Annotated in this window: 52 protein-coding genes (2 of these 52 only partly in view); 27 read left to right on the plus strand and 25 right to left on the minus strand. The window is 60.1% G+C overall.

What is annotated here, in order from left to right:
- The 5 genes from RS75_RS18020 to RS75_RS18040 form a co-directional block, all read right to left on the minus strand.
- Window positions 1-33 carry the start of a cysteine desulfurase gene (locus RS75_RS18020; protein WP_045022745.1) on the minus strand. Its footprint begins 1,218 nt before the window's first position, so the window shows 33 of its 1,251 coding nt (coding positions 1-33); it begins with the start codon at window positions 31-33; its stop codon lies off the left edge, out of view.
- Window positions 26-1,297 (minus strand): Fe-S cluster assembly protein SufD, encoded by a 1,272-nt coding sequence (gene sufD / locus RS75_RS18025; RefSeq protein WP_045023187.1) that lies wholly within the window; start codon window positions 1,295-1,297, stop codon window positions 26-28. The genes RS75_RS18020 and sufD overlap by 8 nt, the downstream gene beginning before the upstream one ends.
- A 22-nt stretch (window positions 1,298-1,319) precedes the next feature.
- Window positions 1,320-2,075 (minus strand): Fe-S cluster assembly ATPase SufC, encoded by a 756-nt coding sequence (gene sufC, locus RS75_RS18030; RefSeq protein ID WP_003507958.1) that lies wholly within the window; start codon window positions 2,073-2,075, stop codon window positions 1,320-1,322.
- 184 nt (window positions 2,076-2,259) lie between these two features.
- Window positions 2,260-3,729, minus strand: a complete 1,470-nt coding sequence (gene sufB / locus RS75_RS18035; protein WP_045022747.1) for a Fe-S cluster assembly protein SufB — start codon at window positions 3,727-3,729, stop codon at window positions 2,260-2,262.
- A 196-nt stretch (window positions 3,730-3,925) separates the two neighbouring features.
- Window positions 3,926-5,095 carry a cysteine desulfurase family protein gene (locus RS75_RS18040; RefSeq protein ID WP_045023188.1) on the minus strand — a complete coding sequence of 390 codons (1,170 nt, stop codon included), beginning with the start codon at window positions 5,093-5,095 and terminating at the stop codon, window positions 3,926-3,928.
- Window positions 5,096-5,305: 210 nt separating this feature from the next.
- Here RS75_RS18040 and RS75_RS18045 point away from each other — a divergent pair, with 210 nt between their 5' ends.
- Window positions 5,306-5,983 carry an alpha/beta hydrolase gene (locus RS75_RS18045; RefSeq protein ID WP_045022749.1) on the plus strand — a complete coding sequence of 226 codons (678 nt, stop codon included), beginning with the start codon at window positions 5,306-5,308 and terminating at the stop codon, window positions 5,981-5,983.
- Window positions 5,984-6,234: 251 nt separating this feature from the next.
- Here RS75_RS18045 and RS75_RS18050 read toward each other — a convergent pair whose 3' ends face one another.
- On the minus strand, window positions 6,235-7,356 hold the full coding sequence (locus RS75_RS18050; protein ID WP_045022751.1) for an anhydro-N-acetylmuramic acid kinase: 1,122 nt from the start codon (window positions 7,354-7,356) through the stop codon (window positions 6,235-6,237).
- Window positions 7,357-7,506: 150 nt separating this feature from the next.
- On the opposite strand from RS75_RS18050, the gene tyrS reads away from it, so the two are divergent.
- Window positions 7,507-8,760, plus strand: coding sequence for a tyrosine--tRNA ligase (gene tyrS, locus RS75_RS18055; protein WP_045023189.1), 1,254 nt, complete (start codon window positions 7,507-7,509; stop codon window positions 8,758-8,760).
- A gap of 246 nt (window positions 8,761-9,006) precedes the next feature.
- Here the strand turns inward: tyrS and RS75_RS18060 are convergent, their stop codons facing one another.
- Window positions 9,007-12,393, minus strand: coding sequence for a YhdP family protein (locus RS75_RS18060; protein ID WP_045022753.1), 3,387 nt, complete (start codon window positions 12,391-12,393; stop codon window positions 9,007-9,009).
- A gap of 118 nt (window positions 12,394-12,511) precedes the next feature.
- Between RS75_RS18060 and RS75_RS18065 the strand changes: the two genes are divergently transcribed.
- The 13 genes from RS75_RS18065 to RS75_RS18125 all read left to right on the plus strand — a co-directional run bounded on the left by RS75_RS18065 (window position 12,512) and on the right by RS75_RS18125 (window position 24,676).
- Window positions 12,512-12,979 (plus strand): peroxiredoxin, encoded by a 468-nt coding sequence (locus RS75_RS18065; protein ID WP_045023190.1) that lies wholly within the window; start codon window positions 12,512-12,514, stop codon window positions 12,977-12,979.
- Window positions 12,980-13,257: 278 nt separating this feature from the next.
- Window positions 13,258-14,568: a M23 family metallopeptidase gene (locus tag RS75_RS18070; protein ID WP_045022755.1), complete on the plus strand. Its 1,311-nt coding sequence runs from the start codon at window positions 13,258-13,260 to the stop codon at window positions 14,566-14,568.
- Window positions 14,569-14,787: 219 nt separating this feature from the next.
- The gene (locus tag RS75_RS18075) at window positions 14,788-16,299 is read left to right on the plus strand and encodes a DEAD/DEAH box helicase (protein WP_045022757.1); all 1,512 of its coding nucleotides are present in this window, start codon (window positions 14,788-14,790) and stop codon (window positions 16,297-16,299) included.
- A 30-nt stretch (window positions 16,300-16,329) separates the two neighbouring features.
- Window positions 16,330-16,749 (plus strand): NUDIX domain-containing protein, encoded by a 420-nt coding sequence (locus RS75_RS18080; RefSeq protein WP_045022758.1) that lies wholly within the window; start codon window positions 16,330-16,332, stop codon window positions 16,747-16,749.
- Window positions 16,750-17,587: 838 nt separating this feature from the next.
- Window positions 17,588-18,715, plus strand: coding sequence for an ABC transporter substrate-binding protein (locus tag RS75_RS18085; RefSeq protein WP_200893649.1), 1,128 nt, complete (start codon window positions 17,588-17,590; stop codon window positions 18,713-18,715).
- A 132-nt stretch (window positions 18,716-18,847) separates the two neighbouring features.
- Window positions 18,848-19,525 carry a ribulose-phosphate 3-epimerase gene (gene rpe / locus RS75_RS18090; RefSeq protein WP_045022759.1) on the plus strand — a complete coding sequence of 226 codons (678 nt, stop codon included), beginning with the start codon at window positions 18,848-18,850 and terminating at the stop codon, window positions 19,523-19,525.
- 61 nt (window positions 19,526-19,586) lie between these two features.
- Window positions 19,587-20,111, plus strand: coding sequence for a hypothetical protein (locus RS75_RS18095; RefSeq protein ID WP_045022760.1), 525 nt, complete (start codon window positions 19,587-19,589; stop codon window positions 20,109-20,111).
- A 172-nt stretch (window positions 20,112-20,283) separates the two neighbouring features.
- A complete protein-coding gene (gene purB, locus RS75_RS18100) occupies window positions 20,284-21,591 on the plus strand; it encodes an adenylosuccinate lyase (protein WP_045022761.1) in 1,308 nt (435 codons plus the stop codon).
- Window positions 21,592-21,660: 69 nt separating this feature from the next.
- Window positions 21,661-22,224 (plus strand): RBBP9/YdeN family alpha/beta hydrolase, encoded by a 564-nt coding sequence (locus RS75_RS18105; RefSeq protein WP_045022762.1) that lies wholly within the window; start codon window positions 21,661-21,663, stop codon window positions 22,222-22,224.
- Between the two features lie 205 nt (window positions 22,225-22,429).
- Window positions 22,430-23,194, plus strand: a complete 765-nt coding sequence (gene purC, locus RS75_RS18110; RefSeq protein WP_003516002.1) for a phosphoribosylaminoimidazolesuccinocarboxamide synthase — start codon at window positions 22,430-22,432, stop codon at window positions 23,192-23,194.
- 55 nt (window positions 23,195-23,249) lie between these two features.
- Window positions 23,250-23,492 carry a phosphoribosylformylglycinamidine synthase subunit PurS gene (purS, locus tag RS75_RS18115; RefSeq protein WP_003495372.1) on the plus strand — a complete coding sequence of 81 codons (243 nt, stop codon included), beginning with the start codon at window positions 23,250-23,252 and terminating at the stop codon, window positions 23,490-23,492.
- Between the two features lie 21 nt (window positions 23,493-23,513).
- Window positions 23,514-24,185, plus strand: a complete 672-nt coding sequence (purQ, locus tag RS75_RS18120) for a phosphoribosylformylglycinamidine synthase subunit PurQ (protein ID WP_045022766.1) — start codon at window positions 23,514-23,516, stop codon at window positions 24,183-24,185.
- Window positions 24,186-24,268: 83 nt separating this feature from the next.
- Window positions 24,269-24,676: a hypothetical protein gene (locus tag RS75_RS18125; RefSeq protein ID WP_045022768.1), complete on the plus strand. Its 408-nt coding sequence runs from the start codon at window positions 24,269-24,271 to the stop codon at window positions 24,674-24,676.
- A gap of 229 nt (window positions 24,677-24,905) precedes the next feature.
- Here RS75_RS18125 and RS75_RS18130 read toward each other — a convergent pair whose 3' ends face one another.
- The gene (locus RS75_RS18130; protein WP_045022773.1) at window positions 24,906-25,211 is read right to left on the minus strand and encodes a DUF1127 domain-containing protein; all 306 of its coding nucleotides are present in this window, start codon (window positions 25,209-25,211) and stop codon (window positions 24,906-24,908) included.
- Window positions 25,212-25,304: 93 nt separating this feature from the next.
- On the opposite strand from RS75_RS18130, the gene RS75_RS18135 reads away from it, so the two are divergent.
- The 4 genes from RS75_RS18135 (at window position 25,305) to RS75_RS18150 (ending at window position 30,029) form a co-directional block, all read left to right on the plus strand.
- Window positions 25,305-26,723 (plus strand): aminotransferase-like domain-containing protein, encoded by a 1,419-nt coding sequence (locus RS75_RS18135; RefSeq protein WP_045022774.1) that lies wholly within the window; start codon window positions 25,305-25,307, stop codon window positions 26,721-26,723.
- A 116-nt stretch (window positions 26,724-26,839) separates the two neighbouring features.
- Window positions 26,840-27,430 (plus strand): acyloxyacyl hydrolase, encoded by a 591-nt coding sequence (locus RS75_RS18140; RefSeq protein WP_045022777.1) that lies wholly within the window; start codon window positions 26,840-26,842, stop codon window positions 27,428-27,430.
- Window positions 27,431-27,544: 114 nt separating this feature from the next.
- A complete protein-coding gene (gene purL, locus RS75_RS18145; protein ID WP_045022779.1) occupies window positions 27,545-29,779 on the plus strand; it encodes a phosphoribosylformylglycinamidine synthase subunit PurL in 2,235 nt (744 codons plus the stop codon).
- 16 nt (window positions 29,780-29,795) lie between these two features.
- Entirely contained in the window at window positions 29,796-30,029 is a 234-nt protein-coding gene (locus RS75_RS18150) for a BolA/IbaG family iron-sulfur metabolism protein (protein WP_045023086.1), read from the plus strand.
- 135 nt (window positions 30,030-30,164) lie between these two features.
- Here the strand turns inward: RS75_RS18150 and RS75_RS18155 are convergent, their stop codons facing one another.
- Window positions 30,165-31,313 (minus strand): hypothetical protein, encoded by a 1,149-nt coding sequence (locus tag RS75_RS18155; protein ID WP_045023088.1) that lies wholly within the window; start codon window positions 31,311-31,313, stop codon window positions 30,165-30,167.
- Between the two features lie 111 nt (window positions 31,314-31,424).
- Between RS75_RS18155 and RS75_RS18160 the strand changes: the two genes are divergently transcribed.
- The 3 genes from RS75_RS18160 (at window position 31,425) to RS75_RS18170 (ending at window position 33,511) form a co-directional block, all read left to right on the plus strand.
- On the plus strand, window positions 31,425-31,688 hold the full coding sequence (locus RS75_RS18160) for a hypothetical protein (RefSeq protein ID WP_045023089.1): 264 nt from the start codon (window positions 31,425-31,427) through the stop codon (window positions 31,686-31,688).
- A 144-nt stretch (window positions 31,689-31,832) separates the two neighbouring features.
- Window positions 31,833-32,168 carry a Grx4 family monothiol glutaredoxin gene (gene grxD, locus RS75_RS18165; RefSeq protein ID WP_045023090.1) on the plus strand — a complete coding sequence of 112 codons (336 nt, stop codon included), beginning with the start codon at window positions 31,833-31,835 and terminating at the stop codon, window positions 32,166-32,168.
- Between the two features lie 134 nt (window positions 32,169-32,302).
- The gene (locus tag RS75_RS18170) at window positions 32,303-33,511 is read left to right on the plus strand and encodes a multidrug effflux MFS transporter (protein ID WP_045023193.1); all 1,209 of its coding nucleotides are present in this window, start codon (window positions 32,303-32,305) and stop codon (window positions 33,509-33,511) included.
- Between the two features lie 70 nt (window positions 33,512-33,581).
- Here the strand turns inward: RS75_RS18170 and RS75_RS18175 are convergent, their stop codons facing one another.
- From RS75_RS18175 to rpsD, 5 genes are all read right to left on the minus strand, one after another.
- A complete protein-coding gene (locus RS75_RS18175; protein ID WP_045023091.1) occupies window positions 33,582-34,406 on the minus strand; it encodes an inositol monophosphatase family protein in 825 nt (274 codons plus the stop codon).
- A gap of 30 nt (window positions 34,407-34,436) precedes the next feature.
- Window positions 34,437-35,264, minus strand: a complete 828-nt coding sequence (locus RS75_RS18180; protein WP_045023093.1) for an inositol monophosphatase family protein — start codon at window positions 35,262-35,264, stop codon at window positions 34,437-34,439.
- A 16-nt stretch (window positions 35,265-35,280) separates the two neighbouring features.
- On the minus strand, window positions 35,281-36,195 hold the full coding sequence (ttcA, locus tag RS75_RS18185) for a tRNA 2-thiocytidine(32) synthetase TtcA (RefSeq protein WP_045023094.1): 915 nt from the start codon (window positions 36,193-36,195) through the stop codon (window positions 35,281-35,283).
- A gap of 63 nt (window positions 36,196-36,258) precedes the next feature.
- Entirely contained in the window at window positions 36,259-37,188 is a 930-nt protein-coding gene (locus tag RS75_RS18190; protein WP_045023095.1) for a glutaminase, read from the minus strand.
- A gap of 69 nt (window positions 37,189-37,257) precedes the next feature.
- Window positions 37,258-37,875 (minus strand): 30S ribosomal protein S4, encoded by a 618-nt coding sequence (gene rpsD / locus RS75_RS18195; protein ID WP_045023096.1) that lies wholly within the window; start codon window positions 37,873-37,875, stop codon window positions 37,258-37,260.
- 452 nt (window positions 37,876-38,327) lie between these two features.
- Here rpsD and RS75_RS18200 point away from each other — a divergent pair, with 452 nt between their 5' ends.
- On the plus strand, window positions 38,328-39,311 hold the full coding sequence (locus tag RS75_RS18200; protein WP_045023097.1) for a TerC family protein: 984 nt from the start codon (window positions 38,328-38,330) through the stop codon (window positions 39,309-39,311).
- Between the two features lie 38 nt (window positions 39,312-39,349).
- Here the strand turns inward: RS75_RS18200 and RS75_RS18205 are convergent, their stop codons facing one another.
- From RS75_RS18205 to RS75_RS18240, 8 genes are all read right to left on the minus strand, one after another.
- Window positions 39,350-40,864, minus strand: a complete 1,515-nt coding sequence (locus RS75_RS18205; RefSeq protein WP_045023098.1) for an ATP-binding protein — start codon at window positions 40,862-40,864, stop codon at window positions 39,350-39,352.
- A gap of 126 nt (window positions 40,865-40,990) precedes the next feature.
- Window positions 40,991-41,878: an EamA family transporter gene (locus RS75_RS18210; RefSeq protein ID WP_045023099.1), complete on the minus strand. Its 888-nt coding sequence runs from the start codon at window positions 41,876-41,878 to the stop codon at window positions 40,991-40,993.
- Window positions 41,879-41,915: 37 nt separating this feature from the next.
- Window positions 41,916-42,554: a LysE family translocator gene (locus RS75_RS18215; protein ID WP_045023101.1), complete on the minus strand. Its 639-nt coding sequence runs from the start codon at window positions 42,552-42,554 to the stop codon at window positions 41,916-41,918.
- 75 nt (window positions 42,555-42,629) lie between these two features.
- A complete protein-coding gene (locus RS75_RS18220) occupies window positions 42,630-42,917 on the minus strand; it encodes a HigA family addiction module antitoxin (RefSeq protein WP_045023103.1) in 288 nt (95 codons plus the stop codon).
- A gap of 246 nt (window positions 42,918-43,163) precedes the next feature.
- Window positions 43,164-43,403 (minus strand): hypothetical protein, encoded by a 240-nt coding sequence (locus RS75_RS18225; RefSeq protein ID WP_045023105.1) that lies wholly within the window; start codon window positions 43,401-43,403, stop codon window positions 43,164-43,166.
- A gap of 378 nt (window positions 43,404-43,781) precedes the next feature.
- A complete protein-coding gene (gene murI / locus RS75_RS18230) occupies window positions 43,782-44,603 on the minus strand; it encodes a glutamate racemase (protein ID WP_045023108.1) in 822 nt (273 codons plus the stop codon).
- Window positions 44,587-45,429 carry an RNA methyltransferase gene (locus tag RS75_RS18235; RefSeq protein ID WP_045023109.1) on the minus strand — a complete coding sequence of 281 codons (843 nt, stop codon included), beginning with the start codon at window positions 45,427-45,429 and terminating at the stop codon, window positions 44,587-44,589. Before RS75_RS18235 ends, murI begins: the two co-directional genes overlap by 17 nt.
- A gap of 276 nt (window positions 45,430-45,705) precedes the next feature.
- A complete protein-coding gene (locus tag RS75_RS18240) occupies window positions 45,706-46,236 on the minus strand; it encodes a hypothetical protein (protein ID WP_045023194.1) in 531 nt (176 codons plus the stop codon).
- A gap of 215 nt (window positions 46,237-46,451) precedes the next feature.
- Here RS75_RS18240 and RS75_RS18245 point away from each other — a divergent pair, with 215 nt between their 5' ends.
- Together RS75_RS18245 and RS75_RS18250 are read left to right on the plus strand one after the other, a co-directional pair.
- On the plus strand, window positions 46,452-47,666 hold the full coding sequence (locus RS75_RS18245) for an NADP-dependent isocitrate dehydrogenase (protein ID WP_045023111.1): 1,215 nt from the start codon (window positions 46,452-46,454) through the stop codon (window positions 47,664-47,666).
- Between the two features lie 336 nt (window positions 47,667-48,002).
- On the plus strand, window positions 48,003-48,629 hold the full coding sequence (locus RS75_RS18250; protein WP_045023112.1) for a glutathione S-transferase family protein: 627 nt from the start codon (window positions 48,003-48,005) through the stop codon (window positions 48,627-48,629).
- Window positions 48,630-48,910: 281 nt separating this feature from the next.
- Here the strand turns inward: RS75_RS18250 and alaS are convergent, their stop codons facing one another.
- Together alaS and recA are read right to left on the minus strand one after the other, a co-directional pair.
- Window positions 48,911-51,574, minus strand: coding sequence for an alanine--tRNA ligase (gene alaS, locus RS75_RS18255; RefSeq protein WP_045023115.1), 2,664 nt, complete (start codon window positions 51,572-51,574; stop codon window positions 48,911-48,913).
- Window positions 51,575-51,808: 234 nt separating this feature from the next.
- Window positions 51,809-52,900 carry a recombinase RecA gene (gene recA, locus RS75_RS18260; protein WP_045023117.1) on the minus strand — a complete coding sequence of 364 codons (1,092 nt, stop codon included), beginning with the start codon at window positions 52,898-52,900 and terminating at the stop codon, window positions 51,809-51,811.
- A gap of 246 nt (window positions 52,901-53,146) precedes the next feature.
- On the opposite strand from recA, the gene RS75_RS18265 reads away from it, so the two are divergent.
- Together RS75_RS18265 and RS75_RS18270 are read left to right on the plus strand one after the other, a co-directional pair.
- Entirely contained in the window at window positions 53,147-54,088 is a 942-nt protein-coding gene (locus RS75_RS18265; RefSeq protein WP_045023119.1) for a carbohydrate kinase family protein, read from the plus strand.
- A gap of 29 nt (window positions 54,089-54,117) precedes the next feature.
- The gene (locus RS75_RS18270; protein ID WP_045023121.1) at window positions 54,118-55,041 is read left to right on the plus strand and encodes a pseudouridine-5'-phosphate glycosidase; all 924 of its coding nucleotides are present in this window, start codon (window positions 54,118-54,120) and stop codon (window positions 55,039-55,041) included.
- Window positions 55,042-55,314: 273 nt separating this feature from the next.
- On the opposite strand, the gene RS75_RS18275 is transcribed toward RS75_RS18270, so the two are convergent.
- On the minus strand, window positions 55,315-57,538 hold the 3' portion of the coding sequence (locus RS75_RS18275) for an OmpA family protein (RefSeq protein ID WP_045023122.1). 47 nt of this gene lie beyond the right edge of the window; the window shows 2,224 of its 2,271 coding nt (coding positions 48-2,271); its start codon lies beyond the right edge, outside the window; it ends in the stop codon at window positions 55,315-55,317.

A 57,538-nucleotide genomic window follows, 5' to 3' on the forward strand; every position in this document is an offset into this window, starting at 1 on the left:
GGCCGCGATTGCGGCGCGTTCGCTCTCAGGCATGATGTTCCAGCCAGCCGGAGATGATGGCCTCCAGCGCCTCTACCAGATTTTCTTCTTCCAGTTCCTCGGCAATCTCAGCGACGAAGGCGTTGACGAGCATCGCCCGCGCCTTGGCCCGCGGCACGCCGCGCGCCATCAGGTAATAAAGATGGTTGTCGTCAATATCGGCAACCGTCGCACCGTGACCACACTGCACGTCGTCAGCGAAGATTTCGAGTTCCGGCTTTGCCGAAAACTCGCCGTCGTCGGACATCAGCAGGGTATTGCACGCCATCTTCGCATCGGTCTTCTGGGCATCGGGCGCGACCCGGATCATGCCCTGGAAAATGCCCTTGGCGCGGTCGAACACCACGTTGCGGAAAACTTCCGTCGAAGTCGTGTTCGGCACGTTGTGGCCAAGAACCATCGTCACATCGGTATGGGTTTCGCCACCCAAGAGGTTGACGCCGCGAACGATGAGGTCCGTACCCTCGCCGTCCACGTCAATGCGCAGTTCCTGCCGCACCAGCTTGCCGCCGGCGTTGATGACGAACAGGCGAATCTTGGCGTCCGCACCGATTTTCATGCGCAGCTGGCCAAGATGGATGTCGGCCGCACCCTGTTGCTGCAGGATGATCCACGTCGCTTCCGCGCCGTCTTCGACGACGATGTCGGTGACGGAGGAAACAAAGGCTGCATCGGAAGTCACCGAAAGGTGACGCTCTATAACTGTCGCCTTGGAACCCTTGCCGAAGCGCACCGGAAAGCGGCTGTGAACCTGACCCGCGCCATGAATCGCCTGCAATTCGATCGGCTTTTCAATCTCGGCATCATCAGGAATGTCGAGCGTCAGACCATCGCGCACGAAGCTGCCGTTGATACGGCCGATCGCGTCGTCCTTGCTGGCTTCCGCAAGACCCGCAGCCGCAGAACCGTTCAGAAGGCTCTCGGCGAAGCTGGAGACGCTGATGTCTTCGATCTTGCCGATATTGGCCGTACCGTGCAGCACATAAGCGACCGGCGAACCGGCGACGACAGGCGCAACCTTGTCGATTACCGGCGCGGGCTGATCCTCGGGAACAGCGCGCAGCAGGCTCTTGAGATCGGTATAGTGCCATGCCTCGATGCGGCGGGTCGGAAGACCGCCGGTCTTCAGATCGTCGAACAGCACGTCACGGGCCGCAACCACGGCACCGTCGCCGGGCAATTCGCTGAACTTTGCGGTATAGGCGTCAAACAGCGCGGTTTCCGCTGGCGTCAGCCGATTGGTCGTTTGAATGTTCATGGACATCACCTCCTGGCCCTACTTAGGCCGCTTCACCGATGATGTCGGCGTAACCATTGTTTTCCAGTTCCAGCGCCAGAGCCTTGTCACCCGAACGGATGATCTTGCCCTTGTAGAGAACGTGAACGCTATCAGGCACGATGTAATCGAGCAGGCGCTGATAGTGGGTGATGACGACGGTGGCGCGATCCGGCGACTTCAGCGCGTTGACGCCATCAGCCACGATCTTCAGCGCATCGATGTCGAGGCCGCTATCGGTTTCGTCGAGAACGCAGAGCTTCGGCTCCAGAAGCGCCATCTGCAGGATTTCAGCGCGCTTCTTTTCGCCGCCGGAGAAACCGACGTTGAGCGGACGCTTCAGCATGTCCATGTCGATCTTCAGGTCGCCAGCGGCTTCCTTGACGCGGCGGATGAAGTCCGGCGTCGTCAGCTCGGCTTCGCCGCGCGCCTTGCGCTGCTCGTTCATCGCAACCTTCAGGAACTGCATGGTGGCAACGCCGGGAATTTCGACCGGATACTGGAAGGCAAGGAAAATGCCCTTGGCAGCACGTTCGGCCGCGTCCAGTTCCAGAATGCTTTCGCCGTTATAGAGGATGTCACCGGAGGTGACTTCGTAGTCTTCGCGGCCCGACAGGATGTAGGACAGCGTCGACTTGCCCGAACCGTTCGGCCCCATGATGGCGGCAACTTCACCAGCGGCAACCTTCAGGTTGAGGCCCTTGATGATCTCGGTTTCGGTATCGGCGATCTTTGCGTGCAGGTCGATGATTTCAAGCATGGTTTGGTTCCTGTTCATGGTGCGGTTTCAAGGACCGCCTCGTAGACCCGTCTGTGCGGGTCGCTCTCAATTCTCACATCCGTCATCCTCGGGCTTGACCCGAGGATCCAGTCGGCGGTTGTCTCTGCTCAAGCCAAAGGCTGTGTATCCCCAGGACAAGCCCGAGGATGACGTAGAGCAAGAGTTAACCCACAGACCCTTCCAGCGAAATTCCAATCAGCTTCTGCGCTTCAACCGCAAATTCCATCGGCAGCTGCTGGATGACATCTTTCACGAAGCCGTTGACGATCAGTGCGATCGCCGACTCCTCGGGAATGCCGCGTTGCAGGCAGTAGAACAGCTGGTCTTCGGAAATCTTCGACGTCGTCGCCTCGTGCTCGAAATGAGCGGACGAGTTCTTCGCCTCGATATAGGGCACAGTATGCGCGCCGCACTTGTCGCCGATCAGAAGCGAGTCACACTGCGTGAAGTTGCGTGTGTTGGTCGCCTTGCGGTGGGCCGAAACCTGGCCGCGATAGACGTTTTCCGAGAAACCGGCGGCGATGCCCTTGGCGATGATGCGGCTCGACGTGTTCTTGCCGAGATGGATCATCTTGGTGCCACTGTCGATCTGCTGATGGCCGTTGGAGACCGCGATCGAATAGAATTCGCCACGGCTGTCATCGCCGCGCAGAATGCAGGACGGATATTTCCAGGTGATGGCCGAGCCGGTTTCCACCTGCGTCCACGAAATCTTCGAACGGTCGCCACGGCAATCGCCGCGCTTGGTCACGAAGTTGTAGATGCCGCCCTTGCCGTCCTTGTCGCCGGGATACCAGTTCTGGACGGTCGAATATTTGATTTCGGCATCGTCGAGCGCCACCAGTTCGACAACGGCGGCGTGAAGCTGGTTCTCGTCGCGCTGCGGTGCCGTGCAGCCTTCGAGATAGGAGACGTAGGCACCTTCTTCGGCGATGATCAGCGTGCGCTCGAACTGGCCGGTGTTCTTTTCGTTGATGCGGAAATAGGTGGAAAGCTCCATCGGGCAACGAACGCCCTTCGGCACGAACACGAAGGAACCGTCGGTGAAGACAGCCGAGTTCAGCGTTGCATAGAAATTGTCCGTCTGCGGAACGACCGAGCCGAGATATTTCTTCACCAGATCGGGATATTCGCGAACGGCTTCGGAGATCGACATGAAGATCACGCCGGCCTTGGCCAGTTCCGCCTTGAAGGTGGTAACGACCGAGACGCTGTCAAACACGGCGTCCACAGCCACACGACGGTTTTCCACGCCGGCCAGGATTTCCTGTTCCTTGAGCGGAATGCCGAGCTTCTCATAGACCTTCAGCAACTCGGGATCCACGTCCTCAAGGGACTTCGGGCCGGGCGTGCTTTTCGGTGCGGCATAATAATAGAGATCGTTGAAGTCGATCTTGGGATAGCTGACGCGCGCCCATGTCGGCTCTTCCATCGTCAGCCAGCGCTTGTAAGCCTCAAGACGCCATTCCAGCATCCATTCCGGCTCCTGCTTCTTGGCCGAGATGAAGCGGATCACCTCTTCCGAAAGGCCCTTCGGGGCCTTGTCGACTTCGATTTCGGTTTCGAAGCCGTATTTATACTGGTCCACATCGATCTGGCGAACCTGATCGATCGTTTCCTGAACCGCTGCCATGTCGTTCTCCAATCTCGCCGGAGCCAAGGTCCGGTGGCTTGTCAACGTGTCAGGCGGAAAGCCGCCTTATCCATCTTCGGGCAATTATCCCAGCCCGCATAAACGGGTGGATCTTATACCCATGTAAGTGCGGGATGGCGCTTTTCACACATCCCGGCAAGCGGAAAATTGCTATTCCGCAATTCTTTGCCGCATTTTAAGCGGCCTGACCGGCCAGCCTGCGCCGCCCGGCAATTTTCGTAAAGGCAGCGAGCGTATGCTTGATATCCGCCTCATTAGTCGCGTGGCCAAGAGAAATCCTGAGCGCGCCGAGCTTGGGATCGTGCCCCATCGCCGTCAGCACATGGCTTTCCCCCACCTTGCCGGAAGAGCAGGCCGAACCGGCCGAGAGCGCGATGCCCTCGATATCGAAGGCAATCTGGCCGGTCTCCGCCTTCAAACCGGGCAAGGTGAAAAACGTGGTATTGCCGACACGTCCGACATCCTCGCCGTGAATGATCACGTCAGGCGCAACTGCCCGCATGCCGTCTTCCAGCTTTGCGCGCAACGCCGAAAGACGCACCGTTTCCACTTCGAGCATTTGCGCAGCGATAGCGGCAGCCGCACCGAAACCGATAATCGACAGGGTATTTTCCGTGCCGGAACGATGTCCCTTTTCCTGCCCGCCGCCATGGATCAGCGGCTTCGGCATCATCACTTCGCCGCGCGAGACCAGGGCGCCCGCACCCTTCGGGCCGCCGAGCTTGTGGGACGAGAGGACAAGAAAATCCGCGTCGAGACCGTTGATATCGAGCGGAACGCGGCCAGCGGCCTGCACGGCGTCGACCACCATCAGTCCACCAGCAGCATGCGCAAGCCGCGCTGCCTCCGCCACCGGCTGGAGGATGCCCGTCTCGTTATTGACCAGCATGCAGGCAACCATTGGCAAGCCGGTGGATTTGTCGTGCGAAGACAGCAGCAACTCAAGCGCGGCAAGATCGATGACACCCGCTGACGTAACGGGAATTTCCGTAACGTCAGCCTTGGCGAACCGGCCGCCTTCGCGAAAAGCGGGGTGCTCGATAGCCGAAACGTAAAGACGACCATAGCGCACGGGAGCGCGCCCCATCTTGAATTCAGGCGAAAGCACCAGATTGGCCGCTTCCGTCGCACCGCTGGTGAAGGTGACGTGGGATGCCTGTGCCCCGGCAAGTCCCGCAACCTCGCGGCGGGCCCCCTCGACGGCAGCGCGGGCCGCGCGCCCTTCCCGGTGGACGGAGGACGGGTTGCCGGCAATCTCCAGCGCGGAGACAAGAACGTCCCGCACGGCGGGCAAAAGCGGCGCCGTGGCGTTCCAGTCCATATATGTGCGCATCAAACCCGTCATCGCGGAAAAGCTTCGCTCAATCTTATATGCGCCAAAACGCATTTTTCTTGAAATTACAGTTGCGCTTGCCTTATGACACGACCGAGTGCTTAAGCACACGCAAAGTTTCGAATTATTCTAAACTGCGTTCTAGAAAAGATGACACAGTTCGTCAAGTCTTCTCATCGGAAGAATGCGGTTGGAGAATGAAAAAACACGACCGGAGTACCAATGCCCGAAGTCATTTTTAACGGCCCTGCGGGTCGCCTCGAAGGCCGTTATCAACCCTCCAAGGAAAAGAGCGCACCGATAGCGATCATCCTTCATCCGCACCCGCAGTTCGGCGGCACGATGAACAACCAGATCGTCTATCAGCTCTTCTATCTTTTCCAGAAGCGCGGTTTCACGACGCTCCGGTTCAATTTCCGCTCCATCGGCCGCAGCCAGGGCGAGTTCGACCACGGCGCCGGCGAGCTTTCCGACGCTGCCTCCGCCCTCGACTGGGTGCAGAGCCTGCATCCCGATTCGAAAAGCTGTTGGGTCGCCGGTTATTCCTTCGGCGCCTGGATCGGCATGCAGCTTCTGATGCGCCGCCCGGAAATCGAAGGCTTCATGTCGATTGCGCCGCAGCCCAATACCTACGACTTCTCCTTCCTCGCGCCCTGCCCGTCTTCCGGCCTCATCATCAATGGCGATGCCGACAAGGTCGCGCCTGAGAAGGACGTCAACGGTCTGGTCGAAAAGTTGAAGACCCAGAAGGGCATCCTCATCACCCACCGCATCCTTCCCGGCGCCAACCACTTCTTCAACGGCAAGGTGGATGAGCTGATGGGCGAATGCGAGGACTACCTCGACCGCCGCCTGAACGGCGAACTGGTGCCGGAACCGGCGGCCAAGCGCATTCGGTGATAGGCCGCCGTTTTTCAAGGCAGGTGTTGATCTGACTACAATGGTCGACGGCGGGCGTGGCTCCCCCCCTCTGCCCTGCCGGGCATCTCCCCCTCAAGGGGGGAGATCGGCAAGACGCTTTGTCGGCACTTCATTCTCAACCGTCGAGATGGTCGAGACCTCGCCTCGGGTCGTTCTCCCCCCTTGAGGGGGAGATGCCCGGCAGGGAGAGGGGGGTAAGCCACGCCCGCCGTCGTCTACTATGATCGTTATTACGCCCTCACCAAAACCCCACCCGTCACCGGCTCATTCACGCCCGTCGTGCCGGGATAGGTCAGCGGCAGCCCCTTCAGCGAACGCACGGCGAGATAGGCCCAGGCCTCCGCCTCCATCGCCCCACCATCGAACCCAGCCTCTTCCGCCGCAATCACCCTTGCACCAGACTTTGCGGCAAGGCTCGCAAACTCTTCCATGATCACCGGATTGAGCCGCCCGCCGCCGCAGACCACATAGGTTTTTGCTTCTTCCGGCAGGTAGCTGGCCGATTTGAGGATCGCGGTCCCCGTCAGATGCGACAGCGTGCGCGCGCCGTCGGCAAGCGAGACCTCACCCTTTTGCGGCGGCACGAAATCGCTGCGGTCAAGTGAGCGGCGGATATTGGCCGAGAAGAACGGGCTTTCCATGTAGCGCGTCACCAGCGAGGCAACAACGCTGCCGCCCGCCGCCGTCCTGCCGCCCTTGTCGAAGGCTTTTCCCGTATGCGCTTCGATCCATTGGTCGATCAGCATATTGCCGGGGCCGCTGTCGAAAGCCGCAAGCCGGCCGCCCTCGCCGATATAGGTCAGATTGGATATGCCGCCGATATTGACGAAAACGGCGGGCGTTTCGAAGCCATCGGGCAGATTGGCGGAGAGCGCCATGTGATAGGCGGGAATGAGCGGCGCGCCCTGCCCGCCATGCACCATGTCGTTGGCGCGCATGTCGTAGACCACATCGATGGCGGTTTCTTCAGCCAGAAGCGCACCGTCGCCGATCTGGACGGTCAGCGCCTCATCCGCCCGGTGCAGCACCGTCTGGCCGTGAAAACCGATCACATCGATATCGCTGGGCTGAAGCCGGTGACGGTTGAGGAAGGATTTGACCGCCGCCGCATGGGCAAGCGTCAGCTTGCGTTCCGCCTCCCCCAGGTCACCGGGACGTTCGCGCCGTTCGCGAATGGATTTGGCCGTCGTGAGCGCTTTCTGCCAGATGGTGCGCAGGGCCGGATCGTAGGGAAAATAACCGCTCGGTCCGTGCCGGACGATGCTTTCGCCATCCGTGCGCAAAAGGGCGATATCGATGCCGTCCATCGATGTTCCGCTCATCAGCCCGATCGCTGTTTTGACCTCGCCCACGCGCCGCTCCTTTGCAATATCGAATCATGCCGAAATGAATCGCCGTTATTCATGGCCGAAACGGGTGCACTTTTCAAAAAACAATGGTAAAGCCCCCGGCGTTCATTGGAAGACAATGACGGCAAATATCCAACCAGAAAGAAAAAGGTCATGTCCAGGTTCAAGTCCGATTTCCTCCGCACGCTCGACGAGCGCGGCTTCATTCACCAGATTTCCGACGAGTCGGGTCTCGACGAACTGTTCGCCAAGGAAACCGTGACCGCCTATATCGGCTATGACCCGACGGCTTCGAGTTTGCATGTCGGCCACCTCACCCAGATCATGATGCTGCACTGGATGCAGAAAACCGGCCACCAGCCGATTTCGCTGATGGGCGGCGGCACCGGCATGGTCGGCGATCCTTCCTTCAAGGAAGAGGCCCGCAAGCTGATGACGGTCGACATGATCGAGGACAACATCACCTCGCTCAAGCACGTCTTCGCCAACTACCTCGATTATGATCGCGCCGAGAACCCGGCCTTGATGATCAACAATGCCGACTGGCTGCGCGGGTTGAACTACCTCGAATTCCTGCGCGATGTCGGCCGCCACTTCTCGGTCAACCGCATGCTGTCCTTCGACAGCGTGAAGACGCGCCTCGACCGCGAGCAGTCGCTGTCCTTCCTCGAATTCAACTACATGATCCTGCAGGCCTACGATTTCGTGGAGCTGAACCAGCGCACCGGCTGCCGCCTGCAGATGGGCGGTTCGGACCAGTGGGGTAACATCATCAATGGTATCGATCTCGGTCACCGCATGGGGACGCCGCAGCTCTACGCGTTGACCTCGCCGCTCCTCACCACCTCCTCGGGCGCCAAGATGGGCAAGTCGGCATCGGGTGCCGTCTGGCTCAACAAGGATCTGCTGCCGGTCTACGATTTCTGGCAGTACTGGCGCAACACGGAAGATGCGGACGTCGTTCGCTTCGCGAAACTCTTCACCACGCTGCCGATGGATGAGATCGCCCGTATCGCCGCGCTTGGCGGATCGGAGATCAACGAGGCGAAGAAAATCCTCGCAACGGAAGTGACCGCCATCCTGCATGGCCGCGCCGCAGCCGAAGAAGCTGCCGAAACCGCGCGCAAGACCTTCGAGGAAGGCGCGCTCGCCGAAAACCTGCCCTCCATCGAGGTTCCGGCATCCGAACTCGATGCCGGCGTCGGCGTGCTGTCGCTCATCGTCCGCGCCGGTCTAGCCGGTTCGAACGGCGAGGCCCGCCGCCACGTTCAGGGCGGTGCGGTGAAGATCAACGACAAGAGCGTATCCGACGACCGCCAGATGATCGGTTCCGCCGAAATCACCGGCGATGGCGTCATCAAGCTGTCGGTTGGCAAGAAGAAGCACGTTCTCGTTCGCCCGGCTTAAGAGCCTACGAAAAACATCTTGTCGAGGACTGCGAAAGCGGTCCTCGACGCGCCGATAAGGCCTCCCCCACTTCCGTCATGCCGGACTAGATCCGGCATCCAGCCACGGCGCGTCTGCGCCGTGAAAGGGCTCCCGCGCGATCAAGGACTTGATCGCATGGGCCCCGGATCAGGTCCGGGGTGACGGAGTGCGGGTGCACCCGTTCTCGCCAAACATCCGCTTGCGCCAAGCTTTACGGCGCTCCATTCACTGAAACTCGAAGATTTGCCGGAAGACGCCCGGCGCGATCAGCGACAGCGGGTTTATCGTCAGCTTCGGCTGGTCCGTCTGGCCGGAAAGCTTGAAGGTGATGCCGAGCAATCCGCGATCGCGGCCGTTGCCGAGGAAGATGCCGATGAAGGGCAACTCGCCGAACAGCCGGTTAAGTCCGTAGGCGGGCATGAAGGTGCCGGTCATGTCCATGCGGCCGCTCTGGTCTTTCAGGAGGCCCTGGAACGTCGCGCCGATCTGTTCGCCGCGCACCACCCCGTTTTCCACCGCAACCGAGCCGTTGACGTAAACGAGACGGGCAAAACCGCGCTGGAATTTCTCCGAACTGACATCGATATTGCGGCGAACGGCATTGTTGAGGCTCCTGCCGTCATCACCCGTCGGCGTGGTGACGATATCCTGAAGTTTCGCTTCGTTGACGACGGCGAAATTGCGCAGGTCGAGCGAGCCGCTCCAGTCGCTGCCATTGGCGGTCGTCAAGGCAAGATTGAGAAGGCCGCCGCGAATGCGGGTGTAGATATTGGCGAAACGGGCGAGAGAACCGGCGTCGCTGCTTGTCAGGGTAACGGTTCCCGTCGCGCCGCGATTGGTCGTCTGCGCAACCACTGCCTGCCCATTGCCGGTGACGCCGCGAAAATCAACCGAGCGGACCTTGCCTTCGCGCACGCTGACATCGGCGCTGACATTGGAAAGGACTTCGTCGTTGAAACCGTAGACCTTGTCGAGTTGCGCCTTGATGGCAAGGGAGGGCTGCGAACGCGATGTCCCGTCGCCTCCCCCGGCAGGGCTGCGAAGCTTCGACAAAAGAGGCCGAAGGTCGGCCGATTTCCCGGAAGCGTTGACGGTATATCCATTTTTCGTGGCGGCGACCGCGACGGCGTAATTGTCGGATGGCGACAATTGCATGCGGCTGAGATCGGCCGAAATCAGCCCATTCTTGCTGAAGGTAATATCGCCGGCAGCGCCGAAGCCATCGCCGGTGAGGGAAAAATCGCTGATCGTCGTGCGGCTGCCATCGCCGGTTTCCAGTGTAAAGGCGGCTTTTGCCGGAATACCGATGCCCTTGCTCCAGCCAAGTCCCGGCAGAACGATCGACGCCTTCGCCAGATCGAGCCGGATGGCCTGGTGTTTCATATCCGCGCCATTGATTTCCACAACCGTCGTACCGCCCAGAACCGTGGACAGCTCCGGCGCGAGCTTGGCGACCTGCGTCTCGGTGAGGGTCGCCTTCAGCGACAGCGTCGGAGCAACATCGCTGTTCTTGCGCACAGGCTCCGTCATCTGGATGTCCATCGGCACGTCATCCACCCGGCCCTTGCCCTCAAGCCGGAGCTGCCGGTCGTTGATTGCCATGAAACCGTCGAGGGCGGTCACCTTGCGGCCAGAGAATGGCTTTGTCAGCGACAGGTTCGTCAGATCGAGATCGGCCGTCCATACCGGCGGCGGCGGATTTTGGCTGGAGAGCATGCCGACGGTAAGCTTCGCATTCGCCTTCACGTCACCGGTGAAGTCCTCCGGCTTGAACTGCGTATCCTTGAGTGCATTGATGGGCTTCAGCGTCGCAAGCTCCGCCACGGCATCGGCCGAGCCCGAAACGTTCAAATCGAGATTTCCCAGCAGGGGCTTGTCATAGACGGAGGAGATGACGAACTGGCTGCCCTCCAGCGCAAGCGACCGGTTGGACGGGAAATAGGATGTCGCGCTTTTGAGATCGACGTCCATGCGAGCACCGACGAGATTGAAATGCGCGTCGACATCGCGCAGCGGCGGAATGTCGCCGGTGGTGTTGAGCCGCGTACCGTCGATATCGAAGCGGATCTGCATTTCGCTCTCGCCGAGCACCAGCGGGCAACCGGGACCGCACATCCGTCCCTGGGGAATGAAGATCGCAATCGAGCCGTTCGTAACGGTGCCGCCATAAAGATTGGACACGACCCAGTCACGCGGCTTGTGCGCCATCCAGAACGGCCAGAGCTGCTTGACCGCCGTGGCCTCCATCTTCGGAATCTGCCCGGCGAAGCTGATTTCAGGCGAACCCTCCCCGAACCGGATTTTCAGCGATCCCGCCATGTCTCCGAGCGGGCCGGTGACATAAAGCGAGGGAACCTCGAGCTGCTTCGTGGCCGCAGTGAATTGCCCGTCCGCCTTCAGGCTGAAAGGAACCGGTTCCTCGCCGGAAGCTTCCGCCGACGCGATCGCATTGTCGATCCGCAGCGAAAGACCGAAACCCTCGTCCGTATCCCTGATTTCGCCGGCGACAGGAATAACCGTCCGCCCGAGGTCGATCCGAGAATTCTCGATCACAAGCGTGCTTTTCTGAAAATCGAAGCGCGCATTGACGGTGCCGGCGGTGAAGGACTGGGCCTCGCCGCCGATGAGAAGCGTTCCGTTGCCCATGCCGACCGAAACTTCCAGCCGTGGCTCGTGCCCTTCCACGGCGCGGCGGGCGAGGATGCTGATGCCGGACTTGACGTTCAACCCTTCATGCAGATTGCCCTGGGGATCGTATTTTTCCAGAAACGGGCCGATATCGAAACCATCTATCCGGGCCTGGAAGCCGTCGATCACCCCGCCGGCCCCCGATGTCTTGAGCGACACGCTGGCGATTTCGCCGTTAAACAGCGTCTCGCCATCGAGCGAATATCCACCCTGCTGGTCGGGGGTCAGCGAAAGTTCGCGCACCTCGATGGTGCGCGGCTTGCCAAGCTCGCCGGGCGGCAGATGAACCGAAACGCTGGAAATATCGATTTCCTCGGTTCCGCTGCTGAGGAACGCCTGGGCGAGCTTGTCGAGCTGCTCGAAGGCCCCCTGCAATTGCTGCGGCACGGCGTCGAGCTTGATACTGGACAGATCGAAACCGTTGCCCTTGGGCAGTAACGCCGTATCGAGTTCCATCCCGTCGGCTTCAAGACTTTGCACCGAGACGCGACCGGTCAGAAGCGCGATCGGGTCAAGCGCCATGCCGATCGCCCGCGCCCGGCTCAAATGCTGGCCGGACTCCTTCTCGATGATATCAACATCCTCCGCCACCAGCGCCAGCCGCAGCCCGGTCGAGAACCTTATGGCCGAAGAACCTATCCGCGCGCTGTAGTGCGGTCCGAGCGCCCTTTCGAGCGCCTGCTGCGCCTGGCTTGAAAGGGCCTTGTCGATCGATCCGGTCTCGACGGAGACGATGATGCCGCCGATCGACAGGAAAGCCAGCACGAAAAGAGCAGCGAAAATCTTGCACAGGGCCCGCACCATGGAGCGCGGCGCCGGGCAATGCACGATGATGGGATTTTCAGTCTGCGCCGAAGGAAGATCATGCAGCGCAATGATATCGCGCTTGCTGAACTTCACCTTTTCACCCCTGACTTCAGCCATACGCCCGTGTTTGCCCCTGAATAGCTGTTGTTTCGCCGCAACACTGGACGACGCCGGTTTCGCTATATATCGAATGTGGCAACTTTCACTCAACATCCCGGCGAAAGAAAGATGGATTATGACAGACCTGACGATTGGCGGCCCGGCTCCTGACTTTACTTTGCCCCGTAACGGTGAAGGAACGGTGACATTGTCCAAACTGCAAGGCAAGACCGTCGTTCTCTATTTCTACCCCAAGGACGATACATCCGGCTGCACTGCGGAAGCGATCGACTTCAGCGCCCTTGGCGGAGAATTCGAGGCCGCCAACACGGTCGTCATCGGCATTTCTCCAGACAGCGTCAAAAGCCACGACAAGTTTGCAGCAAAACACAAGCTCTCCGTCATGCTGGCGGCCGACGAGGAGAAGAAGGTTCTGGAAGCCTACGGCGTCTGGACGGAAAAAAGCATGTATGGCCGGAAATACATGGGTGTGGAACGCACCACCGTCCTCGTCGCTCCGGATGGGAAAATCACGGAGGTCTGGAACAAGGTGAAAGTCGCGGGCCACGCGCAAACCGTTCTCGACGCCGCAAGGAAACTCTGAAAGACGGCCCCGCCGTGACGCCTTCCTTCAAGATCGTCTCCCCGCTCGACCCTCCCCTGCCCGAACGCCGGGCAGGCCGGAAAAACTCGAACTCGTTCCGCGTCAGCAACAGCTGACACCGCTTTCCGGCCAAACACGCCGCCTCCGGCAAAACTTCGTTAACCTTAACGAATTATGATTTCCTTCAGAGCGTCGTGCGTCCATTCGGACAAAGAACGCTCTGAGGTGTTGAATCTACGCATCGTGCTTTGCAAAAATCGGCCAGCCGGAGAGAGATTTTGACTGATACAGCGGAAAACCGGGTATTCGGCAAAAAGCGGCAGCAGCACGTTCTCGTTCTGGCGAGCGGCGACAAGGTCCGGCATATGACGATCCGGCCGTGGATGACGGCTCTTGCCGGCTGCACGATCGGCCTTTTTTCACTCGGTTATCTCGGGGCCACCGGCTATCTGATCCTGCGCGACGACCTGATCGGCGCGACCATGGCGCGCCAGACGCGCATGCAGCATGACTACGAAGACCGTATCGCAGCGCTGAGGGCGCAGGTGGACCGCGTAACCTCGCGGCAATTGCTCGACCAGCAGGTGGTTGAAAAAAAAGTGGAAAAACTGCTGCAACAGCAGGCAGCGCTCACCTCCAGGCACGGGCGCATGAGCGAGCTGCTGGAGCGCGCGGAAAACTCCGGCGTCGCCGCCTCCACGGCCCCGATGCCGACGGCCCCCTCTTCTCTCTCTAATGCGATGGCGCCGGAAAAACGCGCCGATCTGACGGGCGGCCTTGCCGCCATAGAAAATCTGATGACGCCCCGGACACCGCAGCCGGAAAAAGCGGCCGGAACGGACAAGCGGGCGGCCTATGTGCCCGAAAGCGGCGAAACGCCTTCCGACAGGGCCGACCGGGTGTTTTCCAAGGTGACGCTTTCACTGAAGGATATCGAACGCCAGCAAATATCCCGGATATCCAGATTGACCAGCGACGCCGAGGACAAGGCAAGCGCGATGCAGGACATCATCCGGCAGGCGGGCCTGAAAATCGACGAAAGCGGCATTGATGGTACGGGCGGCCCCTATGCGGATCCGCAGCGGAACGACACCGATCCGTTCAATATGTCTTTGACCAATCTCGACAATGCGCTCAACCGGCTGGATGTCGTCAAGGAAACCGCGACCGCCCTGCCCTTCGGCAATCCTGCCCCAGGCCGGGCGATCACCAGCCGATTCGGCAACCGGCTCGACCCGTTCCTCGGAAGGCCCGCCTTGCATACCGGCATCGATTTTCGTGCCGAAACCGGCGCCGACGTCAAGGCGACAGGTGCCGGCAAGGTGACGGTTGCGGAAAATTCCGGCGGCTACGGCAATATGGTCGAGATCGATCACGGCCAGGGCGTATCGACGCGTTTCGGCCATCTCTCGGCCATTCTGGTCAAAGCCGGCGACAAGGTCGAGGCCGGTGACGTCATCGGCCGCGCCGGCAGCACCGGCCGCTCCACCGGTCCGCACGTGCATTACGAGGTGCGCCGCAACGATACGCCGGTTGATCCGATGCGGTTCCTGATCGCCGGGGCGGAGCTTAAAACCTATCTCAAATGACGGTCCGATTTTAACGCTTTTTTTGCCCATTTTACGATAAATCGCCCGAAACCGCGCCGAAGGCTGAAAAGCCTCGCTCGCCCCCCGGCGTATCGCGCGCATTTCCCGTTGTTTCCTTGACTTTCCGGCAATTTGGGCATATCCCCGCGCCAAGTCTTTGCAAGTGTCGTTGCGGCACGCAGGTGTTCTTACCGAACCAGAACGGAAAAAGTTCTTCCTTTGACAACATTCTCTGATCTTGGCCTGAGCCAAAAAGTTCTTTCCGCTATTGCAGATGCCGGCTACACGACGCCGACACCCATTCAGGCCGGCGCTATTCCGCCCGCACTCGAAAAGCGTGATATCTGCGGTATCGCACAGACAGGCACGGGAAAAACCGCGTCCTTCGTTCTGCCGATGCTCACTTTGCTGGAAAAGGGCCGCGCGCGCGCCAGAATGCCGCGCACGCTGATCCTCGAGCCGACCCGCGAACTTGCGGCGCAGGTGGCGGAAAACTTCGAGAAATACGGCAAGAATCACAAGCTGAACGTCGCCCTTCTTATCGGCGGCGTTTCGTTTGAAGACCAGGACCGCAAGCTCGAGCGTGGCGCCGATGTCCTCATCTGCACGCCCGGCCGTCTTCTCGACCATTGCGAGCGCGGCAAGCTCCTGATGAGCGGCGTGGAAATCCTCGTCATCGACGAAGCAGACCGCATGCTGGACATGGGCTTCATTCCCGATATCGAGCGTATCGTGAAAATGATTCCCTTTACCCGGCAAACGCTGTTCTTCTCGGCCACCATGCCGCCGGAAATTCAGAAGCTCGCCGACCGGTTCCTTCAGAACCCCGAGCGTATCGAGGTTGCCAAGCCCTCCTCCACGGCAAAGACGGTTACGCAGCGCATCGTCGCTGCGCACAACAAGGACTATGAGAAGCGCGCCGTCCTGCGCGATCTGGTCCGCGCCGAAGAGGCTGAACTCAAGAACGCGATCATCTTCTGCAATCGCAAGAAGGATGTGGCCGAGCTGTTCCGCTCGCTGGATCGTCACGGCTTCTCCGTCGGCGCATTGCATGGCGACATGGACCAGCGTTCGCGCACCACGATGCTGCAGAATTTCCGCGACGGAAATCTGACGCTGCTGGTCGCCTCCGACGTTGCAGCCCGCGGCCTGGACATTCCCGATGTCAGCCACGTCTTCAACTTCGATGTTCCCATTCATGCCGAAGACTATGTCCACCGCATCGGCCGTACCGGTCGTGCGGGCCGTTCGGGCAAGGCCTTCACCCTCGTCACCAAGAGCGATGCTAAATATCTCGACGCGATCGAAAAGCTGATCACCGAGAAGATCGAGTGGCAGAACGGTGACCTGTCCTCTCTCCCAGCGCCCATGGAAAGCTTTGAGAGCAATTCCCCCCGCCGGGGCACCAAGGAACGCAGTGGCAGAGGCCGCGACAGGAACCGTCGCGATGCGCCCGCATCGCCGGTAGAAATCATCAATCAGGATGCACAATCCACTGTGGATACGGACATCGCGGCTCACGGAGAAGACAAGGTGAAGGCAGAACGCAGACCGGAAAAGACCCCGCGCAATTCCGAGCGCAACAGCCGGAGCCTGAATTCGCAGCACGCCAATGACGACAACCGCGACCGCCGCCGCCATTATCGCGACCATGACGATGGCCCGACCCCCGTCGGTTTCGGCGACGACATTCCCGCATTCATGCTGATCGTGGCAAACGCCAAGGCCTGAGCCCAAAGGGCTATCGCAGGAACGGAAAGCATGACGCCGACCATCAAGCCAGGACTGAATTTTCCGGGCGTCGGCGTTGGCCTTGCGATATTACGTGAGGGCCGCCTGCTTTTGTGCCGGCGCATGAAAGCGCCGGAAGCCGGGTACTGGAGTATTCCGGGCGGCAAGGTCGATCACCTCGAACCCTCCCTCGCCGCCGCACGGCGCGAGGCCGAAGAAGAGACCGGGCTGACAATCGGCAAGGTCGAATTTCTCTGTCACAGCGAATATATCGATCCGGAAGACCGTCACCATTGGGTCTCCCTGATATTCGTCACCCGCAACACGCAGGGTGAGCCGGCTCTGACCGAGCCGGACACGCTTTCCGACATCGGCTGGTTCGACCCCGATGCCCTTCCCGAACCGCTTTCCGCCTTTGCAAAAGACGCGCTTGCCGCGCTGGTGAAGTAAAGCCGAATAACGGCTGGACGCCTGCCTTTGCCGAAAGGCTTCAGGCTTCCCGGCGACCTTCCAGAGAGCCTTGAGACAAGTCAAAGACGAGGCAGGCCTGCGGTAGACGCATTCCTTGCGCACCATTTCTTTTCAAAAAATGCAATAATGAAGGAATGTCTTTGCGCGGGGATTTTCAAATTCAATTTTAAATTGCTCAAATTAGCATCATGTAAAAAACCGCCCCGGTTGCCCGAAGCGGTTTGTACGTAATAAAAAAAATAGAATATAGAGTGTAATATAGTCTGGCAGTGCTTATGATCGGAACACCTTCCGAGGCCTTTTAGAGCCAATTTCAGTCGTCCCCTGAAACACGTATATCTAAGCTAATCATTTACTTTCCGTCAAGCAAATCTTCTCGCAAATGCGAAAAAAACATGGCAAGAAACAGAGGATAGTCAGGGAAACATGTATATTCCCTTTTAATATCAATAAATTATGTGAGTGAAAATAAAATGTGCATTTTATTGGGGTGCACTATAAAAAGCAAACTTGAAAAATCGCCCTTCATAAACTGTGCTTATACGCACCACATGTTACAGCTTTATAAAGTAAAGGTCGTCTAGACCACCGCGAGAAATACTTCATCGCTCGCGCGGCGCCACGCGCAAATTGTCGACCCTTGAAAAATAAGTCTCGGCTGAAAATAGTCTCGCCCAATTATGCTGACGACAACAACCATAACGTGTTGCGGTAGCCTTTCGCTTCAAATCGGACATTTTGCGATCAAAACCGCCACCTTGCGAACCGGGATATGCGATTATGATGGGTACCGGTGATTTTTCCTTTGGAAAACCGGTTGTTGCCGATAAACATCAAGCCGGGACAACAGGATTTCGATCACGTCATGCTTTCACTTCGCCTGCTAACGATTATCGCCGGTTTTGCCTTTGCGGGCTCAGCAAGTGCGGCGTCGATCGGCATCGTTGCTCCTCAGAACGGTCCTTACGAGCTTCTGGGACAGCAGGTGCGGCAGGGCGCGAAGGCCGCCGCCGCCAAGCTCGGGCTGGACGTCGTCGAAATCCATGAAAGCTGCGAAGACGGCAGCGGCGGCGCGATCGCCGATGGCCTCGTGGCCGCCAAGGTCAGTGCGGCAATCGGTTTTTTGTGCACTGAAACGCTTCAGGGCGTTCTGCCGCCGCTGAAGGCAGCCGCCATTCCGGCAATCACGCTTTCCAGCCGCGCGCCGATCCTGATGGAAGACGCCCTGAAATACGGTTGGCCGCTTTTCCGCCTCGCCGCTTCGGATAAGGCCGAATCGGACAGGGCCGCGGAAATTATCCTGCGCGACTGGAAAGGGCATTCCATCGGCCTGGTGGATGACGGCACGATCTACAGCCGCGAGCTGATCGACCGCATTCGCTCGACGCTGGAGGAAAACGGGCTGAAACCCACCTTTGCCGATACGATACGCCCCGGCCAGGAACAGCAGGTGGCGCTTGTGCGTCGGCTAGCGAGAACCGGTATCACCCACGTCTTCATCGGCGCGGAACGCAACGACGTCGCCATCGTGGCGAGAGACGCCGGCTCCGAAAACATTCCCCTCACCATCATGGGCGGCGACGCCATGAATGCGGCGAACAACCCCGTGCCACTTGCAGCGAACGTGCTCGCGATCACGCGTCAGGCCTATGACACGCTGCCATCGGCGCAAGCCGTCTCTCAAGAATTGCGCGCCGCCAATATCGAACCGGAAGGCTATACCCTGCCCGCCTATGCGGCTACGGAATTGACTGCGGCGCTCGCCGAAGCGGCACAATCACAGGGGAAACCCGCGCCGGAGATACTGGCAAGCGGCACCGCCTTCAAAACCGTGATCGGCGATCTCGCTTTCAGCCCTGCGCAAGAACTTGTCGACAATCCCTATCGGCTGCAGCGCTGGAACGGCCAGCGCTTCGAACCGGCGGACAAGGCCGAAAGACAATAGGGTGAAGCCGGGACGCCTCAAAATTCAATGAACCCGGCCGAAAACCGCCGGCAACCGCGCCGCAAGCCGTTTCAAACCCCGATACTTGGTGCTAAAGGCAGCTTACGCAACGCGTCGAGAGGAGTTTGCCCCATGTCCCTGCCCATCCGGATAGCACCGTCCATTCTGGCGTCCAATTTCGCCAAGCTGGGACAGGAAGTCGCCGATGTCACGGAAGCGGGCGCGGACTGGATCCATCTCGATGTGATGGACGGTCATTTTGTGCCCAACATCTCCTTCGGTCCTGACGTCATCAAGGCGCTCCGTCCGCACAGCAATGCCTTTTTCGACTGCCATCTGATGATTGCCCCCGCCGATCCCTATCTCGAAGCCTTCGCCAAGGCGGGCTGCGACGGGATCACTGTGCATGCGGAAGCCGGGCCTCACCTGCATCGTTCGCTCCAGACGATCCGCACGCTCGGCAGGAAGGCCGGTGTAACGCTCAATCCCGCAACGCCGCTTTCCGTCATCGAAAACGTACTTGATGATGTCGATCTCGTCCTGATCATGAGCGTCAATCCCGGCTTTGGCGGCCAGAAATTCATTCCGGCCATGCTCGACAAGATCCGCGCGGCGAAAGCGATGATTGGCGACCGGCCGATCGAACTTGAAGTGGACGGCGGCGTAACGGCGGAAACCGCCGGCGCCATCGTCGCGGCCGGTGCCAACGCACTGGTGGCCGGCTCGGCCGTCTTCAAGGGTGATGGCGTTGCGGACTATCGCAAGACGGTCTCACTCTTGCGCTCGGTGTCGGAAGCCGCCCGGTCCTGACCCGTAGCCGAAAATGGATACGCCGCGAGCAAGACTACGGGGCGTTTGGGTGGGGGCTTAGATGAACGGTGACAGGCAGAATTTCCGCCAAGCAATCTCGGCAGGGCTGTTTTCGTTCCTCGCCCCGCTCGTCTGGGCCGTCATCTCGGCGGCCACCGCCATCCTCGGCCTCTATCTCCGCAACCGGCTGGAAACCGACCATGCCGCCGGCATCGCGGTGCTGTTCTTCTGCGGCGGGCTCCTCGGCTGGCCACTCGCCATGGCCGCGCTGCGCTTCCTTCCGGTTTCCGCCGGCCTGCCGCTGCGTTTTGTGGCAAGCTGTCTCGCCATCGCTTTTTTTACCGTTGCAGTCACGGCAGCGTTCTTCGCGTTCCAGTACCGCATGTTTTATGCGCAGTGGCACGCGCCGGCGTTTTCCCGCATCTGGTTTTTTCAGCAGTTCTTCACCTCGCTCGGCGCGGTCTACCAGTTCTGCATTCTCGGCCTCGGTCTCTATTTTCCGTTAGCCGCCGTTCCGCTGGCGCTCGCAGGCGTAATCCTTTGCAGGCGGGCGCATGGAGCGCCGTGCGTCCGTTCGGATGCATAAAAGCCGCTCCAACGCTTTGAATATGCGCATCGGGCCGATACGCGGGCTTCATAGTCGATTGAGATTACCGGAACACTTTGCTAAACGGGCAGCAAAGCTCCTGCGCCAAGCCAAATTCTTCCACTAAGCCGGCCCTCCACTAAGCCAGCCCTCCACTAAGAAAGTCATTGCCATGATCCCTCGTTACTCCCGGCCGGAAATGGTCGCCATCTGGTCGCCGGAAACAAAATTCCGCATCTGGTTCGAGATCGAGGCGCATGCCTGTGACGCGCTGGCCGAACTCGGCGTCATCCCGAAATCGGCCGCCCAGACAATCTGGGAAAAGGGCGGCAGCGCGACTTTCGACGTCGCCCGCATCGATGAGATCGAGGCCGTGACCAAGCATGACGTCATCGCCTTCCTCACCCACCTTGCCGAATTCGTCGGTCCCGACAGCCGCTTCATCCATCAGGGCATGACCTCGTCCGACGTGCTGGACACCACCCTCAACATCCAGCTCGTGCGCGCCGCCGACCTGCTGCTTGCCGATATGGACCGCGTGCTTGCGGCTCTCAAGACGCGCGCCTTCGAACACAAGGACACGGTACGCATCGGCCGCAGCCACGGCATCCATGCCGAGCCGACGACGATGGGCCTCACCTTCGCGCGCTTTTATGCCGAGATGCACCGTAACCGCGAGCGTCTCGTCAATGCGCGCGCCGAAATCGCCACCGGCGCGATCTCCGGTGCTGTCGGAACCTTCGCCAATATCGATCCCCGCGTCGAGGAACATGTCTGCGCCAAGCTAGGCCTGACACCAGAGCCGGTCTCCACGCAGGTCATCCCGCGTGACCGTCACGCCATGTTCTTCGCCGTCCTCGGCGTCATCGCCTCGTCGATCGAAAACGTCGCCATCGAAATCCGTCACATGCAGCGCACCGAGGTTCTGGAAGCGGAAGAGTTCTTCTCTCCCGGCCAGAAGGGTTCTTCGGCCATGCCGCACAAGCGCAATCCGGTTCTGACCGAAAATCTCACGGGCCTTGCCCGTCTGGTGCGCATGTCGGTGGTGCCCGCGCTTGAAAACGTGGCGCTCTGGCACGAGCGCGACATCAGCCACTCCTCCGTGGAGCGCGCCATTGGTCCCGACACGACAGTCACGCTCGATTTCGCGCTGAACCGCCTGGCCGGCGTTATCGAGAAGCTGGTAATCTATCCCGACAACATGCTGAAGAACATGAACAAGTTCCGCGGCCTCGTGCATTCGCAGCGCGTTCTGCTGGCGCTGACGCAGGCTGGCGTTTCCCGCGAGGACGCCTACCGTCTGGTACAGCGCAATGCCATGCGGGTCTGGGAACAGGGTGCCGATTTCCTTGAGGAACTGCTGGGCGACGAAGAAGTGCGCGCCGCCCTTCCCGAAGACGTCATCCGCGAAAAATTCGACCTCGGTTACCACACCAAGCATGTCGACACGATTTTCGCCCGCGTCTTCGGCAAGGCCTGAGGCAAGGCTGGTTAAGTTAATGCCGCCGCGACCTTGATCGCGACGGCATGAAACCACAGATATGGGCCCATGAAAGTTTCAGAAGCAGATATTCTCATCGTACCGGGTTACACCAACTCCGGCCCAGACCACTGGCAGACCCGCTGGGAGCGCAAGCTTTCCACCGCGCGCCGGGTCGAGCAGGCGGAATGGACAAAACCGGTGAAGCACGATTGGGTGGCGCGGCTGGTGGAAGAGGTCAACGCCTCGACCAAGCCCGTGGTCATCGTCGCGCATTCGCTGGGCGTGCCGACCCTGATCCACGCCCTTCCGGAGATCGGCAAGAAGGTTGCAGGCGCGCTGCTGGTCGCACCGCCGGATGTCGCCAATCCCGATATCCGCCCGAAACATCTGATGACCTTCGGGCCTTATCCGCGCGATCCGTTGCCGTTTCCGGCGATCACCATCGCCAGCCGCAACGATCCCTTCGGCACCTACGAGCATGCCGACGATATCGCCGCCGCCTGGGGTTCGCAGCTGGTCGATGCCGGCATGTCCGGCCATATCAACGCCGAGTCCGGCCATGGCCCATGGCCCGAAGGCAGCATGGTGTTCGCCCAGTTCCTGAGCCGCCTGAAAGCGAACGAACCCTGACGATTGCGGCCGCGCAAGGTCCGTATCGCACCCGGCCGGTCACGTCGGTGGTTTTCCGGCCGGGCAACATTCTCCGGCCCGACACAAGAATTGAAGGGAAGATATGCGAGCCGCATTGTAGAATGCACTCTTTTCCTTTATGGGACCGCTCAAAGATACAAACGCAACGCCACCAGAATCGGCGTCAACCAAGAGACCTGCCATCATGAACCGTCGCCGCCGTATTTACGAAGGCAAGGCCAAGATCCTCTATGAAGGTCCGGAGCCAGGCACGCTTATCCAGTTCTTCAAGGACGATGCGACTGCCTTCAACAAAAAGAAACATGAAGTCATCGACGGCAAAGGTGTGCTGAACAACCGTATTTGCGAATATGTCTTCACGCATCTGAACAAGATCGGCATTCCGACGCACTTCATCCGCCGCCTCAACATGCGCGAGCAGTTGATCAAGGAAGTGGAGATGATCCCGCTTGAGATCGTCGTGCGCAATGTCGCCGCAGGCTCGCTGTCCAAGCGCCTCGGCATTGATGAAGGCGTGGTTCTGCCGCGCTCCATCATCGAGTTCTATTACAAGTCCGACGAACTCGAAGACCCGATGGTCTCCGAAGAGCACATCACGGCCTTCGGCTGGGCAAACCCTGCCGAGCTTGACGACATCATGGCGCTCGCCATCCGCGTCAACGACTTCCTGTCCGGCCTGTTCCTGGGCGTCGGCATCCAGCTCGTCGATTTCAAGATCGAATGCGGCCGCCTGTTCGAAGGCGACATGATGCGCATCATCCTCGCCGACGAGATTTCGCCCGACAGCTGCCGCCTCTGGGACATCGAGACCCAGAAAAAGATGGACAAGGACCTGTTCCGCCGCGATATGGGCGGGCTTGTGGAAGCCTATTCCGAAGTGGCGCGCCGTCTCGGCATCATCAATGAAAACGAACCGATCCGCGGCACCGGCCCTGTCCTGGTAAAGTAATATCGGCCTCGTGAAATAATATCGGCCTAGCAAGGTAAAATCAGGAGAAGATCAGGTGATCAAGGCACGGGTGACTGTTACGCTGAAGAACGGCGTTCTCGATCCGCAGGGCAAGGCAATTGAAGGCGCGCTCGGCAGCCTCGGTTTCGGTGGCGTCGGCCATGTCCGTCAGGGCAAGGTCTTCGATCTGGAACTGGAAGGCGCCGACAAGGCCAAAGCCGAGACCGACCTGAAGGCGATGTGTGAAAAACTCTTGGCCAATACGGTCATCGAAAACTACTCTATCGCCATTCTCTAAAAGCCGCAGGAGCCGCCGACCATGAAATCCGCCGTCGTCCAACTTCCCGGCCTCAACCGCGATCGCGACATGATCGCGGCGCTCACGAAAATCTCCGGCAAGGCGCCCGTCACCATCTGGCAGACGGAAACAGACATTCCGGACGTCGACCTGATCGTCATTCCCGGCGGCTTTTCCTACGGTGACTACCTGCGTTGCGGCGCGATTGCCGCACGCATGCCGGTCATGCAGGCCATCCGCGAAAAGGCTGAACAGGGCGTCAAGGTTCTGGGCGTGTGCAACGGCTTCCAGATATTGGTCGAAGCGGGCATGCTGCCGGGCGCGCTGATGCGCAACGCCTCACTGAAATTCGTCTGCCGTGAAGTGAAGCTCGAAGTCGTCAACAACGACACCGAATTCACCCGCGCCTATGACAAGGGCCAGGTGCTGCGCTGCCCCGTCGCCCACCACGACGGCAATTATTTCCTCGATACGGATGAGCTTAAGTCCGTCGAAGACAACGGCCAGGTCGTTTTCCGTTATGCCGATGGAACCAACCCCAACGGCTCGATGAACGACATTGCCGGCGTCATCAACGCGAAGGGCAACGTGCTCGGCATGATGCCGCATCCGGAAAACCTGATCGAAGCCGCCCATGGCGGCAATGACGGCCGCGGCCTCTTCGCCTCGGCGCTCGGCGTCATCGCAGCCTGACAAGCGGGCGGGCCACCCGCCTGCCCTCTTCCCGATGCCACTTTCCCCGGCTCCAGTTTTTGGCCTTTATTTTGGATGACGCGATGAACCGCCTGCTCCGTTCCCACGCCCCGAAGGCCGCTGGATTGCTTCTTGCCGCAGCTGCGCTTGCCGCGTGCCAGCCAAAGCCGCAACCGGTATCGTCCTCCGCATCCCGTGCGGCATTGCCAACCATGGAGCGGGTGGCGCTCGGCGCCAATGCCTGCTGGTTCAAATCCGGCGATCCGGCCTTCAAGGCCTATCGCCTGGCGCCCGAACTCAACTCCTTCTCCGGCCGCCCGCGCATTCTGCTCGTGCCGCGCAACAGCCCGGAATCGCGCCCGATGCTGGTCGTTCAGGCCGAAGGCAACCCGGCAAAGCTCGACGCTTTCGGACCCGTAATGAACGAGACCCTTTCCGGCCGCATCGCCACCGATGTCAAACGCTGGGCGAATGGCGGCAAGGGCTGCTGATCTAGCGGCCTTCACACGCTCACGCAAAAATTACGACAAGGCTCTTCCCACACGCGACGTCATCCAAGGGCTTGTCCCAAGATGACGACGGTTGGAGCGAGCCATTCGCCAACACTCTGAAGCTCCAGATACAAAAAGACCCGCCGACGCCGGTTGGGACTGGCGTGGCGGGCCTGCCGAATGGCTATTCAGGCACCGGGGAAAGAAGGCACCGCTCTCCGGCAGAAAATCAAAGCGGCCGCGTCGGCCACGAGAAGAGCTGCGACTTTGCGACCTCCTTCAAGGCCTCGTCGCGCGTGATGCCGATATCCTCCAGAAGATCGTCGGAGAGTTCCCGCAGGGCCAACCGCCCCTGGCGTTTCGCGTGCCAATAGGACAAGCCGGCAATCAGGCGACCAATAAGCGTGTGAGCGATTTCAGCCGGATACGGCGCCGGTGCGACCATGTCGCCGGCATCGCGGAACACGCGTTCCCGTTCGTAGCCGTCAGGATAGAGTGTATCCGCTGTCGAAAGGTATTGATCTAGCTTGCGCATATTGCACCTATTGTCTCCGTTCGTTTAGTCTCATTTAATGCAGCCAATAAATACAATTGACGCGGATACAGATACAATGCATAAATTGTCACCATGACAAATTGGCTTCCTGACATTACCGAGGGCATTGGACCCATCTACCTTCGTCTCGCAGACAGTATCGAAGGTGCGATTTCGGATGGCGTTCTGCAGGCCGGCTCGAAATTACCGCCTCAGCGCAATCTCGCCTATGACCTCGGCGTGACGATCGGCACAATCAGCCGGGCCTATGCGCTTATTCACGAACGAGGCCTCGTCAGCGGCGAAGTCGGGCGTGGCACCTATGTCAATGAGCGCAAGACCCCTGCCCCGTCGTCGCGCGTGGAACCGGCAGCGGCGGCGTTCGGCGGTACACGGCATTCGGTCGACACCAGCGCCGAGTTTCGCCTGAACACCACCGCTGCACCCGATGTCGGCCAGAGCACGCTGATTACGCGACACATCGAAGCCGTCACCCGAGACCATCCTTTCGAAGTCACCAACTACACCCGCACGCTTCCAGACAGCTGGTGCATGGCGGGCGTTCGTTGGCTTTCCCAGAATGGCTGGTCGCCCAAACCGGAAAACATCGTTTCAACGCTCGGCGCCCATGCGGCTGTGATGAGTGTGGTAACGGCGATGACGGCGCCGGGGGACCGCATCGTTTTCGAGCCCCTCACCTATTCCCATATCAGCCGCAGCGCCGCACTCGCCGGACGGCGGGTAACGCTGGTTGAGGCGGATGAGAAGGGTATTGTCCCTGATGATTTCGAGCGCGTCTGCGCCCAGCAGCACCCCAAGATGATCTTCCTGATGTCGGCGGGCCAGAACCCGACCTGCGCCACCCTGCCCGAGGAGCGGCGGCGCGCAATCGCCGATATCGCCCGCAGATATGGCGTATGGATCGTAGAGGACAATCTCTATGGCGCCATGACCCGCGAGGCCATCCCGCTCATTGCGGAATTCGCGCCCGATATCACCTTCGTCGTCGGCGGCCTGTCCAAATCCGTTTCCGCCGGCGTCCGGGGCGGCTGGGTCGCCTGCCCGGCACAGTTCTCCTCGAGGATACGCATTTCGCATTCGATGATAACCGGCGGCTTGCCCTTCATGCTGGCCGAACTGAATGCGCGGCTCGTCAACAGCGGCGACGCCGATGACATTCGCAAGGATTGCATTGCCGAAATCAACCAGCGCGAGGCGATCGCCAGACGCGTCTTTGCCGGGCTGGAATTCAATTCTCTGCCGGATATCGCCTTCATGTGGCTGCGGCTGCCCGAACCCTGGCTATCCGGCACCTTCCGCAATGCCGCCATGAAGGAAGGCGTGCTGATCGACGACGAGGACGAGTTCAAGGCCGGGCGCACGGAGAAGGTTTTCCACCGTGTCCGCATCAGCTTTTCCGGGCCTCCCAAACGCGAGGAACTGACGCATGCCTTCGGCATCCTGCGCAATTTGCTGGATAACGGTTCGGCCGGCTATGAAAGCGAAGCGTGACCAACGCCGGGAACGAGTCTTTCCTGCAACATGGCGTCTAATTCAGTAACTGATTATTTACCGAGCCGACAAATCTGCCATCCTTTCCATACTGTTTCGGAGTGGAGAATGATTCGATGGCAGCATTCGTTTCCATATCCGCCAGGACGTCTTTCGTTCTGGCAATGCTTGTTGCAGCATTCGCGTTGACTGACATGACACCGGCCGCCGCTGCGGATGGCACGGTATTCGATGAATTGCGTTTCGGCGTCACCACCTCTTTGACCGGTCGCGACGACGGCGGCGAAAATGGCGTATTTCCCGCCTTCACCGCCTATTTCGACCCTTTCGCGAGCGCATCGGCCGTCACCTTCGGCGAAAAACTCGCCCGGCCGCGCCTGCATCTGGGTGCGGAAATCGGCACCGAGGGAGCCGCAACCACCATTTACGGGGGCGTGAACTGGACCTTCGATCTCAATCCGAAGATTTTCGTCGATCTGGGTTTCGGCGGCCTGTGGCATGACGGCAGGCTGAGAAACGGCCCGGGTGAAACCGGTGCCGAATTTGGCTGCCGTGCGCTTTTTCATGAATATGCCGCCATCGGATATCGCTTCGACAACAACTGGAATATTTCGACCCAGATCGAACATGCGTCCCACGCCAATCTTTGCGACGGCCCCAATGACGGGTTGACGCGTGTGGGACTTATGGTTGGCTACAAGTTCTGAATAAGCCAAGAAAGCAGCGTTTTGCCGGCAAAGCGGCGCATTTTCCTGTCGCACGGATGCGCCTCTTGCGCTAAAGAACCGGAAACTTTCCTCGGCTCGAACCGCGTGAGACCTATGTCTATCTCAAATTCCATCAAGATCACCCCGGAACTCGTTGCATCCCACGGGCTGAAGCCCGACGAATACCAGCGTATCCTCGACCTGATCGGACGGGAGCCGAGCTTTACCGAGCTTGGCATTTTCTCGGCCATGTGGAACGAGCATTGCTCCTACAAGTCTTCCAAGAAGTGGCTGAAGACCCTGCCGACGACCGGACCGCGCGTCATTCAGGGTCCCGGCGAAAATGCCGGTGTGGTGGATATCGACGATGGCGACTGCGTCGTCTTCAAGATGGAGAGCCACAACCATCCGTCCTACATCGAGCCCTATCAGGGTGCGGCAACCGGCGTCGGCGGCATCCTGCGCGATGTCTTCACCATGGGCGCACGCCCGATCGCAGCCATGAATGCGCTGCGTTTCGGCGCACCCGACCATCCGAAGACCCGCCACCTCGTTGCTGGCGTCGTCGCCGGTGTCGGCGGTTACGGCAACTCCTTCGGCGTGCCGACCGTCGGCGGCGAAGTGGAATTCGATCCGCGCTATAACGGCAACATCCTCGTCAACGCCTTTGCCGCCGGTCTTGCCAAGTCCGATGCGATCTTCCTGTCGGAAGCAAAAGGCGTCGGCCTGCCGGTGGTCTATCTCGGCGCAAAGACCGGCCGCGACGGCGTCGGCGGCGCGACCATGGCGTCTGCCGAATTCGACGAGTCCATCGAGGAAAAGCGCCCGACCGTTCAGGTCGGCGACCCTTTCACCGAAAAGTGCCTGCTGGAAGCCTGCCTCGAACTGATGAAGACCGGCGCGGTCATCGCCATTCAGGACATGGGTGCGGCCGGTCTTACCTGCTCGGCCGTCGAAATGGGCGCCAAGGGCGATCTCGGCATCGAACTCGATCTTAACGCCGTGCCGGTGCGCGAGGAGCGCATGACGGCTTACGAAATGATGCTGTCGGAAAGCCAGGAGCGCATGCTCATGGTGCTTGAACCCTCTAAGGAAGAGGTCGCCAAGGCGATCTTCGTCAAATGGGGGCTGGATTTCGCCATTGTCGGCAAGACCACCGACGACCTGCGTTTCCGCGTGCTGCACAATGGCGAGGAAGTCGCCAACCTGCCGATCAAAGATCTCGGCGATCAGGCTCCGGAATATGACCGCCCGTGGACGCCCGCCAAGGTTCAGGCGCCGCTTTCGGAAAACGACATTCCTTCGGCCGATATTGCCGATGCGCTGGTTTCGCTTCTCGGTTCGGCCAACAATTCCTCGCGCCGCTGGGTCTATGAGCAATATGACACGCTGATCCAGGGCAACTCCCTGCAGCTTCCGGGCGGCGATGCCGGCGTGGTTCGTGTCGAAGGCCATGACAAGAAGGCGCTCGCCTTCTCCTCCGACGTGACGCCGCGTTATGTCGAGGCTGATGCCTTCGAAGGCGGCAAGCAGGCCGTGGCCGAATGCTGGCGCAACATCACCGCAACCGGCGCCCTGCCGCTGGCGGCCACCGACAACCTCAACTTCGGCAATCCCGAAAAGCCTGAGATCATGAGCCAGCTCGTCCATGCCATCAAGGGCATCGGCGAAGCCTGCCGCGTGCTGGAATTCCCGATCGTTTCCGGCAACGTGTCGCTCTACAACGAGACCAACGGTCAGGCGATCCTGCCCACACCCACCATCGGCGGCGTTGGCCTGCTGAAGGACTGGAGCCGCATGGCCCGCATCCGCTTTGCCGCCGCCGACGAGGTGGTGCTGCTGGCCGGTGCGCCTGCTGGTCTCGGCACCCACATCGCCCAGTCCGTTTACATGCGTGACATCCATAACCGCATCGATGGCCCGGCACCGCATGTCGATCTGGCTGCTGAAAAGAAAAACGGCGATTTCGTCCGTTCGCTCATCATTGATGGTCTTGCGACAGCCGTTCACGATTGCTCCTCGGGCGGTCTGGCACTTGCGGTTGCCGAAATGGCGATTTCGTCCGGCATCGGCGCAACGATCGATGCGGTTGAAGGCCACAATCCGGTCCTCACCTTCTATGGCGAAGATCAGGGCCGTTACGTCCTGACCGTCAAGAAAAGTGATCTCGAAAAGGTGCAGGCGGCGGCAAAGGTGGCGGGCGTTTCCTGCCCCGCAATCGGCGTCACCGGTGGCGTCAGCGTAAAGCTGGGCACGGCGCGGGCCGTGGAGATTAAAGAATTGCACTTGGCCTATGAATCGTGGTTCCCTCAATTCATGGACGGCGAAACTTTGATCGCCGCAGAATGAACTAAGGAGAAACATCATGCCCATGAAACCCGGCGACATTGAAGACATGATTAAGGCGGGAATTCCCGGGGCAAAGGTCACGATCCGCGATCTGGCCGGTGATGGCGATCATTACGCGGCGGAAGTCGTCGCGGATGCGTTCAAGGGCAAGACCCGTGTGCAGCAGCACCAGATGGTCTATGACGCGCTACAGGGCAATATGGGCGGTGTTCTGCACGCCCTTGCCCTGCAGACCTCGGCTCCTGAATGACCGCACCGGTCAATGCGGCTCCGGCGGGACGGTTTCACTGTCCTGGCCGCGACAACGCATGAAGGCCACGAATAAAAACGCCCGCGTGACAACCTCACGCGGGCCTTTTTATGTCCGGTAGAATGGCCGCGCCACTTACAAAACGGGCGGGCTCTGCGAATCCAGATCGGCAAAGGATGCGGCCGGCAAAGGCCCTGATGTCAGCAGGGTGAAGTCGTAACCGGACTTGCGATCCGGCCCCAGAACATATTGCCGGTGCATGCGCAGGAAATTGCGCTTGTTCTTTTTATAGCGTTCCGGCGAAAGCGAATGCTTGAAGCGGATCGGCACGATTTTCGGCTGCGGCGCATCCTTATGACCGGTAAGCGCCACGGTGTTGCACCGGTAAAGGTGGATCGGATCCGTCAGGCACTGAATATCGAACCATGTCACTTCAGGGTGACGCGCAATCGTACCGATGCTCTTTCGCAGCCTGTCTGCACTCGACAGCAACGCACATTGCAACGCCGCACCACCCAGTGTCGCAAAGGACAAATTCCTGCCATTGAGAGCATCTGGCCGCAGTTCCAGCACGCGGCCGATCACGGCGAGCCCCAGGCTGGCCCCCATGCTGTGCGACACGACCAGAACCTCCTCCGAGGGCTGCTCCAGCGCCTTGAGAACGAGGGCCGCCTTCTCTTCGATCCAGTCGCGGGCAATCGGCTCATCGCGCCCGACGGCCAGCGCAAAGCGCCAGTCGGCATAAAGATGCAGCGTATGAAACCGCTCGGCGAAGGGCAGAAACCCCTTCACGAAGAACAGCACGGCAGCGGGCACGCTGATCGCAAGCAGCCAGAGGGAGAGACCGAAAAGGAAAGGCGAAAGCGCAATCCCCAGCGCAAACGCGAAACCCACAAGCATCAGCAGGAATGGGAAGATGAAAAACAGGCCGAAACGCCAGGCATGGCGTAGATAACGCCCGGCACCACCCTCCGCAACGATGCCGGCTGCGGCCCCAAAGCCCAGCGCGATCTGCCGCCAGAGCGGCGCATTCCGCAATTGCGAAATGACCGCATTATGGTCGTAGACGACGATCATGGAGCGGGTCCGCCAGTCGCCAGCCGAGGCCTCTACCGTGAATGTTTCGCCAGCCGGCGTCCTCTCCAGCGCGCCGACCGCATAATCGACATCCCACGTCTTGCCGGCAAGGGCTGCCGCCCGCTGATAGCGCAGGTGATGGGCCGCCGCATCGAGCGGATCGAAGCCGGGGAAATAAAGAACAAGTCGTGACTTGACGGTCGACATGCATAAACCTTCGGGGCTGGAGGCACCCGAAAGGATCGCTTGATACAGTGGGCGATGCACGTATAGTAAAAATCACGACGGAAATATGATTTATTTACTGGTGAGGGAAAATTGTCTGGCATCGTCGATCAGTTGCTCAACGGCATCGTCAAGAGCGCGCTGTCTGAAATCCTCACCAAGACCGGTTTTCGCAAGACCCGCCGCACCCGCCGCCGGACAAGAGCAAATACTTCCCTCGCAGGCGGCATCGTCGGCTCCGTGCTGAAAGCCGCGATCGATGGCGCGACATCTGCCGCCACCAAACGCACCCCCGCCCAAAAGCAGGTCAGCAAAAGGCGCACAGCCGCTGCACGCAGCAAGCAAAAAAGCCGCTGAGGCTGTCTACCAGTTTCCGCTCAGGGGGCGCTTTACAACATAAGCGCATTTTTTACGCCTCACGGGTGGAAATCGCGGCGCGACATGTTATTTAGGAACAAAGTCAAAGCAGCGGCCTTGAACCGCATGTGAAAGGAATAGGCCATGAGCGGCATTAACGATATGATCGACAGCGAAGTGAAGAGCAACGACATCGTTCTTTTCATGAAGGGCACCCCGCAATTCCCGCAATGCGGTTTTTCCGGTCAGGTCGTACAGATTCTCGACTATCTCGGCGTCGACTACAAGGGCGTGAACGTGCTTGCAGATGCTGATATTCGTCAGGGCATCAAGGACTATTCCAACTGGCCGACCATCCCGCAGCTCTACGTCAAGGGCGAATTCCTCGGCGGCTGTGACATCGTAAAAGAGATGTTCCAGTCCGGCGAGTTGCAAACCCACTTCCAAGAACAGGGTATCAGCGTCCGCGGCGCGGCCTGATTTCGGCCGGTTCATCCGGCCCACCCTGATTGTCAGAAAACTATGCCAGGCGTTGCTTCATGCAACGCCTTTGCCGTTCTTTTTGGGGCAATCCTGTGACAGAACTTTCACAATCCACTTCGCGCGCCGGTTCGATGGGGCGCACGGAATTTATCGCGCTCGCCGCGATGCTGATGGCGCTGAATGCGCTCGCCATCGACATCATGCTGCCCGGCCTGCAGGAAATCGGCGCATCGCTTGGTGTCGTGAATGAAAATCACCGCCAATACGTCATTTCCACCTATCTTCTCGGTTTCGGCATCGCCCAGCTTCTGTACGGGCCGATCTCGGATCGCTTCGGACGTAGAAAGCCGATGCTGGTCGGGCTTGCGATCTACATCGTTTCGGCCATCGCGGTGGTCTTCGTGCCGTCGTTTTCCGGCCTGCTGATTCTGCGCTTCATTCAGGGTATCGGCTCGGCGGCGACACGCGTCATCACCATCTCGATCGTGCGTGATATCTATGGCGGCCGCCAGATGGCGGAAGTCATGTCGCTGATCATGATGGTGTTCATGGTCGTGCCGGTCATCGCGCCCGGCACCGGCCAGATCGTGCTGTTTTTCGGTGACTGGCATCTGATCTTCGCCTTCATGGCGGGAATTGCCGCCGTCGTGACAGCCTGGATGTATTTCCGCCTGCCGGAAACCCTGCATCCGGACGATGTCCGCCCCTTCACCGCCCGTTCGGTGATTGGCGGCTTCAAGATCGTGCTCACCAACCGCATCGCGCTCTGTTACACGCTCTCCAGCACCTTCATCTTCGGTGCGCTGTTCGGCTTCATCAACTCGGCTGAGCAGGTCTACAAGGGCATTTACGGGCTGGGTGCATGGTTTGCGGCGGCCTTTGCGGGCGTGGCGCTGTTCATGGCCTTCTCGTCCTTCATCAACGCAAAGCTTGTCGGCAGGTTCGGCATGCGCAAGCTGTCGCACGGATCGCTGCTGGGCTTCATCGCCATCACCTTCCTCTGGCTGGTGGTGCAGACGGTTGGACCGGAACCGATGCCCTTTGCGATCTTCATCGTGTTCTTCGCGCTCGCCATGTTCCAGTTCGGCTGGATCGGCTCGAACTTCAATTCGCTCGCGATGGAACCGCTCGGCCACGTCGCCGGCACGGCCTCCTCCGTCATCGGTTTCATGGGAACCGTCGGCGGCTCGCTGATCGGCGCCGTTATCGGCCAGGCCTTCGACGGCACGGCTTTGCCGATGGTCGCCGGCTTCTTCGCCGTCTCCCTCATCGGCCTCGTCTTCGTGCTGATCGGCGAAAAGGGCGTGTTGTTCCAGGCCCACAACAAGCCTACGCACTAAGAGCGGATAGACAAAAAAAAGGGCGCGGAATTCTGTTCCGCGCCCTTTTTTGATTGAAGCCGTGCTTCGCTCAAACCGTAAAGATCTTCTCGCGCAGCAATTCCCAGGTCTCCTGGTTTGGCGCAAGCAGCAGCCCACCATCCACATGGCGCGGCAGATAGGGCGAGCCGTCGAGACGGGCGGCATAGGCGCCTGCTTCCTGCGAAAGCAGCGTGCCGGCCAGATGGTCCCAGGGCATCAGCTTGTTATACATCAGGAAATGCATATGGCCGCCGCAGAACAGGCGGTATTCATGCGCGGCGCAGCGATAGCTGGTGAAGAGCCGCACATCCGCGAGGTTCATGAGAATCTTGCGGCGTGTCTCCACGTCGAAATAGCCGGTATTGGCGATGCCCACCATCTGCGACAGTTCAGGCGCCAGCACAACGGACATCTGCGTCTGCGAACCATCGGCGGCGCAAAGCCACGCGCCGGAACCTTTTTCGGCAATCGCCCAGTCATTGCCCATCGGGTCGAAGATCAGGCCGGCAACGGTCTCACCCTTCGAGATGACGCTCATCATCACACCGAAGAGCGGCAGGCCGGAGGCGAAATTATAGGTGCCGTCGATCGGATCGACCACCACGGCAAGATCGGCATCCGCAAGCTTGCCGAGCAGCGAGGCATCCGCCGCAACGGCCTCTTCGCCGATGAACAGCGCCTCAGGCATGATTTCCTGCACACGGGCGCGGATCAGCCGCTCAGCAGCCTCGTCGGCCTCGGTCACGAGGTCGATCGCCTCGCTCTTTATCCTGATGTCGCCCTCGCCCAGATTACGGAACCTCGGCAGGATTTCCATTGCCGCCGCCTCCTGAAGCGCATTGGCGAGAGAGGCGATGTCGAGTTCTATAGCCATGGGCGATATCCTTCTATTTGAGCATAAATATTATAAGGCCACGATTTCCCGGCGCAGCATCTTCCAGCTTTCCTTATCGGGAGCTGACAGGATGCCGCCCGTCGTCTGCCCTGGCCGGTAGGGCGTGTTGTCGAAACGGGCCGTGTAGCCGCCCGCTTCCTGATGAATGAGAACACCGGCGAGATGATCCCAGGGCATCAGCTTTTCATGACCGATGAAATGCAGCTTGCCGGCCGAGGCAAGCCAATATTCATGCGCCGAGCAATTGAGCGAAAGCGCCATCTTTATCTTGGCCATATTGGCCGCGATCACGGGGCGGCGATCCTCATGGCTGTGGCCCCAGGAAAAGATGCCGACCATTTCCGACAATGGCGTGGGTTCGGCGACCTTGAGCTTTGCTTGCGAGCCATCCTTGCGGTTGAGAAACGCGCCCTCGCCTTTCAGCGCGACGATGGTATCGCCCATGACAGGATCGTGGATGATGCCCGCCACCGTCTCACCCTTGACGGTGACAGCGAGCAGCGTACCGAAAGCGGGAAAGCCGGAAGCGTAATTGAAGGTGCCGTCGATGGGATCGATCACGAAGGCAAGCGGCGCGTCGGCAAGTGCGGGAATGACAGAGTGATCGGCGTCATATGCCTCTTCGCCGACGATATGGGCCTTCGGAAATCGCTGAAGCAGAGCGGCGGTGATCGCCTTTTCCGCCAGAATGTCGGCCTCGGTAACGAGATCGACGGCGGAGGTCTTTTCAGAGATCGCGCCTGCGCTCAAATTGCGGAAGCGGGGCATGATTTCCTGCCTGCCGGCGGCAGCGACGGTGGAAACGAGAAAGTCGATATCTTTGTCGGAAAGGGTCATTGCTCGGGGCACTTCTTCATAAGGGAGGGCGGGCCTCCGTACGCTCTTCAGGTGACGCCCCGGTGACAGCGAGCGCCGAAAAATCAAAAAGCTTCGGGTCGAGCAGATGCGACGGATTGACGTGGGCAAGCGCCCTCAGCATCACGTCCTTACGGCCCGGCATGCGCCTTTCGATGTCGGCCAGCATCTCCTTCATGGCATTGCGCTGAAGCCCGTCCTGCGAGCCGCAGAGGTCGCAGGGAATGATCGGGAACTCCATGGCCGCCGCGAATTTCGCCAGATCGTCTTCGGCGCAATAGGCAAGCGGACGCAGCACCATCAGGTCGCCCTCGTCGTTCATCAGCTTCGCCGGCATGCCCGCCAGCCGGCCGCCATGGAAGAAATTCATGAAGAAGGTCTCGAGAATATCCTCGCGGTGATGGCCGAGCACCAGCGCGTCGCAGCCCTCTTCCCGTGCGATACGGTAGAGATTGCCGCGCCGCAGACGCGAACAGAGCGAGCAATAGGTGCCGCCAGCAGGCACTTTTTCCTTCACCACGGAATAGGTGTCGCGATATTCGATGCGATGGGCAACGCCGATCTTCGCCAGATATTCCGGCAGCACATGTTTGGGGAAATTCGGCTGGCCCTGGTCCAGATTGCAGGCAATGAGTTCGACAGGCAAAAGGCCGCGCCACTTCAGATCGAGCAGCAGCGCCAGAAGACCGTAGCTGTCCTTGCCGCCGGAAAGGCCGACCAGCCAGCGCTTCTGGCCGTTCAGCATGCCGAAATCCCCGAAGGCCTGACGGATATTGCGCAACAACCGCTTGCGCAGCTTGTTGAAGGAAACCGAACGGGGCGCCGCGTCGAACAGCGGATGCGAACCGCCGTTTTCTCCGGACAGGTCCTGATCGGCCTCGACCTCATCTGCGATGCTGGTGACGATGTTCATGATTAGCCCGCTCTGGCGTTTAGCCATTTTCAATGCTGGAAATGCCCGCATCCGCCCGCAATATCAAGCCCCGAATACCGACCAGCCGGTTTTCGTCGCCAGCATTTCGAGCGCATGTGACCCGAGCGCCGAATTGCCGACCTTGTTGAGACCCGGCGACCAGACCGCAATCGACGCCTTGCCCGGCGCCACCGCCATGATGCCGCCGCCGACGCCGCTCTTGCCCGGCAGACCGACATGATAGGCGAAATCGCCCGATCCGTCATAATGGCCGCAGGTCAGCATCATCGCATTGATGCGCCGCGCCCGCCGGTCCGAAACCACCGTGTGGCCGGTCAGTGGATTACGGCCGCGATTGGCGAGGAAGAGCCCGGCCCGCGAAAGCTGCGCGCAGGTCATGGACAGCGCGCATTGGTGAAAATAAACGCCCAGCGTATATTCGACGGGGTGATGAAGATTGCCGAAGGACCGCATGAAATTGGCAAGCGCGAAATTACGGAAACCCGTCGCCTGCTCGGATTTCGCCACCGTATCATCGATGCTGATCGTGTCATCGTCAGCGAGATACCGCACGAAGCGCAGAAGTTCGCCGATCGCCTCACGCGGCTGGTGGCCGGAAAGAACGATATCCGTGACCACGATCGCGCCGGCATTCACGAAGGGATTGCGCGGAATGCCGTGCTCATGCTCCAGCTGGACGATGGAGTTGAAGGAAGACCCCGACGGTTCGCGCCCGACCCGGTTCCACACCGTTTCCCCCGCCTTGCCGAGCGCCAGCGTCAGCATGAAGACCTTGGATATGCTCTGGATCGAAAACGGCGTGAGCGCATTGCCGGCCGTATAGGTGGTTCCGTCGACGGTGGTGATGGCGATGCCGAACTGGTTCGGATCGACCTTGGCAAGTTCGGGAATGTAATCCGCAACCTTGCCCTCACCCAGCCGCGGCACCATGCTGTCGTAAATGGAATCGACGATCGCCTGAATGTCCTGCATGCAATGCCTTCCCCAGCAAACAAAAAAGCCGCCCCGAGGGGCGGCTTCCTGAATACTGAAACGCGTCGATTAACGCGAGTAGAATTCGACAACCAGATGCGGTTCCATGACGACCGGGTACGGAACGTCCGAGAGAGCCGGGATGCGAGCATAGGTCGCAACCATCTTGTTGTGATCAACTTCGATGTAATCAGGAACGTCGCGTTCTGCGAGCTGAACGGCTTCAAGAACCGTAACCAGCTGCTTGGACTTCTGACGAACTTCAACAACATCGCCCGGCTTGCAACGGTAAGAACCGATGTTGACGCGAACGCCGTTAACCGTGACGTGACCATGGTTGATGAACTGACGCGATGCGAAAACGGTCGGAACGAACTTGGCGCGGTAGACGATGGCGTCCAGACGCGACTCGAGCAGGCCGATCAGGTTTTCGGAAGTATCGCCCTTGCGACGGTTTGCTTCGTCGTAGGTGGCGCGGAACTGCTTTTCACGCACTTCACCGTAGTAGCCCTTGAGCTTCTGCTTGGCGCGCAGCTGCGTGCCGAAGTCGCTCATCTTGCCCTTGCGGCGCTGGCCGTGCTGGCCTGGGCCGTATTCGCGGCGGTTTACCGGGGACTTCGGACGACCCCAGATGTTTTCGCCCATACGGCGGTCAATTTTATACTTAGCCGATTCGCGCTTGCTCATCGTATTTCCTTCTCAAAAGGTTACACCGGTTTGTTGCCAAACCGGTTTAAGGAAACACGCCCTCCTCTGAAGTCCGTTTTGGGACCTCTGACAGGCTTCTCACATGCAAATGGAGAGACCACGGGACATGTCGGTGATGTTGACCGCCGAACGTCAGCTTATAAACTGCAGGGCAGTCAACGAAACACACCGGACATGACTGCCCGGCGTTGGGGCGGCTTCTAAACACGTTTTACAAATTTGTCAAACAAAGCCCGCCGCTTTTTTCTCGAAACACCCCTTGAAAAGCCGGAAGGCCCACCCACTTCTAAGCCGTAATCAGGACTCGGGCCCCTCTGGCGTGTTACCGGACAACACGTGATGTCGAGTCTCTTGAAGGTTGGGGCCCACGTCGATTGTTGATACGCGTTCCCCATCCGCAAAGCCAACCTCGTCCGGCTAAAGGTTGACTGATGGACTTCCTCCTTACGGATTTTCTCGGCACGCCCACATGGATGTGGGGCGTTTTCATTTCTCTCGTTCTTGGCCTTCTCGCGCTCGATCTCGGCGTGCTGCACAAGAACTCCCGTGAAATCGGCATTCGTGAAAGCCTGATGATGTCAGGCTTCTACATCGCCATCGGCTTGGCCTTCGGCGGCTGGATCTGGTACCAGTCCGGCGAACAGTCGGCGATGGAATATGTCACCGGCTTCGTGGTCGAAAAAAGCCTGGCGATGGACAATATCTTCATCATCGCCATGATCTTCTCCTACTTCGCCATTCCCCGCCAGTATCAGCACCGCGTGCTGCTGTGGGGCATCCTCGGCGTCATCGTGCTGCGCGGTATCATGATCGCCGGCGGCGCTGCCATCGTCGAAAATTTCCACTGGGTGCTTTATCTCTTCGCGGCCTTCCTCGTCTTCACGGGCCTCAAGATGCTGTTTTCGTCCGACCACGACGAATCGGACATCGGCAACAACCGCATCCTGAAATTCCTGCGCAGCCGCCTGCCGGTGACAGATAGGCTTCATGGCGAGAAATTCTTCGTCAAGGAGACGGATGGGACCACCGGCAAGCTGAAAACCTTCGTAACGCCGCTGTTTCTGGCGCTCATCATGGTCGAAATCGCCGACCTGATCTTCGCAGTCGATTCGATCCCGGCGATCTTCGCGATCACCACCGATCCGTTCATCGTCTATACGTCGAACATCTTCGCAATCCTCGGCCTGCGTGCGCTCTATTTCGCGCTTGCCGCCCTGATCCATCGCTTCGCCTATCTGAAATATGCGTTGGCTGCGGTTCTGGTCTTCGTCGGCTCGAAGATTTTCGTCGCGGATATGTTCGGCATCGCCAAGATCCCGCCCGCCGTATCGCTGGGCGTCACCGTCGCCATCCTCGCAACCGGCATCATCGGGTCGCTGATCGCGACGCGCAAGGAAGCCAAGGCCATCGAGTAAGGCTTGAAAAACGTTGGTGGCAGGAAAACCTGCCCCAACTACTCCGCCGCAAGCTTCGCGACATCCTCTGCCGCATCCGCATCGCCGGGTGCGGTCTTTGCGTCGAGATCGGGGAAAGCCACGATGCGTTTGCCGGAGAAATCGGCATGCACCACCACAAGCTCCTTCTCCTCGAAATAGCCGAGAAGCCGCCGCGCACGGCGGGCGGAATGGGTGCCGTAAGCGCGGGCGATACGGGCGTCGGACGGGCAAGGCTCCTCATTGAGCGCCGCCTTGACCAGCAGCAGGAAAACACCCTGCAAGTCGTCGGAAACAGACATCGACAGTTCCAGCGCCTTTTGCCAACCTTCGCTTGCCGCCATCGCCGCATCCACGCCGGAGCGGGCAATCGCCACCTGCCGGCGGAATTCCGCAAGCGGCATCGGCGTGCCGGGAATGCGGCGCATGCGGGCGCGCACCAGAAAGTCCTGATACAGCACGGCATCGGTGCGATAGGCCGACTGCGGATCGTCGAGAATTTCGGCAAGCATGGCCGCAATCTTCTCCTCGCGCTCCTCCGGCGTCATTTCAACCTGGCCGGCGCGTGGCTGATCCGTGGAGGGTCCAGCGGCGGCGGGGGTGGAGCGGGATAGTTCCGCCAGAATATCGGTGGTCGGGCGCGGTGCCGGTGGCGTGCGGCGCGTGGCGGGCCGGGTGAATTCCTCCGGATCCGGCGTGAAGATCAGGTCTTCCACATCCTGTGGTGCATCCGGCAGCGGCATCAGCTTCGGCGAGGACGAGCGCGCCGAGGTTTCCACTGTTCCAATGACGATGGGCAACGGGCGGCGCGACAGCGCAGGCCCAAGCGCCACGAAATTGCCGCGCTGCAGATCGCGGAACATTTCCGCCTGCCGCCGGTCCATGCCGAGCAGATCGGCGGCGCGCGCCATGTCGATATCGAGAAAGGTGCGGCCCATCAGGAAGTTCGAAGCTTCTGCCGCCACGTTCTTGGCGAGCTTGGCCAGACGCTGCGTGGCGATGACGCCCGCAAGCCCGCGCTTTCGCCCACGGCACATCAGATTGGTCATCGCGCCGAGCGACGCCTTGCGCGCATCCTCGGTCACTTCTCCAGCAACGGAGGGCGCAAACATCTGCGCCTCATCCACCACGACAAGCACGGGATACCAGAATTCACGATCGGCATCGAACATGCCGTTGAGGAATGCGGCTGCGGCACGCATCTGCTGTTCGACATCAAGACCTTCGAGCGTCAGCACGCAGGAGACGCGGTGCTGGCGGATGCGGTTCGCGATGCCCGCAAGCTCGGCTTCGGTGCGCTCTCCATCCACCACCACATGACCGAACTTGTCGGACAGCGTGACGAAATCGCCCTCGGGATCGATGATGACCTGCTGCACCCATTGCGCCGATTGCTCCAGAAGCCGGCGCAGGAGGTGCGACTTGCCGGACCCGGAATTGCCCTGCACCAACAGGCGTGTCGCAAGCAATTCTTCAATATCGAGCTTGGCCGCCTGCCCGCCCGATAGGGTCCCCATGTCGATGCCGACCTGCAATGTTCAATTCCTCGTGCTCGATCAAATCGCGCCGATTCCCGTGCGGGCGGCCGAACATGCTCTTTACCAAAAAATCCGGGATTGCGTCTGTTACATCCACACAATGCACAGGCAATTGCGCCGCACCTACGCGGCCCCGGACGAGACCCGCGAAAATGAAAGCCGCCTGCCGAACACATTCAGCATCAGTCCGATGATGACCAACGCGGCACCGACCACTTCGAAGACAGTAATATGCTCCGCAAAAGCGAGATAGGCACTGACGAAACCGACAATCGGCACCAGCAGCGAAAACGGCGCCACCGTTCCGGCCGGATAACGCAGAAGCAGGTAACTCCAGATGCCCGCGCCGACGATGGTCGCACCATAGGCCATGTAGATCACCACGAGAGCCATCGTCGGCGTCGCGTTGAGCAGCCCTTCCACAATCGCATCAGGTCCTTCCACCACCAGCGAAAGCAGGACCAACGGCAGAACGGGTACAAGGCTCGTCCATGCGACAAAGGAGACAGCGTTCACCTGGCCGATCCGGCGATTGACGATATTGCCACAGGCCCAGGCAATGGCCGAGCCGACCCCCATCAGGAGCGGTATCAGCGCTGCGGCCGTCATACGCTCCACGCCGATGACCGCCAGCCCACCAAAGGCAACGATCGCGCCGACGATCTGTGAAGGCAACGGCCGCTCGCCGAGAAACACCACGGCCAGCGCCAGCGTGAAGAAGGCCTGCGACTGCATGACGAGCGAGGCAAGCCCCGCCGGCAGGCCGAGCTTGATGGCCGGGTAAAGCAGGCCGAATTGCACGAAACCCATCGCCATGCCGTAAACGATCATATGCCGCCACGGCACATTGGGTTTCGGCAGGAAGAACACCAACGGCACGGCCGCAAAGAGATAGCGCACCCCCGTCAGAAACAAGGGCGGCATGTCGGCGACGCCGATCTTGATGGCAACGAAGTTGAAGCCCCACAAAAACACGGTGATCAGGGCAAGAAGAATATGCGGCATTGCCATTTTGTTATGTCCGAATTTCAGGCGGTCGACAGGCGCTTTACGCCGAAACCGCCCTCTTCCAGCCAAACGTAATGAGACCCGCGCCGATCAGGAGACCGCCGCCCGTGCGGTTGACAATGCGCTGAACCCTAGGCTTGCGGATCGTATTGCGGGCAGCACTTGCCAGAAGTCCATAAAGGGCCGCGTTACAGGTGGCAAGTACCAGGAATGTCGCTTCGAAAATCAGCACCTGCGGCCAGAAGGGCAGCGTCGGCACCAGGAACTGCGGCAGGAAGGCAACGAAAAACACGATGCTTTTCGGGTTTAACGCCGTGACGATATAAGCGTGCAGGAAGATTTTAAGCGGCCTTTCACGGCCCGTTACGCCGGTGCCTTCCGCACCTTCGCCGCCAACCGGCGAACGCCACAGCTTGATGCCGAGATAGATGAGGTAAGCCGCACCAACCCATTTCAGGCCGGTGAAAAGGGCCGCCGATGTGGCAAGCAGCGCCCCAAGCCCCAGCATCGAGGCCGTCATCGCGGTGAAATCACCAAGCGCCACACCCGTCACCGTCGCCGTGCTCGCTTTGCGCCCGTGTCCGAGCGCATAGGAAATCACCAGCAATATCGTCGGTCCCGGAATAGCGAGCATGATGGCGGATGCGGCCACGAAGGCCAGCCAGTTCTCGAGTGGCATGATGAAATCTCCCCTTACCTGATTTGCCGAGCAAGCCATCAAAAGCGCCCGGTATCAAGCCATATTTTTTGAGGATCATGCCGCTTTGTCATCGAGCGGGCGAATGGGCGGCTGTTCCCGTTTCATCGCCTGTGCAAGTTCGTAATTCGACTGCATGGCAAGCCATGCACGCGCCGTGCTGACCCCTGCCCGCTCCAGCCGCAGGGCAAGATCAGGGCTGACGCCTGCCCGCCCGTTCAACACGCGCGAAAGCGCCACACGGGACATGCCTAGCCTTTCCGCAGCGTCTGTTACGGAAAGCTGAAGCGCGACAATGACCTCCTCCCGTAGCAACTCACCGGGGTGAACCGGAAATTTCATCATTCGAACCACTCCCTTCAATGAATATGCGACGTCATCCAAGGCCTTGCGCCGAGGCTCCGCCAACGTATCGGAAAATCGAAACGTGAGCAGATGCTCGGGACAGGCCCGAGCATGACGGAGAGAAGATGATCACTCCGCAAACAACACGAACAATCCATTCGTTTTGAATCGTATCAGTGCCACAACAACATTGAGCGACACAGACAAAGCCTCCCCGGCATTTTCTCGCCGGAGAGGTCGCCGCCATCAAAACCTCGGCGCCCAGTGAGGAGCGGCCCATTCCCGCCGCCTTTTGCGGGCCGATGGTTCCAGGCCGATATCGTCCAGCAGGCGTTCAGGCAGATCGGCAAGATCGGTCGGCGGTAGACGCGGCACCATCGCCGCGACGAGAACAGCCTTCAGGGTTTTCCAGACGCCGAATGTGACGAACAGACGGTCGACCGCATCCGGCAGCGCATATGCTACCAATGGTTGATTTTTCTGCATGGGAAATCCATCCCGGCGCGACGAAGCGACCAGGTCCTTTATCGATGGATAAACGACATGCCGGAACGGCGGGCACAACACGCGGAAGCGCTGACGCACAATTCAGATGTCGAACGAAGTGAAAATGCCAAACGGCAAGGGAATCAGGCCATAAGCCTTATCGGAGGTCGATGCCTCGGGACATGTAACCACAGAAGACCATGCCGGAAATGCCAGACATGCCGTTAAGGCGCATATTCATATAGTCAGTCATTCCACGCCTCCTTTTATAGCGGTTACAGACGAGAGACATGTTACACGAGATGCCGGCTGCGACAAGAGGCCGCAATCTCGAATTGCAAAACTCAAATGGGATAGATGCAAAAAAGCAACAAACACTCAGGTCAACGAGACGCTGAGGCCAAAACCCTGCATCAGCCGCCGCGTGGCGAAATCCGGTTTGCCTGACGTGAACACGGCAAAGTCGAAACCATCGGGATGCTCCGCATCCTGCGGCAACGGCACCAGATGGCGGGCGCGCCGGGCGATCGCTTCGGCCGGGTCGAGCCAGTCCACCGGCCAGGGGGCCAGCCGGCGAAACATATTGGCCATGAAGGGATAATGGGTGCAGGCGAGAACGACGATATCCGTGCGCCGACCGTCGCTCTCGATGAAGCAGGGCTCGATTTCGGCCAGCACCGCTTCGTCGGATATCGGCTCACCTCTTATCCAGTTCTCCGCCATGCGCGCCAGATTTTCCGACCCCACGAGGCGGACATGACATTGCGAGGCGAAGGACTGGATGAGATCGCGCGTATAGGCGCGCTTGACGGTGCCCGGCGTCGCGAGCACGGAGACGAGACCGGAACGAGTGCGTTCGGCCGCCGGCTTGATGGCGGGAACGGTGCCGACGAAGGTCATGTCCGGAAATTTAGCCCGAAGATCGGCCCCGGCCAGCGTGAAGGCGGTGTTGCAGGCGATGACACAGACTTCAGGGCTGTAATCCTCAAGCAGCTTTTCGAAGAGCGCAAGAATGCGCGCCTTCAGCGCCTCCTCTTCCCAGCCGCCATAGGGAAAACCCGCATCGTCGGCCACATAGATGAAACCGCGCTCGGGCATCAGCACGCGCGCCTCGCGCAGAACCGTCAGCCCGCCAATGCCGGAATCGAACACCAGCACCGGTTTCAGCTCGTTGGCCGCCTCCTCACTCGTTTTCAGCATTCTCCCCCGTACCTTCCGCCGATATTCCCTCTGCCGTTTCCACCTTGCCGACCTGCTTCGGCCAGCGGCGGGGAAAACGGTCGAGCGTATTGATCACGCCCCGGAAGACGCTGATTTCCTGCTCGGAAAATCCGCGTCTCGACAGCACCGCACGTAGATTGTCGATCATTCTCGGCTTTTTTGGGAGCGGGTGGAAATAGCCACGCGCATCCAGCGCTTCCTCGATATGTTCGAACAGGCCGAAAACCTGCTCCTTGGTGGAGGGTCGCTGCTCGACCGGCTGGAAAAGCGTCTCCTCCAGATCGTCCATGCCGGATTTCATCCACTCATAGGACATTAAAAGCACGGCCTGCGCGATGTTGAGCGAGGCGAAGGCGGGATTGACCGGAAATGTCACGATCTCGTCGGCCAGCGCCACTTCCTCATTGGTAAGCCCCCAGCGCTCGCGCCCGAACAGGATGCCGGTTCTGTCGCCCGTCTTGAACTTTGCACGCAGCGTCTCGGCGGCGATGCCTGGCGCACGCACCGGCTTGAAACCGTAACGCGCGCGCGCGGTGGTCGCGTAGACGAAGTTCAGGTCCTTGACCGCCTCTTCCAGCGTCTCGAATACCTTCGTTGCGTCGATGACATGATCTGCCTTGGAAGCGGCGGCACGCGCCTTCTCGCTCGGCCAGCCGTCGCGCGGATTGACGAGGCGCAATTCGGCAAGGCCAAAATTGGCCATCGCCCGCGCCACCATGCCGATATTTTCGCCGAGCTGCGGTTCGACCAGAATGATCGCCGGGCCTTCCGCCAGAAGTTCAAGCTCGCTGTTTGTGCCTGCCATCGTCGTTTTCCAGTTTGAAGCATTGCATCGATTTTTAGACCGATATCGTAAAGCGCGCTTCACTGGCATAGATCGGCGCCAAAATCAAAGCCGGAGCGGGCGGAAGTCTGGCTTCAGGCTACTGACGAAAGGGCCAAAAACCCAACGGCATCATCCTCGGACTTGATCCGAGGATCCACAACCCATTGAAATCAATGGGTCCTCGGGTCAAGCCCGAGGATGACGTCGAGTTTGGTTGGGATTTTGTCGCCAAATTCCCGCTCACAGGACGCCCTCTTATTCGCCCTTGATGATCGTCGCCATCTCTTCGCGCAGCGAATCCCTGCCCTCATCGCCAACCCGGTGAATGTCGCTGATGACTGGCTGGCCATTTTCCTCGATCACGTCGAAATGCACCTCGTCCACCGTCGCCTTCATCTCGGCCTCGTCCATGCAGGCCCAGAGCTTGAACTTCGCCGTCACATCCGTCACGCCGTCCTTCACCGCACCCGGCGTTACGGAAACATCCGCCAGCGGGCAGCCATCCTGCGAATTCGTCACCACATCGTAACCGAAGGGATCGCCGGTCGCGCCGCTTTCCGCCTCGTAAGCCGGCTTCTTGGAGGCCTCGCGATATTGCGCGACGAAGTCCTTGCTGAACAGGCTGGTCAGCATGTCCTCGTCGAAGATGTATTTCCAGTTTTCCGCATCGCCGGACCAGTTCTTGACGGTGATATCCATCACCTTCTGGACGGGATCGGCAGGCCCGGCCGCAAGAGCGCTGTGGGAAACGAGGACGGCGGCAGTAAGGAGCAGAAGATTCCGCATGATGTAATCCCGGGGTAGGCCGCGAAGGCGGGCGAAGCGATTCGCCTGACTGTATTCAGGCAATATGGTTTGGCAATGCGCAAAGCGTTATTGCACCGCGCCAAAAAAGCGCCCCCCATGGCTTTGCCTCAGACGCTCGCAATGCTATAGCCGCACCGGATATTTTTCCGAATACCGGCGTCATCAGGCGCCACAGCTTCGAAGGTGAGGAATTCATGGCAAAGATCAAGGTAGCCAATCCAGTCGTTGATCTCGACGGCGACGAAATGACCCGTATCATCTGGCAGCTCATCAAGGACAAGCTGATCCTGCCATACCTCGATCTCGACATCGAATATTACGACCTCTCGGTCGAAAACCGCGATGCCACCAACGACCAGGTCACAGTCGATGCGGCACACGCCATCAAGAAGCACGGCGTCGGCATCAAATGCGCGACGATCACCCCCGACGAGCAGCGCGTCGAGGAGTTCGGCCTCAAGCAGATGTGGAAAAGCCCGAACGGCACGATCCGCAACATTCTGGGCGGCGTCATCTTCCGCGAGCCGATCATCTGCAAGAACGTTCCGCGCCTCGTTCCCGGCTGGACCAAGCCCATCGTCGTCGGTCGTCATGCCTTCGGCGACCAGTACAAGGCAACCGATTTCAAGTTCCCCGGCAAGGGCAAGCTGACGATCAAGTTCGTCGGTGAAGACGGTCAGGTCATCGAAAAGGACGTCTTCGACGCTCCCGGCGCCGGCGTCGCCATGGCCATGTACAACCTCGACGAATCCATCCGCGAATTCGCCCGCGCATCCATGATGTACGGCCTGATGCGCAAGTGGCCGGTTTACCTGTCCACCAAGAACACCATCCTCAAGGCCTATGACGGCCGCTTCAAGGACATCTTCGAAGAAGTCTACCAGGCCGAGTTCAAGGCGAAGTTCGACGAAATCGGCATCATCTATGAACACCGCCTGATCGACGACATGGTTGCTTCCGCTCTGAAGTGGTCCGGCGGCTACGTCTGGGCCTGCAAGAACTACGATGGTGACGTGCAGTCCGACACGGTTGCTCAAGGGTTCGGCTCGCTCGGCCTGATGACATCCGTTCTTCTGTCTCCGGACGGCCGCACGGTCGAAGCCGAAGCTGCGCACGGCACGGTTACGCGCCACTACCGCCAGCACCAGAAGGGTCAGGAAACCTCGACCAACTCGATCGCCTCGATCTTCGCCTGGACGCGTGGCCTCGCCCACCGCGCCAAGCTGGACGACAACGCGGAACTCGCAAAATTCGCAGCGACGCTCGAAACCGTCTGCGTCGACACCGTCGAAAGCGGTTTCATGACCAAGGATCTGGCCCTCCTCATCGGACCGGACCAGCCCTGGCTCTCCACCACGGCCTTCCTCGACAAGATCGATGAAAACCTCAAGACGGCAATGTCGGCCTGAAGTAACAAGGCCATACCTGTCTGAATATTTGAACGTGAAAACCCGGCCGCAACGCCGGGTTTTCTTTTTTTGCTCACAGTATCTTGATTAGGCGTTGCACTAGGCGCAGACTTCGATTCCGCACCGTGCCGAGGCCATTACAACAATAAACAAAGCTGAAACAGCGTCTACTTACACATAACCTACCCGGCACAGTCAAAATTTCAAGGACGCATCGGCGCAAACTTGAGAAATGCGGAAATGATGCTGGGAACTATAAAAAGGCACCGTGTCGGCGCGAAATCCACACAGGTTTTCCCGTGACGCTTCGGCGATTTTGCTTGGGGAGGCAAAACCATGAGTGAACTGATCTTCTACACCAATCCCATGTCACGCGGACGCATTGCCCGCTGGATGCTCGAGGAAGTGGGCGTTCCGTATAAAACGGAGATACTGGGCTTCGAAACCGCGATGAAATCACCGGCCTACCGGCTGATAAACCCGATGGCCAAGGTGCCGGCCATCAAGCATGGCGATACTATCGTCACCGAGGCGGCAGCGATCTGCGCCTATCTCGCCGATGCCTTTCCCGGCGCGAACCTTGCCCCGACGCCGAAAGCGCGTGGGCTTTATTACCGCTGGATGTTCTTCGCCGCCGGTCCGCTGGAAATGGCGGTCAGCATGAAGGCCATGGGGTTCGAAGTGCCGAAGGAAAAGCTGCGCATGGCAGGCTGCGGCAGCTATGAGGATGTAATAAACACGCTTGAACGGGCCGTCAGCGAAAACCGCTTCGTCGCCGGCGATCTCTTCACCGCAGCGGATGTCTATGTCGGCGCCCATGTCGGCTGGGGCTTGCAGTTCGGCACGATCGAAAAACGACCGGCCTTTACCGACTATCTGGCGCACCTGACCGACCGCGCCGCCTTCAAGCGGGCCAATCAGCTTGACGAAGCGGCAGCGAAGGACTTACAGGCGGCGGGCTGAAAATACGGGAAAGCCATTTTGCCCGGAAGCGGAACATCCGCCCTCGCAAAGATTACATACTGGATTATTCATTTTTGTGGCCGGCGTGGCCTTCGAATGCTCGTCCCATCCGTTGCCGGCTCGGGGTTTGAGATCCAGAATCAAAAGGCGGGGTAAAATCCCGCCTTCTACTCGCAAAGGTATAGGAACTTATTCCTAGTCATCCTCGGACTTGACCCGAGGACCCATAACCCACTGAAATCAATGGATCCTCGGGTCAAGCCCGAGGATGACGTGGAGTGTTATGCCGCCAGCGCCGCCGCCACCGCGTCGATGGCCTCCTGCGCCTTGGCACCATCGGGGCCACCGGCCTGCGCCATATCCGGGCGTCCGCCGCCGCCCTTGCCGCCAAGGGCGGCTGAGGCCGTGCGGACGATATCGACAGCGCTGAAACGGGCTGTCAGATCTTCGGTCACGGCAGCGACAGCGCTCGCCTTGCCGTCTTCGGAAACGGCGATCAGCAGCACGACGCCGGAGCCGAGATTGACCTTGGCTTCATCGGCAAGACCCTTGAGATCCTTGGCGTCGATACCCGAGAGAGACTTCGCCAGGAAATTGACGCCGGCGACCTGCTGGACGTCGTTTGCGCCGGCATCCGAGGAACCGCCGCCCATTGCGAGTTTCCTGCGGGCATCGGCAAGCTCGCGCTCCATCTTCTTGCGCTCGTCGAGAAGTCCCTCGACACGCGACAGCACTTCGCCCGGCTGCACCTTCAGCGACGAGGCCAGCGCCTTTACCCGCTCATCCTGCTCGGAGAGATAGGCAAGCGCGCCCTGCCCCGTTACGGCTTCAAGACGACGCACGCCGGCACCGACGGCGCTTTCGCCGAGAATGCGGATAAGACCGATCTGGCCGGTTGCGGCAACATGGGTGCCGCCGCAAAGCTCTACGGAATAAGGACGATTGGCTTTCGCACCGTGAAGGCCGGTGCCCATGGACACCACGCGCACTTCATCACCATATTTTTCACCGAACAGCGCCATTGCACCCTCGGCAATGGCATCGTCAACGCTCATCAGGCGGGTCACGACCGGCGAATTCTGCAGCACGATCTCGTTTGCCATGTCCTCGACAACCTTCAGCTCCTCGGCCGACATCGGCTTCGGATGCGAAACGTCGAAGCGCAGGCGCTCAGGAGCGACCAGCGAACCCTTTTGTGCAACGTGCGTGCCAAGCACTTCGCGCAGCGCCTCGTGCAGCAAGTGAGTGGCGGAGTGGTTGGCACGCAGACGCGAACGGCGGTCATGATCGACCGTCAGCTGCACGGCTTCGCCAAGCTTCAACCCACCCTTGGACACCGTGCCGGAATGCACGAACAGACCTTCGCCCTTTTTCTGGGTTTCGGAGACGGTAAAGGCGCCATTATCGCCGGAGATAACGCCCGTATCGCCCATCTGGCCGCCGGACTCGCCATAAAACGGCGTCTGGTTGACGACGATCTGCACCGTCTCGCCATCGGCAGCACTTTCCACCGACTTGCCGTCCTTGACGATCGCCTGAATGACGCCTTCTGCGGTTTCGGTATCGTAACCGAGGAATTCGGTCGCGCCGAACTTCTCCTTCAGTTCGAACCACACCGTTTCGGTCGCCTTGTCGCCGGAGCCGGCCCAGTGCGAGCGCGCTTCCGCCTTCTGGCGTTGCATGGCGTCCGTGAAGCCGGAAATGTCGACGCTGATTTCGCGGGCACGCAGCGCATCCTGCGTCAGATCGAGCGGGAACCCATAGGTGTCGTAAAGCTTGAAGGCTGTCTCGCCGTCCAGCATGTCGCCCTTGTGCAGGGTCGAGGTCGCGTCTGACAGCAGCGACAGGCCACGATCCAGCGTCTTGCGGAAACGGGTTTCCTCAAGCTTCAGGGTCTCGGAAATCAGCGCTTCGGCACGGACCAGCTCCGGATAGGCGCGGCCCATCTGCTGTATCAGCGCCGGCAGCAGCCTGTAGATCAGCGGCTCGCGCGAACCGAGAAGCTCGGCATGACGCATGGCGCGGCGCATGATACGGCGCAGAACATAACCTCTGCCTTCATTGGACGGCAGAACGCCATCGGCGATCAGGAAGGCGGATGAGCGCAGATGATCGGCGATGACCCGGTGGCTGGCGCGTTTTTCGCCTTCCGCCGGAACGCCGGTCGCCTCGACGGAGGCCAAAATCAGCGCCCGGAACAAATCGGTGTCGTAATTGTCGTGTTTGCCCTGCAACAGCGCCGAAACGCGCTCGAGACCCATGCCGGTATCGATCGACGGGCGCGGCAGATCGATGCGCTCTTCCTTCGTCAGCTGCTCATATTGCATGAAGACGAGGTTCCAGATCTCGATGAAACGGTCGCCGTCTTCGTCCGGTGAGCCGGGCGGGCCGCCCCAGATATGGTCGCCATGGTCGTAGAAGATTTCGGAACAGGGGCCGCACGGACCGGTATCGCCCATGGCCCAGAAATTGTCGCTGGTCGGAATACGGATGATGCGGTCGTCGGAGAAACCGGCGATCTTCTTCCAGAGGTTAAAAGCCTCGTCGTCTGTGTGGTAGACCGTGACGAGAAGACGGTTGCGGTCAATGCCGAATTCCTTGGTGATCAGGTTCCAGGCATGGGTGATCGCCTCTTCCTTGAAATAATCGCCGAAGGAGAAATTGCCGAGCATTTCGAAGAACGTATGGTGACGGGCCGTATAACCGACATTGTCCAGATCGTTATGCTTGCCGCCGGCGCGCACGCATTTCTGTGCCGAGGCAGCCGTGGAATAAGGGCGGCTTTCAAGACCGGTGAAGACGTTCTTGAACTGCACCATACCGGCATTGGTGAACATCAGCGTCGGATCGTTGCGCGGCACCAGCGGGCTGGAGGGCACGATCTCGTGTCCGTTCTTCTTGAAGTAGTCGAGGAAGGTCGACCGAATTTCATTCACACCGCTCATGCCCACACACCGCTCACAGCTGGAGTCCATCACCGCCATCCTGAATGATGGCTATATTGCAAAATCACTGGCTTTTATCGTCCGCACCCTGCCCTGTCCAGCCATGGAGGCGAAGCAAGGCGTATAGGCAAAGAAAAAGGGCCGCACGAAGGAAAATCGCACGACCCTTTTGATCCAAACCAGCTCATGTCGGCAAAGCCTCCAGGCGCTACCGCCCGGACCTTCGCGAATGCATCAACCTTCGTCGGCCCCGTCGTCGCCATCGTTGGCGTCAGGACCGCCATTATGCAGGAAGCGATCAGCGATCAGACCGGCATTCTGGCGCAGCGCCAGTTCGATCTCATTTGCCATTTCCGGATTGTCGCGCAGGAAGGTCTTGGCGTTTTCACGCCCCTGCCCCAGACGCTGACTATTATAGGAGAACCACGCACCGGATTTTTCGACGATACCGGCCTTCACGCCGAGATCGACAAGCTCGCCGGTCTTCGATACGCCCTCGCCATACATGATGTCGAATTCCACCTGTTTGAAGGGCGGCGCCATCTTGTTCTTGACGACCTTGACACGCGTCTGGTTGCCGACAATCTCTTCGCGTTCCTTGACAGCGCCGATACGGCGGATGTCGAGACGCACCGAGGCGTAGAACTTCAGCGCGTTGCCGCCCGTCGTCGTTTCCGGCGAACCGAACATGACGCCGATCTTCATGCGGATCTGGTTGATGAAGATCACCATGCATTTCGACTTGGAGATCGAGGCGGTCAGCTTGCGCAGCGCCTGGCTCATCAGGCGGGCCTGAAGGCCCGGCAGGCTGTCGCCCATCTCGCCTTCGATTTCCGCACGCGGCGTCAGTGCCGCAACCGAGTCCACGACCAGAATATCGACGGCGCCGGAACGCACCAGCGTATCGGTGATTTCCAGTGCCTGTTCGCCCGTATCCGGCTGCGAGATCAGGAGGTTCTGCAAATCCACGCCGAGCTTGCGGGCATAGATGGGATCGAGCGCGTGCTCGGCATCCACGAAGGCGCAGATACCGCCCTTCTTCTGGCATTCCGCAATCGTCTGCAGAGCCAGCGTCGTCTTACCCGAGCTTTCCGGGCCGTAAATCTCAACGATGCGCCCCCGCGGCAAACCGCCGATACCGAGCGCGATATCCAGGCTGAGCGAACCCGTCGAAACGGTCTCGACTTCAACCACATTTTCATTGGAACCGAGCTTCATGATCGATCCCTTGCCGAACGACCGTTCGATCTGGGAGAGCGCCGCTTCCAGTGCCTTGCTTTTATCCACCGATTTATCCTCTACGAGACGCAAAGAATTTTGTGCCATCCGGTCCACCTTTAGGTTATTGAAGCCACACAGGCAATGAAGCAGTATGGAAATAGGATGTACTCTATTTGTTCTCATTTCGCAAGGCGCAGCCAGCATATTGAAAACAAATAGCGATAAGTGGTTTGTTCTGCTTTCGTTTTTTCGTGTCCGGCCTATCGCCGCAGACCGGGTGCGAAGGCGGAAAACCAAACGGTTCGGACGAATCGTCCACCCTTTCCATCCGCGAAAGAGGGAAACGCAAGCGTGAAGAAAATACTCGTTCTGGGCGGCGCGCATATCGACAGGCGCGGCATGATCGAGGCGGAAACAGCGCCCGGCGCCAGCAATCCCGGCTCCTGGATGGAAGAGGCGGGCGGCGGTGGCTTCAACGCAGCGCGTAATCTTTCCCGGCTCGGTTTTGCCGTCCGCATCATCGCACCGCGCGGCGGCGACGTGACGGGCGAGGCGGTGGCGGAGGCCGCAAGGCAGGCGGGCGTTGAAGATACGCCCTTCGTTTTCCTCGATCGCCGCACGCCAAGCTACACCGCCATTCTGGAGCGCGACGGCAATCTCGTCATCGCCCTTGCGGATATGGACCTCTACAAGCTGTTTTCGCCACGCCGCCTTAAAGTGCGCGCGGTGCGCGACGCGATCACCGCAAGCGACCTTTTGCTTTGCGACGCCAATCTGCCGGAGGATACGCTGAAGGCGCTCGGCCTCATTGCCCGCGCCTGCAAAAAGCCGCTCGCAGCAATCGCCATTTCGCCCGCCAAGGCGGTGAAGCTGAAGGACGTACTCGCCGATATCGACTTTCTCTTCATGAACGAGGCGGAGGCGCGTGCTTTGACCGGGCAGACAACGGCAAATGTTCGCGACTGGCCGGAAATTCTCCGCAAGGCCGGTCTTGCCGGCGGCGTCGTCACCCGTGGCGCAAGCGAAGTGGTGGCCTTCAACGCGACGCAAACCGCAAGCCTCCACCCGCCCCTCATCCGCGAGGTGAAAGATGTGACGGGTGCGGGAGACGCCATGGCCTCCGGTTATCTTGCAGCAATCACCGAGGGCAAAACTATCGCCGAAGCGCTCCGACTGGGCGCTGCGGCCGCCGCCATCACCGTGCAATCGCCCTTTGCTACCGCCCAGGACCTGTCAAAAGACAGTGTCGAGGCCATGTTAGGGCTTGTCCCCAATGCCGAAATACTGGCATGAACCCGTTTTAAGAACCTGGAACAGACAGAATGACCCGCCCCATCTCCCCGCTCCTGCCCATCGTCTATTCGCAAGAGGTTGCCGCCGCCAAGCAGCGCGGCGCGCCGATCGTGGCGCTTGAATCGACCATCATCACCCACGGCATGCCCTACCCGGGCAATATCGAGATGGCCGAAGGTGTCGAACAGATCATCCGCGATCAGGGCGCCGTTCCGGCAACCATCGCCGTCATTCACGGCACCCTGCATATCGGCCTTGAGAAAGACCAGCTGGAAGCATTGGCCCAGACCACGGACGCCATGAAGGTCTCGCGCGCCGATCTCGCCTTCGCGATTGCCGAACGCCGCACGGGCGCGACGACAGTGGCAGCCACCATGATCGCCGCTGCCCGCGCCGGCATCCGCGTTTTCGCCACCGGCGGCATCGGCGGCGTGCACAAGGGCGCGGAACAGACGTTCGATATTTCCGCCGATCTGACCGAGCTTGCCAAAACCGGCGTGATCGTCGTCTGCGCTGGCGCAAAGGCCATTCTGGATATCCCCAAGACGCTGGAAGTTCTCGAAACCAACGGCGTGCCGGTCGTCACCTTCGGTTCGGAAGAGTTTCCGGCCTTCTGGTCGCGCTCCTCCGGCCTCTCCAGCCCGCTCTCACTCAACAGCCCGGCGGCCATCGCCAATTTCCAGACAACCCGCGAACAGCTCGGCATCGACGGCGGCATGCTGATCGCCAATCCCGTGCCGGAAGAAGACGAAATTCCGCGCGAGGAGATGGAAATCTACATCAACCGCGCCATTTCCCACGCCGAGCGCCAGGACATCACCGGCAAGGCCGTCACGCCCTTCCTGCTCGGCGATATCTTCCGGCTGACCGATGGCCGCAGCCTCGCGACCAATATCGCGCTGGTGCGCAACAATGCCCAGCTCGCCGCAGAGATCGCCGTCGCGCTGAACTGAGAGCAGAGACTGGGACCATCCTCAGATTCGAGGGTGATGGCAGGGGTGCGAAAACCTCTCCTCCGTCATGCCGGACTTGATCCGGCATCCAGCCACGGCGCGTCTGCGCCGTGATAGACTCTTTCGTGATCAAGCCCTTGATCACGCTGGACCTCGAATCCAGTCCGGGGTGACGGGATACGAACGTGTCTGCCCTAAGAACTTTGCTACCAACAAAAGAGCCCGGAAAGCTTTACGCTTTCCGGGCTTTCGTTTTTCAGTTCCTGAACCCGATCAGTTCTGGGCGACCGGCCTTACCAGCGGCGTGACACGGCGGATGGTGACGCGGCGGTTCTGCTGTTCCGGGCCGAGTGTCTGGACCTTCAGATATCGCTCGCCATACCCTTGGGTCGCGAGGTTTTCCGGCGGAATACCGTAAACATCGGTCAGAACATTGGCGACGGACGCGGCGCGCTCGTCGGAAAGAACGAGGTTGCTTTCATCCGAACCGACGGCATCGGTGTGGCCTTCGATCAGGAAGGTCTCCGCCGGGTTCTTTGCCAGCGCCTTGTTGATCGCATCCGCCACCTTGCGCAGCGAACGCGCCTGCGCCATCCGAATGTCGGCGCTGCCCGTGGCGAAGGTGATCGTATCGAGATCGATACGGCGCACCTTGTCGCGGATACGGGCCGAATAACGCACTTCGTCCAGCGAATAGACGCGCTCCACCGGCTCGACCGGCGGCTGCTCCAGGAAGCGATAATAATCGCGGTCCGGATCGCTCGACGTGTCGATGATGTAGTCCGTCACCGGAATGCGCAGGCGCATCGGCGGCAGGTCGAGGCCCGGATCGCGATAGACGTATTCACGGTCAGGATCCTCCATCAACTCCGGCGCATAGAACAGCACATATTCCCGGCCCCGGTCATCGATGCGCGAACGCTGGATGACGTCGCCATAACGGTTGCGGATCGTCACCACCTGCGTGCCGTCCCGGCGCTCGACCGTCTCGCGGATGCGTCCGCCGCCCAAACGCTCGTAATAGGGCTCGCCGCCATCGCGGATGAAGCGCTGGTTGTCGTCGCCGCGCACCACCACACGATCGCCGAATTGCAGGATGATCGGCGCATCGCGATCCTGATCGCGTCTGCCGCCTTCGCGCGGCTGCCATTCGCGTGCACCTTCCGGCCGCTCATATTGCGGACGGCGATCGATACGCTCGCCCTGCTGGGAGGTGATCGCCTCCATTTTCACAGGCGGCGGCGGGGCCTTGCCTTCGGCGGCACCGGCGCGCTGCGCCTCGGCATCGGAGGTCGGCACTTTCACGTCACCGGCCTGTTCACGCTCGCGGCGGCGTTGCTCCCGTGCCTGGTTGTTGCCGGAGCGTTCCACTTCCTTGTCGCTGTCGAGAACGGCAGCACCCTTATCGACGGGCAGGATGACCGTGTCGGCGGTCTTGGACGGGTCCTTGGCGATAGCCTTGGCCTTGTCCAGTTCCTGCTTCGTCGTCGGTGGCGCTTCCGTCTGCGGAATGGCGACCTGATTGGGAACGGGTTCGCCGGCGGGCGCCTGTCCGGTCGTCGCACCACTCGGCGGCGGGGGCGTCGGCGTGCCTGGCAGCGGCGCTGCTGGCTCGGTCTTGCCCTGGCCTTCTACCGGCGGTCTTTCAGATGGCTGCTGGCCGGGCGCGGGATTGGGCTGCGCCTCCGGAGCCGGCGGCCGTGCCGGTGTCGGCGCTTCCTTCGGAACCGGCGTTTCCTTCACGGCAGGTTCGGGAGCGGCAGGCTTTTTCTCCGGAACGGCCTTTTCAGCCGGTTCCACTTTCGGTTCGGGGGCCGGAGCTGGCGCTGGGGCCTTTTCCTCTACCGGCGGCTTTTTCTCAAGCGCAGGCTCGCGCGGCTTGGCCGGCTGCTCGGTGTTTTCAGGGCGTGCGGCAGGCTGCTCGGCCGCCGGTTCCTTTGCCGGTTCCGGCTTGCGCGGACGTGGCGGGCGCTGCTCGCCCTCACCTGCGGGCTGTTCGGCCCGTTCCGGTTTGCGTGGCCGCTCCTGTGCTGGCTGTTCGGCTGCGGGCGGGGCTTCGGGCTCGGCCTGCGGGCGCTGGCGTGCGGGGCGCTGTTCGGCCGGCGCCGGTTCCGGGCGAGCTTCGCGCTGCGGTTCCCGTTGCGGCTCGGGCTGAGGTTCCCGTTGAGGTTCCGGCTGCGGTTCGCGCCGGGGTTCCCGTTGGGGTTCAGGGCGCGGCTCGGCAGGGGCCGCTTCCGACTTGGGTTCGGGCTTGGGTTCGGGCCGCTCGCGCGCTGGCTCGGGCGCCTGTTCGTGTTTCTGCGGTTCGGCGTGCGGCTGCGCCTCTTCCGCCTGTCGCTTCTTGCGCAGCAGCTCTTCCGGGTTCTGCTCTTCCGGCTGCGCCTGCGCCAATATCACCGGGGCCGTCATCGGCGCCTGGGATTGGGGCATCTGTGTCTGCGCCCGCGCCGCGCCGGCATAACCGGCAGCGGCCGGCTCCACCGCGATCGCCAGCGAC

The sequence above is a fragment of the Rhizobium nepotum 39/7 genome (assembly GCF_000949865.1).
Taxonomy (GTDB): Bacteria; Pseudomonadota; Alphaproteobacteria; order Rhizobiales; family Rhizobiaceae; genus Agrobacterium; species Agrobacterium nepotum.

What these genes read in the sequence shown, in the direction of transcription:
- sufD (WP_045023187.1), bottom strand. Translation starts at nt 1,297, where the DNA reads ATGAACATTCAAACGACCAATCGGCTGACGCCAGCGGAAACCGCGCTG.
- sufC (WP_003507958.1), bottom strand. Translation starts at nt 2,075, where the DNA reads ATGCTTGAAATCATCGACCTGCACGCAAAGATCGCCGATACCGAAACC.
- sufB (WP_045022747.1), bottom strand. Translation starts at nt 3,729, where the DNA reads ATGGCAGCGGTTCAGGAAACGATCGATCAGGTTCGCCAGATCGATGTG.
- RS75_RS18040 (WP_045023188.1), bottom strand. Translation starts at nt 5,095, where the DNA reads ATGACGGGTTTGATGCGCACATATATGGACTGGAACGCCACGGCGCCG.
- RS75_RS18045 (WP_045022749.1), top strand. Translation starts at nt 5,306, where the DNA reads ATGCCCGAAGTCATTTTTAACGGCCCTGCGGGTCGCCTCGAAGGCCGT.
- tyrS (WP_045023189.1), top strand. Translation starts at nt 7,507, where the DNA reads ATGTCCAGGTTCAAGTCCGATTTCCTCCGCACGCTCGACGAGCGCGGC.
- RS75_RS18060 (WP_045022753.1), bottom strand. Translation starts at nt 12,393, where the DNA reads ATGGCTGAAGTCAGGGGTGAAAAGGTGAAGTTCAGCAAGCGCGATATC.
- RS75_RS18065 (WP_045023190.1), top strand. Translation starts at nt 12,512, where the DNA reads ATGACAGACCTGACGATTGGCGGCCCGGCTCCTGACTTTACTTTGCCC.
- RS75_RS18080 (WP_045022758.1), top strand. Translation starts at nt 16,330, where the DNA reads ATGACGCCGACCATCAAGCCAGGACTGAATTTTCCGGGCGTCGGCGTT.
- rpe (WP_045022759.1), top strand. Translation starts at nt 18,848, where the DNA reads ATGTCCCTGCCCATCCGGATAGCACCGTCCATTCTGGCGTCCAATTTC.
- RS75_RS18095 (WP_045022760.1), top strand. Translation starts at nt 19,587, where the DNA reads ATGAACGGTGACAGGCAGAATTTCCGCCAAGCAATCTCGGCAGGGCTG.
- purB (WP_045022761.1), top strand. Translation starts at nt 20,284, where the DNA reads ATGATCCCTCGTTACTCCCGGCCGGAAATGGTCGCCATCTGGTCGCCG.
- RS75_RS18105 (WP_045022762.1), top strand. Translation starts at nt 21,661, where the DNA reads ATGAAAGTTTCAGAAGCAGATATTCTCATCGTACCGGGTTACACCAAC.
- purC (WP_003516002.1), top strand. Translation starts at nt 22,430, where the DNA reads ATGAACCGTCGCCGCCGTATTTACGAAGGCAAGGCCAAGATCCTCTAT.
- purQ (WP_045022766.1), top strand. Translation starts at nt 23,514, where the DNA reads ATGAAATCCGCCGTCGTCCAACTTCCCGGCCTCAACCGCGATCGCGAC.
- RS75_RS18125 (WP_045022768.1), top strand. Translation starts at nt 24,269, where the DNA reads ATGAACCGCCTGCTCCGTTCCCACGCCCCGAAGGCCGCTGGATTGCTT.
- RS75_RS18130 (WP_045022773.1), bottom strand. Translation starts at nt 25,211, where the DNA reads ATGCGCAAGCTAGATCAATACCTTTCGACAGCGGATACACTCTATCCT.
- RS75_RS18135 (WP_045022774.1), top strand. Translation starts at nt 25,305, where the DNA reads ATGACAAATTGGCTTCCTGACATTACCGAGGGCATTGGACCCATCTAC.
- RS75_RS18140 (WP_045022777.1), top strand. Translation starts at nt 26,840, where the DNA reads ATGGCAGCATTCGTTTCCATATCCGCCAGGACGTCTTTCGTTCTGGCA.
- purL (WP_045022779.1), top strand. Translation starts at nt 27,545, where the DNA reads ATGTCTATCTCAAATTCCATCAAGATCACCCCGGAACTCGTTGCATCC.
- RS75_RS18150 (WP_045023086.1), top strand. Translation starts at nt 29,796, where the DNA reads ATGCCCATGAAACCCGGCGACATTGAAGACATGATTAAGGCGGGAATT.
- RS75_RS18155 (WP_045023088.1), bottom strand. Translation starts at nt 31,313, where the DNA reads ATGTCGACCGTCAAGTCACGACTTGTTCTTTATTTCCCCGGCTTCGAT.
- grxD (WP_045023090.1), top strand. Translation starts at nt 31,833, where the DNA reads ATGAGCGGCATTAACGATATGATCGACAGCGAAGTGAAGAGCAACGAC.
- RS75_RS18170 (WP_045023193.1), top strand. Translation starts at nt 32,303, where the DNA reads ATGGGGCGCACGGAATTTATCGCGCTCGCCGCGATGCTGATGGCGCTG.
- RS75_RS18175 (WP_045023091.1), bottom strand. Translation starts at nt 34,406, where the DNA reads ATGGCTATAGAACTCGACATCGCCTCTCTCGCCAATGCGCTTCAGGAG.
- RS75_RS18180 (WP_045023093.1), bottom strand. Translation starts at nt 35,264, where the DNA reads ATGACCCTTTCCGACAAAGATATCGACTTTCTCGTTTCCACCGTCGCT.
- ttcA (WP_045023094.1), bottom strand. Translation starts at nt 36,195, where the DNA reads ATGAACATCGTCACCAGCATCGCAGATGAGGTCGAGGCCGATCAGGAC.
- RS75_RS18190 (WP_045023095.1), bottom strand. Translation starts at nt 37,188, where the DNA reads ATGCAGGACATTCAGGCGATCGTCGATTCCATTTACGACAGCATGGTG.
- rpsD (WP_045023096.1), bottom strand. Translation starts at nt 37,875, where the DNA reads ATGAGCAAGCGCGAATCGGCTAAGTATAAAATTGACCGCCGTATGGGC.
- RS75_RS18200 (WP_045023097.1), top strand. Translation starts at nt 38,328, where the DNA reads ATGGACTTCCTCCTTACGGATTTTCTCGGCACGCCCACATGGATGTGG.
- RS75_RS18210 (WP_045023099.1), bottom strand. Translation starts at nt 41,878, where the DNA reads ATGGCAATGCCGCATATTCTTCTTGCCCTGATCACCGTGTTTTTGTGG.
- RS75_RS18215 (WP_045023101.1), bottom strand. Translation starts at nt 42,554, where the DNA reads ATGCCACTCGAGAACTGGCTGGCCTTCGTGGCCGCATCCGCCATCATG.
- RS75_RS18220 (WP_045023103.1), bottom strand. Translation starts at nt 42,917, where the DNA reads ATGATGAAATTTCCGGTTCACCCCGGTGAGTTGCTACGGGAGGAGGTC.
- RS75_RS18225 (WP_045023105.1), bottom strand. Translation starts at nt 43,403, where the DNA reads ATGCAGAAAAATCAACCATTGGTAGCATATGCGCTGCCGGATGCGGTC.
- murI (WP_045023108.1), bottom strand. Translation starts at nt 44,603, where the DNA reads ATGCTGAAAACGAGTGAGGAGGCGGCCAACGAGCTGAAACCGGTGCTG.
- RS75_RS18235 (WP_045023109.1), bottom strand. Translation starts at nt 45,429, where the DNA reads ATGGCAGGCACAAACAGCGAGCTTGAACTTCTGGCGGAAGGCCCGGCG.
- RS75_RS18240 (WP_045023194.1), bottom strand. Translation starts at nt 46,236, where the DNA reads ATGCGGAATCTTCTGCTCCTTACTGCCGCCGTCCTCGTTTCCCACAGC.
- RS75_RS18245 (WP_045023111.1), top strand. Translation starts at nt 46,452, where the DNA reads ATGGCAAAGATCAAGGTAGCCAATCCAGTCGTTGATCTCGACGGCGAC.
- RS75_RS18250 (WP_045023112.1), top strand. Translation starts at nt 48,003, where the DNA reads ATGAGTGAACTGATCTTCTACACCAATCCCATGTCACGCGGACGCATT.
- alaS (WP_045023115.1), bottom strand. Translation starts at nt 51,574, where the DNA reads ATGAGCGGTGTGAATGAAATTCGGTCGACCTTCCTCGACTACTTCAAG.
- recA (WP_045023117.1), bottom strand. Translation starts at nt 52,900, where the DNA reads ATGGCACAAAATTCTTTGCGTCTCGTAGAGGATAAATCGGTGGATAAA.
- RS75_RS18270 (WP_045023121.1), top strand. Translation starts at nt 54,118, where the DNA reads ATGACCCGCCCCATCTCCCCGCTCCTGCCCATCGTCTATTCGCAAGAG.